56 protein-coding genes and 1 riboswitch (2 of these 57 cut by a window edge) are annotated in these 55963 nt (G+C 64.9%); of the genes, 38 read left to right on the forward strand and 18 right to left on the reverse strand.

The window, feature by feature from the left end:
* Both VB672_RS06705 and cobO read right to left on the reverse strand, forming a co-directional pair.
* Window positions 1–470, reverse strand: the 5' end (the start) of a protein-coding gene (locus tag VB672_RS06705; RefSeq protein WP_329783725.1) for a cobyric acid synthase. It extends 976 nt beyond the left edge of the window; 470 of the gene's 1446 nt are visible here — the first part of the coding sequence; it begins with the start codon at window positions 468–470; the stop codon falls past the left edge of the window.
* A gap of 12 nt (window positions 471–482) precedes the next feature.
* Window positions 483–1088: a cob(I)yrinic acid a,c-diamide adenosyltransferase gene (gene cobO / locus VB672_RS06710; protein ID WP_329783403.1), complete on the reverse strand. Its 606-nt coding sequence runs from the start codon at window positions 1086–1088 to the stop codon at window positions 483–485.
* An 87-nt stretch (window positions 1089–1175) separates the two neighbouring features.
* Window positions 1176–1363: riboswitch (cobalamin riboswitch) on the forward strand.
* A gap of 118 nt (window positions 1364–1481) precedes the next feature.
* Between cobO and VB672_RS06715 the strand changes: the two genes are divergently transcribed.
* Genes VB672_RS06715 through cobJ form a run of 8 tightly spaced genes read left to right on the forward strand, consistent with a single transcriptional unit; the run spans window position 1482 to window position 10347 of the window.
* Window positions 1482–2123 carry a HupE/UreJ family protein gene (locus VB672_RS06715; RefSeq protein ID WP_329783404.1) on the forward strand — a complete coding sequence of 214 codons (642 nt, stop codon included), beginning with the start codon at window positions 1482–1484 and terminating at the stop codon, window positions 2121–2123.
* A gap of 18 nt (window positions 2124–2141) precedes the next feature.
* A complete protein-coding gene (locus tag VB672_RS06720) occupies window positions 2142–2537 on the forward strand; it encodes a DUF1636 domain-containing protein (protein WP_329783405.1) in 396 nt (131 codons plus the stop codon).
* Window positions 2538–2563: 26 nt separating this feature from the next.
* Window positions 2564–3601 (forward strand): cobalamin biosynthesis protein CobW, encoded by a 1038-nt coding sequence (gene cobW, locus VB672_RS06725; RefSeq protein WP_329783406.1) that lies wholly within the window; start codon window positions 2564–2566, stop codon window positions 3599–3601.
* Window position 3602: 1 nt separating this feature from the next.
* Window positions 3603–6917 (forward strand): cobaltochelatase subunit CobN, encoded by a 3315-nt coding sequence (gene cobN, locus VB672_RS06730; RefSeq protein ID WP_329783407.1) that lies wholly within the window; start codon window positions 3603–3605, stop codon window positions 6915–6917.
* Window positions 6914–8212 (forward strand): precorrin-3B synthase, encoded by a 1299-nt coding sequence (gene cobG / locus VB672_RS06735; protein WP_329783408.1) that lies wholly within the window; start codon window positions 6914–6916, stop codon window positions 8210–8212. The genes cobN and cobG overlap by 4 nt, the downstream gene beginning before the upstream one ends.
* Window positions 8209–8838: a precorrin-8X methylmutase gene (locus tag VB672_RS06740; protein ID WP_329783409.1), complete on the forward strand. Its 630-nt coding sequence runs from the start codon at window positions 8209–8211 to the stop codon at window positions 8836–8838. The genes cobG and VB672_RS06740 overlap by 4 nt, the downstream gene beginning before the upstream one ends.
* A 4-nt stretch (window positions 8839–8842) precedes the next feature.
* Complete coding sequence (locus VB672_RS06745; protein WP_329783410.1) at window positions 8843–9586, forward strand: precorrin-2 C(20)-methyltransferase; 744 nt, start codon at window positions 8843–8845, stop codon at window positions 9584–9586.
* Complete coding sequence (gene cobJ, locus VB672_RS06750; protein WP_329783411.1) at window positions 9583–10347, forward strand: precorrin-3B C(17)-methyltransferase; 765 nt, start codon at window positions 9583–9585, stop codon at window positions 10345–10347. The genes VB672_RS06745 and cobJ overlap by 4 nt, the downstream gene beginning before the upstream one ends.
* On the opposite strand, the gene VB672_RS06755 is transcribed toward cobJ, so the two are convergent.
* Window positions 10329–11081 carry a cobalt-precorrin-6A reductase gene (locus VB672_RS06755; RefSeq protein ID WP_329783412.1) on the reverse strand — a complete coding sequence of 251 codons (753 nt, stop codon included), beginning with the start codon at window positions 11079–11081 and terminating at the stop codon, window positions 10329–10331. The two genes, cobJ and VB672_RS06755, sit on opposite strands and share 19 nt — an antisense overlap.
* A 37-nt stretch (window positions 11082–11118) precedes the next feature.
* On the opposite strand from VB672_RS06755, the gene cbiE reads away from it, so the two are divergent.
* From cbiE to cobM, 3 genes are read left to right on the forward strand one after another with little or no spacing between them, the layout of a single operon-like run.
* Window positions 11119–12333: a precorrin-6y C5,15-methyltransferase (decarboxylating) subunit CbiE gene (gene cbiE / locus VB672_RS06760; protein WP_329783413.1), complete on the forward strand. Its 1215-nt coding sequence runs from the start codon at window positions 11119–11121 to the stop codon at window positions 12331–12333.
* On the forward strand, window positions 12330–12716 hold the full coding sequence (locus tag VB672_RS06765; RefSeq protein WP_329783414.1) for a cobalamin biosynthesis protein: 387 nt from the start codon (window positions 12330–12332) through the stop codon (window positions 12714–12716). Before cbiE ends, VB672_RS06765 begins: the two co-directional genes overlap by 4 nt.
* A complete protein-coding gene (gene cobM / locus VB672_RS06770; protein ID WP_329783415.1) occupies window positions 12713–13486 on the forward strand; it encodes a precorrin-4 C(11)-methyltransferase in 774 nt (257 codons plus the stop codon). The genes VB672_RS06765 and cobM overlap by 4 nt, the downstream gene beginning before the upstream one ends.
* Window positions 13487–13497: 11 nt before the next feature.
* Here the strand turns inward: cobM and VB672_RS06775 are convergent, their stop codons facing one another.
* Window positions 13498–14601, reverse strand: coding sequence for a cobalt-precorrin-5B (C(1))-methyltransferase (locus tag VB672_RS06775; protein ID WP_329783416.1), 1104 nt, complete (start codon window positions 14599–14601; stop codon window positions 13498–13500).
* 71 nt (window positions 14602–14672) lie between these two features.
* Here VB672_RS06775 and cobA point away from each other — a divergent pair, with 71 nt between their 5' ends.
* The 11 genes from cobA to VB672_RS06830 all read left to right on the forward strand — a co-directional run bounded on the left by cobA (window position 14673) and on the right by VB672_RS06830 (window position 26169).
* On the forward strand, window positions 14673–15467 hold the full coding sequence (cobA, locus tag VB672_RS06780; protein ID WP_329783417.1) for a uroporphyrinogen-III C-methyltransferase: 795 nt from the start codon (window positions 14673–14675) through the stop codon (window positions 15465–15467).
* A complete protein-coding gene (locus tag VB672_RS06785) occupies window positions 15464–16786 on the forward strand; it encodes a cobyrinate a,c-diamide synthase (protein ID WP_329783418.1) in 1323 nt (440 codons plus the stop codon). The genes cobA and VB672_RS06785 overlap by 4 nt, the downstream gene beginning before the upstream one ends.
* A 328-nt stretch (window positions 16787–17114) precedes the next feature.
* Window positions 17115–17318, forward strand: coding sequence for a hypothetical protein (locus tag VB672_RS06790; protein ID WP_329783419.1), 204 nt, complete (start codon window positions 17115–17117; stop codon window positions 17316–17318).
* Window positions 17319–17506: 188 nt separating this feature from the next.
* Entirely contained in the window at window positions 17507–19558 is a 2052-nt protein-coding gene (locus VB672_RS06795) for an AMP-dependent synthetase/ligase (protein WP_329783420.1), read from the forward strand.
* Window positions 19555–20355: an ABC transporter ATP-binding protein gene (locus tag VB672_RS06800; RefSeq protein ID WP_329783421.1), complete on the forward strand. Its 801-nt coding sequence runs from the start codon at window positions 19555–19557 to the stop codon at window positions 20353–20355. Before VB672_RS06795 ends, VB672_RS06800 begins: the two co-directional genes overlap by 4 nt.
* A gap of 11 nt (window positions 20356–20366) precedes the next feature.
* Entirely contained in the window at window positions 20367–21323 is a 957-nt protein-coding gene (locus tag VB672_RS06805; RefSeq protein WP_329783422.1) for a branched-chain amino acid ABC transporter permease, read from the forward strand.
* Window positions 21324–21336: 13 nt separating this feature from the next.
* A complete protein-coding gene (locus VB672_RS06810) occupies window positions 21337–22422 on the forward strand; it encodes a branched-chain amino acid ABC transporter permease (RefSeq protein ID WP_329783423.1) in 1086 nt (361 codons plus the stop codon).
* Window positions 22423–22495: 73 nt separating this feature from the next.
* Window positions 22496–23818 carry an ABC transporter substrate-binding protein gene (locus tag VB672_RS06815; protein WP_329783424.1) on the forward strand — a complete coding sequence of 441 codons (1323 nt, stop codon included), beginning with the start codon at window positions 22496–22498 and terminating at the stop codon, window positions 23816–23818.
* 95 nt (window positions 23819–23913) lie between these two features.
* Window positions 23914–24756: an ABC transporter ATP-binding protein gene (locus VB672_RS06820; protein WP_329783425.1), complete on the forward strand. Its 843-nt coding sequence runs from the start codon at window positions 23914–23916 to the stop codon at window positions 24754–24756.
* A gap of 26 nt (window positions 24757–24782) precedes the next feature.
* Window positions 24783–26015 (forward strand): phenylacetate--CoA ligase family protein, encoded by a 1233-nt coding sequence (locus VB672_RS06825; protein ID WP_329783426.1) that lies wholly within the window; start codon window positions 24783–24785, stop codon window positions 26013–26015.
* Window positions 26008–26169 (forward strand): hypothetical protein, encoded by a 162-nt coding sequence (locus tag VB672_RS06830; protein ID WP_329783427.1) that lies wholly within the window; start codon window positions 26008–26010, stop codon window positions 26167–26169. The genes VB672_RS06825 and VB672_RS06830 overlap by 8 nt, the downstream gene beginning before the upstream one ends.
* Before the next feature lie 317 nt (window positions 26170–26486).
* Here VB672_RS06830 and VB672_RS06835 read toward each other — a convergent pair whose 3' ends face one another.
* The 3 genes from VB672_RS06835 to VB672_RS06845 form a co-directional block, all read right to left on the reverse strand.
* Window positions 26487–27260 carry an outer membrane protein gene (locus VB672_RS06835; RefSeq protein WP_329783428.1) on the reverse strand — a complete coding sequence of 258 codons (774 nt, stop codon included), beginning with the start codon at window positions 27258–27260 and terminating at the stop codon, window positions 26487–26489.
* A gap of 369 nt (window positions 27261–27629) precedes the next feature.
* Window positions 27630–28079, reverse strand: coding sequence for a sigma factor-like helix-turn-helix DNA-binding protein (locus VB672_RS06840; protein ID WP_329783429.1), 450 nt, complete (start codon window positions 28077–28079; stop codon window positions 27630–27632).
* Window positions 28080–28189: 110 nt separating this feature from the next.
* Window positions 28190–28945, reverse strand: coding sequence for a pentapeptide repeat-containing protein (locus tag VB672_RS06845; RefSeq protein WP_329783726.1), 756 nt, complete (start codon window positions 28943–28945; stop codon window positions 28190–28192).
* A 612-nt stretch (window positions 28946–29557) separates the two neighbouring features.
* Between VB672_RS06845 and VB672_RS06850 the strand changes: the two genes are divergently transcribed.
* From VB672_RS06850 to VB672_RS06865, 4 genes are all read left to right on the forward strand, one after another.
* Entirely contained in the window at window positions 29558–30220 is a 663-nt protein-coding gene (locus VB672_RS06850) for a Crp/Fnr family transcriptional regulator (RefSeq protein ID WP_329783430.1), read from the forward strand.
* 148 nt (window positions 30221–30368) lie between these two features.
* Window positions 30369–31409, forward strand: coding sequence for a Fe(3+) ABC transporter substrate-binding protein (locus VB672_RS06855; protein WP_329783431.1), 1041 nt, complete (start codon window positions 30369–30371; stop codon window positions 31407–31409).
* Between the two features lie 81 nt (window positions 31410–31490).
* Entirely contained in the window at window positions 31491–33275 is a 1785-nt protein-coding gene (locus VB672_RS06860) for an ABC transporter permease (protein WP_329783432.1), read from the forward strand.
* A gap of 90 nt (window positions 33276–33365) precedes the next feature.
* A complete protein-coding gene (locus tag VB672_RS06865; RefSeq protein ID WP_329783433.1) occupies window positions 33366–34502 on the forward strand; it encodes a DJ-1/PfpI family protein in 1137 nt (378 codons plus the stop codon).
* Window positions 34503–34580: 78 nt separating this feature from the next.
* Here VB672_RS06865 and VB672_RS06870 read toward each other — a convergent pair whose 3' ends face one another.
* Window positions 34581–35261, reverse strand: coding sequence for a 3-oxoacid CoA-transferase subunit B (locus VB672_RS06870; protein WP_329783434.1), 681 nt, complete (start codon window positions 35259–35261; stop codon window positions 34581–34583).
* Window positions 35261–35995 carry a CoA transferase subunit A gene (locus VB672_RS06875; protein ID WP_329783435.1) on the reverse strand — a complete coding sequence of 245 codons (735 nt, stop codon included), beginning with the start codon at window positions 35993–35995 and terminating at the stop codon, window positions 35261–35263. The genes VB672_RS06870 and VB672_RS06875 overlap by 1 nt, the downstream gene beginning before the upstream one ends.
* Window positions 35996–36232: 237 nt before the next feature.
* Here VB672_RS06875 and VB672_RS06880 point away from each other — a divergent pair, with 237 nt between their 5' ends.
* Window positions 36233–38044, forward strand: coding sequence for an AsmA family protein (locus VB672_RS06880; RefSeq protein ID WP_329783436.1), 1812 nt, complete (start codon window positions 36233–36235; stop codon window positions 38042–38044).
* Here the strand turns inward: VB672_RS06880 and VB672_RS06885 are convergent.
* From VB672_RS06885 to VB672_RS06895, 3 genes are read right to left on the reverse strand one after another with little or no spacing between them, the layout of a single operon-like run.
* Window positions 38038–38841 carry an ABC transporter permease gene (locus VB672_RS06885; RefSeq protein ID WP_329783437.1) on the reverse strand — a complete coding sequence of 268 codons (804 nt, stop codon included), beginning with the start codon at window positions 38839–38841 and terminating at the stop codon, window positions 38038–38040. The genes VB672_RS06880 and VB672_RS06885 overlap by 7 nt on opposite strands.
* Window positions 38838–39743 carry an ABC transporter permease gene (locus VB672_RS06890; protein ID WP_329783438.1) on the reverse strand — a complete coding sequence of 302 codons (906 nt, stop codon included), beginning with the start codon at window positions 39741–39743 and terminating at the stop codon, window positions 38838–38840. Before VB672_RS06890 ends, VB672_RS06885 begins: the two co-directional genes overlap by 4 nt.
* 2 nt (window positions 39744–39745) lie before the next feature.
* Complete coding sequence (locus VB672_RS06895) at window positions 39746–40915, reverse strand: ABC transporter ATP-binding protein (protein ID WP_329783439.1); 1170 nt, start codon at window positions 40913–40915, stop codon at window positions 39746–39748.
* 282 nt (window positions 40916–41197) lie between these two features.
* On the opposite strand from VB672_RS06895, the gene VB672_RS06900 reads away from it, so the two are divergent.
* The 4 genes from VB672_RS06900 (at window position 41198) to VB672_RS06915 (ending at window position 44700) form a co-directional block, all read left to right on the forward strand.
* Window positions 41198–41575: a MarR family winged helix-turn-helix transcriptional regulator gene (locus VB672_RS06900; protein ID WP_329783440.1), complete on the forward strand. Its 378-nt coding sequence runs from the start codon at window positions 41198–41200 to the stop codon at window positions 41573–41575.
* A 136-nt stretch (window positions 41576–41711) separates the two neighbouring features.
* Window positions 41712–43280, forward strand: coding sequence for an MFS transporter (locus tag VB672_RS06905; protein ID WP_329783727.1), 1569 nt, complete (start codon window positions 41712–41714; stop codon window positions 43278–43280).
* 7 nt (window positions 43281–43287) lie between these two features.
* Window positions 43288–44403 (forward strand): HlyD family secretion protein, encoded by a 1116-nt coding sequence (locus VB672_RS06910; RefSeq protein ID WP_329783441.1) that lies wholly within the window; start codon window positions 43288–43290, stop codon window positions 44401–44403.
* A gap of 9 nt (window positions 44404–44412) precedes the next feature.
* Window positions 44413–44700 carry a hypothetical protein gene (locus tag VB672_RS06915; protein ID WP_329783442.1) on the forward strand — a complete coding sequence of 96 codons (288 nt, stop codon included), beginning with the start codon at window positions 44413–44415 and terminating at the stop codon, window positions 44698–44700.
* Between the two features lie 44 nt (window positions 44701–44744).
* Here VB672_RS06915 and VB672_RS06920 read toward each other — a convergent pair whose 3' ends face one another.
* A complete protein-coding gene (locus tag VB672_RS06920; protein WP_329783443.1) occupies window positions 44745–46337 on the reverse strand; it encodes a DHA2 family efflux MFS transporter permease subunit in 1593 nt (530 codons plus the stop codon).
* Window positions 46338–46343: 6 nt separating this feature from the next.
* The gene (locus tag VB672_RS06925) at window positions 46344–47540 is read right to left on the reverse strand and encodes an HlyD family secretion protein (protein WP_329783444.1); all 1197 of its coding nucleotides are present in this window, start codon (window positions 47538–47540) and stop codon (window positions 46344–46346) included.
* 149 nt (window positions 47541–47689) lie between these two features.
* Here VB672_RS06925 and VB672_RS06930 point away from each other — a divergent pair, with 149 nt between their 5' ends.
* Window positions 47690–48391 carry a TetR/AcrR family transcriptional regulator gene (locus VB672_RS06930; RefSeq protein WP_329783445.1) on the forward strand — a complete coding sequence of 234 codons (702 nt, stop codon included), beginning with the start codon at window positions 47690–47692 and terminating at the stop codon, window positions 48389–48391.
* Here VB672_RS06930 and VB672_RS06935 read toward each other — a convergent pair.
* Window positions 48351–49037 (reverse strand): Crp/Fnr family transcriptional regulator, encoded by a 687-nt coding sequence (locus tag VB672_RS06935; protein ID WP_329783446.1) that lies wholly within the window; start codon window positions 49035–49037, stop codon window positions 48351–48353. The two genes, VB672_RS06930 and VB672_RS06935, sit on opposite strands and share 41 nt — an antisense overlap.
* Before the next feature lie 252 nt (window positions 49038–49289).
* Here VB672_RS06935 and VB672_RS06940 point away from each other — a divergent pair, with 252 nt between their 5' ends.
* The 6 genes from VB672_RS06940 to VB672_RS06965 all read left to right on the forward strand — a co-directional run bounded on the left by VB672_RS06940 (window position 49290) and on the right by VB672_RS06965 (window position 53460).
* Window positions 49290–51167, forward strand: coding sequence for an ABC-F family ATP-binding cassette domain-containing protein (locus tag VB672_RS06940; RefSeq protein WP_329783447.1), 1878 nt, complete (start codon window positions 49290–49292; stop codon window positions 51165–51167).
* A 335-nt stretch (window positions 51168–51502) separates the two neighbouring features.
* Window positions 51503–51907: a hypothetical protein gene (locus VB672_RS06945; protein ID WP_329783448.1), complete on the forward strand. Its 405-nt coding sequence runs from the start codon at window positions 51503–51505 to the stop codon at window positions 51905–51907.
* Window positions 51908–52081: 174 nt separating this feature from the next.
* Complete coding sequence (locus tag VB672_RS06950) at window positions 52082–52264, forward strand: hypothetical protein (protein ID WP_329783449.1); 183 nt, start codon at window positions 52082–52084, stop codon at window positions 52262–52264.
* Window positions 52265–52338: 74 nt separating this feature from the next.
* The gene (locus tag VB672_RS06955; protein WP_329783450.1) at window positions 52339–52476 is read left to right on the forward strand and encodes a hypothetical protein; all 138 of its coding nucleotides are present in this window, start codon (window positions 52339–52341) and stop codon (window positions 52474–52476) included.
* 140 nt (window positions 52477–52616) lie between these two features.
* Window positions 52617–52892 (forward strand): hypothetical protein, encoded by a 276-nt coding sequence (locus VB672_RS06960; protein WP_329783451.1) that lies wholly within the window; start codon window positions 52617–52619, stop codon window positions 52890–52892.
* Window positions 52893–52977: 85 nt separating this feature from the next.
* Window positions 52978–53460, forward strand: coding sequence for an AAC(3)-I family aminoglycoside N-acetyltransferase (locus tag VB672_RS06965; protein ID WP_329783452.1), 483 nt, complete (start codon window positions 52978–52980; stop codon window positions 53458–53460).
* Window positions 53461–53499: 39 nt separating this feature from the next.
* On the opposite strand, the gene VB672_RS06970 is transcribed toward VB672_RS06965, so the two are convergent.
* The 3 genes from VB672_RS06970 to VB672_RS06980 all read right to left on the reverse strand — a co-directional run.
* Window positions 53500–53877, reverse strand: a complete 378-nt coding sequence (locus tag VB672_RS06970) for a hypothetical protein (RefSeq protein ID WP_329783453.1) — start codon at window positions 53875–53877, stop codon at window positions 53500–53502.
* Window positions 53878–53896: 19 nt separating this feature from the next.
* Window positions 53897–55459 (reverse strand): S10 family peptidase, encoded by a 1563-nt coding sequence (locus VB672_RS06975; RefSeq protein WP_329783454.1) that lies wholly within the window; start codon window positions 55457–55459, stop codon window positions 53897–53899.
* A 293-nt stretch (window positions 55460–55752) separates the two neighbouring features.
* A protein-coding gene (locus tag VB672_RS06980; protein ID WP_329783455.1) for a DNA polymerase III subunit chi crosses the window boundary here: on the reverse strand, window positions 55753–55963 show its end. 242 nt of this gene lie beyond the right edge of the window; the window shows 211 of its 453 coding nt (coding positions 243–453); the start codon falls outside the window, past its right edge; it ends in the stop codon at window positions 55753–55755.

The following is a 55963-nucleotide window of genomic DNA, read 5'->3' on the forward strand; positions in this document are numbered from 1 at the left end:
AGCACCACGGGCACGTTCGCCGCCCGGGCGAAGCCCATATTGGCGATGTCGCCCGCCCGCAGGTTCACCTCGGACGCTGAGCCTGCGCCCTCGACGAGGACGAGATCAGCCTCTTCCGAGAGCCGTCCGAAGCTGTCGAGGACGGCTTCCATGAGGCGCGGCTTCCAGGTTTGGTATTCGCGCGCCTTGGCGGTCCCGACCACGCGGCCCTGCACGACGACTTGAGAGCCGATCTCGCTCTGGGGCTTCAGCAGCACCGGGTTCATGTGGACGGTGGGCTGAACGCCCGCGGCCCGCGCCTGCAGAGCCTGGGCGCGGCCGATCTCGCCGCCGTCGGCCGTGACGGCCGCGTTGTTGGACATGTTCTGCGGCTTGAAGGGCCGGACCCTCAAGCCCCTGCGGGCAAAGACCCGGCACAGGCCCGCCACCAGGAGCGACTTGCCCACGTTGGAGCCGGTGCCCTGCACCATGAGCGCGCGCATCTAAAACTCGACGCCTTCCTGCGCCTTCACGCCGGCCGCGAAGTGATGCTTCACCAGGCTCATCTCGGTGACGAGATCCGCCGCCTCGATGAGTTCCGGCTTGGCGTTGCGGCCGGTGACGACCACGTGGAGATCGGGCCGGCGCTGCTTCAGTGTTTCCACGACCTGCGCCAGATCCAGGTACTCGTAGCGAAGGGCGATGTTGAGTTCGTCGAGCACCAGGAGACGGATGTCCTCGCGGGCCATCAGATCCTTCGCCTTATCCCAAGCGCGCTCGGCCGCCGCCACGTCGCGGGAGCGGTCCTGGGTCTCCCAGGTAAAGCCCTCGCCCATGGTATGCCACTCCACCTGATCGGAGAATCGGTCCAGCGCCAAGCGCTCGCCGGTCTCCCAGGCGCCCTTGATGAACTGCACCATGCCCACGTGAAACCCGCGTCCGAGCGCCCGCAGCATGAGCCCGAAGGCCGCCGTCGACTTGCCCTTGCCAGGCCCGGTGTGGACGATGAGGAGCCCTTTCTCGATCGTTTTCGAGGCGACCTCCCGGTCCTGGACCTCCTTGCGCTTGATCATCTTGGCGCGATGGCGCGCCTCGTCATCCTGGGTCATCCGAACCTGCTTTCGCCTGAATTGGCGCACCATGAACAGCCCTGCCGCCGATTTCAATACTCAGGCTTGAAAGATGCCTCTCGCCCCGGTAAGCGTGTAACGGACGGTGCCCTGGAAACAGGGTGAAAAGGGAATGCGGTGAGACACCGCGGCTGCCCCCGCAACTGTAAGCGGCGAGCCTTCGCTTAACATGCCACTGGGACTCATCGTCCCGGGAAGGCGGCGAAAAGCATCGACCCGCGAGCCAGGAGACCTGCCGTCAGCCTTGCTTCTATCGGGTCTGTCGGACGGGGTGTGCCGACGGTGACCGTAGTCGAACGACCTTCCCTCGTTCGGTTCCGTCCGTGGAAGCGCAACAGACTCGACCTGAAGAGTCTCCCGACGGAGAGAACGATGACTGCACGCCTTCTGCTCAAGACCCGTTTCGCTGCCCTGACCCTCGCCGGCCTCGCCGCCGCGACGCCCGCCCTAGCGCATCACGCCATGGACGGCCAGACGCCCTCCACCTTCGTTCAGGGCCTGCTCTCGGGCCTCGGCCACCCGGTCATCGGTCTCGACCACCTCGCCGCCCTCGTGGGCGTGGGCCTCGTCTCCTCGCGTTTCGCCCGCGGCCTCACCCTCCCGGCTTTCTGGGTCGTGGCCATGGCAGCCGGCGTCGGTCTGCATCTTGCCAGCCTTGACGTCCCCTATGCCGAGGCGCTCGTGGCCCTGAGCGTGGTGGTCATCGGTGTCGCGGCCACAATCCGCACCACCCTGCCCTATGCGACGATTGCCGCCCTCTTCGCCATCGGCGGAGCAATGCACGGCTATGCCCTGGGCGAGTCCATCGTCGGCGCGGAAGCCACTCCGCTCGCAGCCTATCTCGTTGGCCTCGTCGTGGTTCAGACGGCCTTCACGACCGGAATCGCCTTCGTGGCCCAGCGCTTCACGAAGGCACCGCTCCAGGTGCCTTCGCTGCAGCTTCGCCTGGCCGGCCTGGCCGTCGCCCTCGTCGGCGCCGCCATCTTCGCCCTGGCTCTTCCGGCCGCAGCCTGATCGCATCGGCCTGACGCCATGACCTCACCCCCTGAGGAGATCTGCCTGCATGTCTGCGTCACCTGCCGTCAGGCGGGTGGCCCGGACGATAAGGCGCTCCGGCCCGGTGCCATCCTTCACCGGGCCCTTAACGAGGCGCTCGAGCATCCCGACGCACCGAAGGTGCGCGTGGAGGCAGTCGAGTGCCTGTCCGTGTGCAAGCGCCCCTGCACGATCGCAGTCTCCGGTCCCGGCCGCTGGACCTACATCTACGGCGACCTGAACGCCGAGACCTCTGTCGAGACGATCCTGGACGGGTTGCGCCGCTATGCGGCAACGTCCGACGGACTCGTGCCCTGGCGCGAGCGACCCGAGGCGTTCCGCAAGGGCGTCGTCGCCCGCATTCCCCCGATCAAGACCAACAACGCGGCTTGAAACGAAGCCGCCGAAAGGCTCAACCGATGAGCGATCTCAAAAAGATCCCCTGCACCATCGTCACTGGATTCCTCGGTGCCGGCAAGACCACCCTGGTGCGTCATCTCCTCGAGAATGCCGGCGGACGCCGCCTCGCGGTTCTTGTCAACGAATTCGGCGATCTCGGCTTCGACGGCTCCTTCATCGAAGGCTGCGGCATCGAAGGCTGCACACAGGAAGACATTGTCGAACTCCCCAACGGCTGCCTCTGCTGCACGGTGGCGGAGGACTTCGTGCCGGCGCTCAACACACTGCTCAACCGCCCGAACCCGCCCGAGCATATCCTGATCGAGACCTCGGGGCTCGCCCTTCCGAAGCCGCTGGTGCGCGCCTTCAACTGGCCGGACATCCGCTCCCGCGTGACGGTCGACGGCGTGATCGCCGTGGTCGACGGCCCGGCCGTCGCATCGGGTGCGTTCGCGGAGGATCCGGAGGCGCTCGAAGCCCAGCGCAGCGCCGACACGTCCGTCGAGCACGAAAATCCGCTCGAGGAAGTGTTCGAGGACCAGCTTCTCTGCGCCGACCTGATCATCCTCAACAAGACCGACCAGATGCAGCCCGGCGACAAGGGCAAGGTCCTGGTCGAGATCGAAGAGCACCTGCCCCGCGCCGTGAAGGTGATCGAGACCGCGCACGGCAAGGTGGACCCGACGGTGCTGCTCGGTCTTGGTGCAGCTGCGGAAGCGGATCTCGAATCCCGCCCCTCGCATCACGAGACTGCCGAGGACCACGACCACGACGATTTCGACAGCGTCGCAATCCCGGTCGATCCCGTTGCGACGCCGGAAGCGCTCGTCGCCCGCGTCGAGCGCGCGGCGGAAGCGGCCGGCGTGCTGCGCATCAAGGGCTTCGCGCCCGTCGACGGCAAGCCCATGCGCCTCGTGGTCCAGGGGGTCGGCCAGCGCGTCGCGCATCACTTCGACCGGCCTTGGAAGGCCGGCGAAGCGCGGGACGGACGCATGGTGGTGATCGGCCTCAAAGGCTTCGACGTGAAGGCCGTCGAGGCCGCTCTGCGCAACGGATGACATGCATCTTCTTCCGGTCACAGCGATTTCTCTCGACGAGGGCGGGGAGGCCACAGACCTCCAGCAACCGCCGGGGGATATCGTCGTCCTCTCCTTCGCGGACAGTGACCTCGGTGCGCTGGCGGCGGCCCATCGCCTGAAGGCCGGCGGAGCATCGCTCCGCCTCGCCTCTCTGCGCCGCCTGCGCCATCCTCTCTCCGTCGATCTCTACATCGAGAAGACCGCCGCCAAAGCGCGCTTCGTCCTCGTGCGCTGCCTCGGCGGCCTCGATTACTGGCGCTACGGCATCGAGCACCTCGCACAGGCCTGCCGAAACCATGGCGTGAAGCTCGCCGTGCTGCCGGGCGACGACCGGCCCGATCCGCGGCTTGCGGCCTATGCCACCGTTCCGCAGGCGCTCCGCGACGAACTGGAGGCCTATTTCCAGGCTGGCGGCATCGACAACATGCGCCGCCTGCTCGCGCGCATCGGCGCCGAGATCGGTGAAGCGGAACAGGCCATCGAGCCGCCGCACGTTGTGCCGCGTGCGTTTGCGTGGACGCGGGCAGACGGAATCGTCGAGCCTGAGACGCTGCTCGCTGGCCTCTCCGGCGAACACCCCCTCGCCTGTCTGCTCGTCTACCGCTCCGCCGTTCTTTCCGGCGACACGCGGGCCGTTGACGCGCTGGCATCGGCTCTCGCCGGCCGCGGCATCGACTCGCTCGTGCTCGCCGTGTCCAGCCTGAAGGATCCGGACGTGGTCGCCGTCATTCGGCGCACCATCCAGACGCGCCGCCCCGACATTATCGTCACGACCACGGCCTTCTCGTCCCGCGACGATGCGAGCTTCGTGCTGGACGAAGCCGATTGCCCGATTCTGCAAGCAATCCCGGTCGGCAGCGCGAAGGACGCCTGGGCGGCCTCGCCGCGTGGGTTGTCCGCCGCGGATCTCGCCATGCAGATCGCGCTGCCTGAGTTCGACGGCCGCATTGCCGCCGGACCGGTCTCGTTCAAGGACGAAGAGCCAGCCGATCCCACCCTCGCCTTCTCCCGTCGCGTGCAGGCACCGGACGCGGCCAGCATCGCTGCCGTTGCCGACTTGGCCGCCGCATGGGTGCGCCTCGCCCGCACGCCTCGCCCCGAGCGGCGGCTCGCGCTCGTTCTCTCCGACTATCCCGCGCGCGGCGGACGCGCCGGCTTCGCGGTCGGGCTCGATACGCCGGCCAGCACCTGCGCGATCCTCGACGCTCTCGACGAGGCCGGCTACGCGGCCGGACGAGACTTCACGGCCGACGACCTGATGCCGCGCCTTACCGAAGGCGAGCCGTCGTATGCGGTTCCGCTGGCCGTTTATCGCACCTGGCTCGATACGCTGCCGGCAAAACAGCGTGCCGCCATCGACGAGCGCTGGGGTAGTCCTGAGAATGATCCTTCCTTTGCCCGAGATGCCTTCCGTTTCCGCGCGATCCGTTCGGAAAACATCCTCGTGGCGCTGCAGCCCGATCGCGGCCACGGCCTCGACCGCAAGGGCGGCTATCACGATCCCGAATGCCCGCCGAGCCATGGCTATCTCGCGTTCTATCGCGGGCTGCGGGCCTTGGAGAACATCCACGCCGTCGTTCATCTCGGCACCCACGGCACCACCGAGTGGCTCCCCGGGAAAGCGGTGGCTTTGTCCGCCACCTGCTGGCCGCGCCTCGCCACCGGCGCCCTTCCGGTGATCTATCCCTTCATCGTCGACGATCCCGGCGAAGCCGCACCCGCCAAGCGCCGCATCGGCGCCTTGACCGTCGGCCACCTCACGCCGGAGACCACGGAGGCGGGTCTGCACGGCGAGGCGGCCGCCCTGCGCGAGCTGGTGGAGGAGTTCTCCTCCGCCCAGATCCTCCATCCCGGCCGGGCGGAACTCGTGGCGCGCGAGATTCTGGAGCGCGCCAGGGCGAACGGTCTCGCATCGGCCTGCGGGGTGGAAGACGGCATGCCCATGGACGAAGCCCTGACGCGTCTCGATGCCCACCTGTGCGATCTCGGCGAGGTGACGATCCGCGACGGGCTCCACGTCTTCGGCAGCGCTCCTGCCGGGTTTGAAGCCTGTGCCACCGGCGAGCGGGAGGGATTGCTGAAGGCCCTCGACGGGCGCTTCGTCCTGCCGGGCCCGTCCGGTTCGCCCTCTCGCGGCCAGACCAATGTGCTGCCCACCGGCCGCAACCTCGCGACCCTCGACCCGCGGGCCATTCCCACCCGTGCCGCCACGGAACTCGGCTGGCGCGCCGCGGCCGAAGTGGTGCGACGGCACCTGCAGGAGGAAGGCGACTGGCCGCGGCGGATCGTCATGGACCTGTGGGCCTCCCCGACGCTCCGTTCCGGCGGCGAGGACATCGCCCATGCGCTGGCGCTCATGGGCGTGCGCCCGACCTGGGATCATGCCTCGACCCGCGTGACCGGCTTCGAGATCGTGCCGCAGCCGCTCCTCGACCGGCCCCGCGCCGACGTGACCCTGCGGATCTCCGGCGCCTTCCGCGATACCTTTCCGGATCAGATCGCGCTCCTCGATCAAGCAACCCGCGCAGTCGCGGCGCTCAACGAGGATGACGAATGGAATGAGCTCGCCGCCGCGCGCCGGCGCGGCGAGGAGCTGGCGCGCGTCTTCGGCTCAGCCCCCGGCACCTATGGCGCCGGCGTGGCGGCGCAAGCGCTCGACGGCGAATGGTCGGCGAGCCGCGATCTCGGCCGCACCTATCTCGACGGCACCTCCCATGCCTTCGGATCCGGCGGTGAGGCCCAGGCGGACGGGAGTTTCCCGCAGCGCGTCGAACAAGCCGAGGCCTTCGTCCATGTGAGCGACGTGGCCGAGCGCGACATCCTCGACGGCGACTCCGCCGCCGACGGCATCGGGGGCTTTGCGGCGGCCGCCCAGGCGCTCGGCGCCGCTCCGGCCGTCTACAGCCTGGACACCAGTCGCCCGCAGCAGCCGAGAGCCCGTACCCTTACGGAAGATATCGACCGCCTCGTGCGCGGCCGCCTGACCAATCCGCGCTGGATCGCCGGCCAGCTGCGCCACGGCTGGCGCGGCGCCGCCGAGGTCGCACAAGGCGTCGACGCGCTCTTCGCTTTTGCCGCGACGACGGATGCGGTTCCGTCGGCAACGCTCGACCTCGTCTTCTCGGCCCTGATCGCCGACGAGCCGACCTGGACGCGGATCGAGGCCGCCAATCCAACCGCCGCGCAGGCGATCCGCGAGCGTCTCGCCGTCGCGCGCCGTCGCGGGCTGTGGGCAAGCCGCCTCAATTCCGTTGCAGCCTTCTTCGAGGATGGGCGAAAGGAGGCGGCCGAATGAGCGCGCAGCCTGTCAGCGACCGTCGGCGCGGATGGTGTCCGGGCGTGCGTCGCCCCATGGCGACCGGCGACGGCCTGCTCCTGCGCCTGCAGCTGTTCGGCGGCCGGCTCACGGCCGACCAGGTTCGCCTCGTCGCCGAGGCCGCCCGCGAACATGGCAACGGCCATCTCGACATCACCGCCCGCGGCAATCTGCAGATCCGCGGCGTGAGCGAGGAAACGTATCCCGACCTGCTCGCCCTCCTTGAGCGCGAAGGCCTGGCCGAGCCTGACGGCGACGGCCCTAACCGGCTCACCGTTCTCTCGCCACTCGCCGGCCTCGACCCCGGTGAGCGCTTCGACGTCCACGCTCTGGCTCAGGCGATCGAGGACGGCGCCGGTCACCTGGAAGGACTGCCGGCTAAATTCTTCGTCGCCATTGACGGCGGTGGGGCCATGCCCCTCGACGCCATAGGGGCCGATCTCTATCTGGCGGCAGGCGAGGACGGCGGCGTGGCTTTCCGCCTGCCCTCCTCCGGCGGCTTGCATGGAAGCGGCACCGCATCCCTCTCCCACGCTCCTGGTGCAGCCTGCACGATCCTTTCCGGCTTCGCGGCCATGCGGCGCACGGGTCGAACGGATGCGCGGCGCCTTCGCGACCTGGCGCCACACCTCGTTCAGGAACTGGCCGCGTCGGCCGGTCTCGAACCGGGGGCCGCCATGCCTCCGCGCCCGGCGAGCCCACGGGCCGGCGTTATTCCGGTCAAGGGCGGACAGGCCGTTCTCCTCGCGCTGCCGTTCGGACGCAGCAGGACCGAGCAGCTGGTGCAGGCGGCGGCATGGAGCGAGCGGTTCGGCACGGGCGAGATCCGCCTGTCCTTCACCCGCGGCATCCTCCTGCCCGGACTGTCGGACAGGGATGTACCGGTGCTTCTCGACGAAGCGCGGGGGGCGGGCTTCATCACCGACCCGAACGATCCTCGCCTGTCGCTGATCGCCTGCCCGGGCAAGCCGGACTGCGCCACGGCTGCGACTCCGGCCCCTGCGGACGCCTTGCGGATTGCCGCCGTCTCCGATGAGCTCCTGGCGCAAGGCACGACCGTTCATGTCTCGGGCTGCCCGAAAGGCTGCGCCCATCCGGGTAAAGCCGATCTGACCCTGGTGGGCCGCCCTGACGGTCGCTATGACGTCGTGCCCCACGGGTCCGCCCGCGACGTTTCCTCTCTTCACCTCTCTCTCGATGAGATCATGACCCGTTTGCTGCCTGCAAAGACCTCTGCCGAACTGCCTTGCGCCTTTCCGGAACGTTCCCAATGAGCGGGCGCGATTACATCCGTGAGGGCGCGGAGATCTATCGCCGCTCCTTCGCGATCATCCGCGCCGAGGCCGACCTGTCGCGCTTTTCCGGCACGGCGGAACGCGTCGCCGTGCGCATGATCCATGCCTGCGGCATGACGGACCTGCCGAAGGATATCGATCTCTCGCCCGATTTCGCCGAGGCGGCGGAAGCGGCCCTGAAGCGCGGCGCGCCGATCCTCTGCGACGCCAAGATGGTGGCGAACGGGATCACCCGCGCGCGGCTGCCGGCGAACAACGAGGTGATCTGCACCCTCGACGACCCGCGCGTCCCGGCCCTCGCAGCGGAACTCGGCAACACCCGCTCGGCCGCCGCCATGGAGCTGTGGCGCGAGCGGCTGGAGGGAGCGCTGGTGGTGGTCGGCAACGCGCCGACCGCCCTCTTCCACCTGCTCGAAATGCTCGATGCCGGGGCGCCCAGGCCCGCAGCCGTGATCGGCATCCCGGTCGGCTTCATCGGCGCGGCGGAATCGAAGGAGGCGCTGGCCCGGGACGGGCGCGTGCCGTACCTCGTCGTCCACGGCCGGCGCGGCGGCAGCGCCATGGCGGCCGCGGCGGTCAATGCCGTGGCGAACCCGGTCGAGTGAGCCGATGACGATGCAAGATCCCATCCGCCTCTTCGGCCTCGGCCTCGGTCCCGGCGACCCGGACTACATGACCGTGCGCGCCCGCAGGGTGCTGGAGACTGCCGACCGGCTTGTCCACTTCTGCAAGCGGGGACGGCGCGGCAACGCGCGCACCATCGCGGATGCCGTCGTCGGTCCCAACCCGGGGCGCGAGATCGCCCTCGCCTATCCGGTCACGACCGAGATCCCGGCCGATCACCCGGATTATGCGGCGGCGCTCAACCCATTCTACGAGGCGGCGGCGGCAGCGCTTCTCGCCGAGGTCGAAGCGGGACGCACCGTCGCGGTTCTCTGCGAGGGCGATCCCTTCTTCTACGGCTCCTTCATGCATCTCTGGTGGCGCCTGAAAGACCGCGTTCCCATTGAAGTGGTACCGGCTGTCACCGCCATGTCGGGCGCCTGGACCCGTGCCGGCGCCCCCATCACCTGGGGCGACGACGTGCTCACGATCGTGCCCGGCACGCTGCCCGAGAACGAGCTGACACGCCGCCTCTCCGGCACCGACGCCGCCGTGGTGATGAAGCTCGGAAGCCATCTGCCGAAGGTCCGCGCGGTTCTCCAGTCCACCGGTCTCTTCCAGCGCGCCGTCTATGTGGAGCGCGCGACCATGGCTCAGGAGAAGATCGTTCCGCTGCCCGAGCTCCCGGAGGATTTCGACGCGCCGTACTTCTCCCTGATCCTCGTGCCGGGACAAGGGAGGCGCGTATGACGGGCCTTGTCACGGTCGTGGGTCTCGGCCCAGGCGACCCGCGCTATCTGACGCCCTCCGCCTCGGACGCCCTCGCCTCCGCGACCGACGTCGTCGGCTATGGTCCCTATGTGGACCGCGTGCCGGAAAGGCCGGGCCTGCGACGGCACGCTTCGGACAACCGCGTCGAGATCGACCGCGCACGCTTCGCGCTCGATCTCGCAACGAAGGGCGGCCGCGTCGCCGTGGTGTCAGGCGGCGATCCCGGCGTGTTCGCCATGGCGGCGGCGGTGTTCGAGGCTGTGGAAAATGGCGATCCCGCTTGGCGCAGCCTCGACATCCGCGTGGAGCCCGGGATCACCGCCATGCTCGCGGCGGCGGCTCGTGTCGGCGCACCGCTCGGCGGCGATTTCTGCACCATGTCGCTGTCGGACAACCTGAAACCCTGGGACGTCGTCGAGGCACGATTGCGAGCCGCTCTTGCGGCCGATTTCGCCGTGGCGCTCTACAATCCGATCTCCTCAGCCCGGCCCTGGCAGCTCGGCGCGGCGTTCAAGATCGTCGCCGAGATGCGCGGTCCCGACACCCCGATCGTTCTGGCCCGGGCCGTAGCCCGGCCCGACGAGCGCATCAGGATTCTGCCGCTCGCCAATGTGGAAGCCACTATGGCCGACATGTCGACGATCGTCATCATCGGTGCGTCCACCACACGGCTGATCGACCGGCCCGAGGGCAAGGAGGCTTACGTCTATACGCCGAGGTTCTATGGGGTGCGTCCGTGAAGACGCTTCAGCCAATCGAGCGCCGCCTCGGCACTGGCGACCTCTTCGACGCCGGAAGGCTTCTCCGGCCGCGCCACGATGATGACCGGAAGTCCCAACGCGCGCGCCGCCGCAACTTTCGGATAGGTTGCCGCACCGCCGGAGTTCTTCGTCACCACCACGTCGACGCGCTCGCGCTCCATGAGCAGACGCTCGGCCATCTCATCGAAGGGCGCGCGATCCCGGATCGCGACCACATTCGGCACCGGCAGAGCGTTTCCGATGGGCTCGATGGTGCGCACGAGATAAGTGTGCTGGGGCGCCGCCGCGAAGGATGCGAGCTCGAGCCGTCCCACGGTGAGGAAGACGCGGCGCGGCGCCTCTCCGAGAGCCTGAACGGCCTCACCCATCGATGCCACCTCGATCCAGCGATCACCATCCTGCGGCACCCACGCTTCGCGGCGCAGGGCAACCAAGGGCACGTGAGCCTGTCGGCACGCCTCGGCGGCGTTGCGGGACATCACGGCGGCGAAGGGGTGGGTCGCGTCGACCACGGCCTCGATTCTCTCCTCGCCCAGGAAGCCCGCGAGGCCCGCCGCGCCGCCGAACCCGCCGATGCGGGTTGGGATCGGCAGGGGGCGCGGATCGCTGGTGCGGCCGGCCATGGACAAAAGCGGGCTGAAATCGGACCGACCGGCAAGCCGCGCTGCGAGTGCGGAGGCCTCGGTGGTGCCGCCCAGAATGAGGATGCGCATGAGCTCCTTTTCGTTGAATTCTGAGCAGGAGTCGAGCATGGCGCCGAACACTGTCTGGCTCACCATCATCGGCATCGGCGAAGATGGACGCGACGGCCTCTCCCCTGGGGCTCTCGCCGCACTCGACCGGGCCGAGTTCGTGATCGGCGGCGCGCGGCACCTCGCCTTGGTGGCGCCTATCTCGGCGAAAACTCTCCCCTGGCCGAGCCCCTTTGCGGATGGCTATGCCATGATCCTCGCCCGCCGTGGCCAGCCGACCTGCGTTCTGGCCACAGGCGACCCGTTCCATTATGGCGTCGGCGCCGAACTGGCACGCCTCGTTCCAGCCGAGGAGATGAACTGCTTCCCGCAAGCGTCCGCCTTCAGCCTCGCCGCGGCCCGCATGGGTTGGTCTCTGCCGGATTGCGACTGTGTCAGCCTGCACGGCCGCGCATTGGAGCGGATCATTCCCCATCTACAACCGGGCGCCCGGATCCTTGCTTTGTCCTGGGACGGCTCGACACCGGGCAAACTCGCGGAACTCCTGAAGGCGCGCGGTCTCGGCGCCTCGACGATCACCGTGTGCGAAGCCATGGGCGGCCCGCGCGAGCGCATCCGCCGCGCGATCGCGGCCGACTTCGCCATCACCGGGATCGATCCTCTCAATACGGTCGCTATCGAGGTTATGGCGAAAAGTGACGCGCGCATCGTCACGCTCGCGCCCGGCCTGCCCGATGCCTTTTTCGAGAACGACGGTCAGCTCACGAAGGCTGAGATCCGTGCGCTCACCCTCGCGGCGCTCGCGCCCAGAGCCGGTGAGTTGTTGTGGGACATCGGCCTGGGTGCGGGCTCCGTCGGGATCGAATGGTGCCTGCGCCATCCGCGCAACCGCTGCATCGGTATCGAGGAACGGCCGGAGCGCGCCGAAGGGGCGCGCCGCAATGCGCGTGAACTCGGCGCAACAACCCTCGATATCCGCATGGGTCGCGCGCCGGAAGCATTGGCCGATCTGCCCGCGCCGGATGCCGTCTTCATCGGCGGCGGAGCCTCGGAACCGGGCGTGTTCGACGCCGCCTGGGCGGCGCTGAAGCCTGGCGGGCGTCTCGTCGTCAACGGTGTCACGCTGGAAACCGAGACGCTGCTCGGCTCACTCTATGCAAAGCACGGGGGCACGATGCGGCGCCTGGCGGTCTCGCGTCTCGAACCCGTCGGCGGCATGCACGGCTGGCGGGCGGCGATGCCTGTCACGCAATGGGTAGTGACGAAGCCATGATCGTCGCCGGTATCGGATTCAGGCGCAGCGTTGCCGCCGAGGACATCGTGGCTCTCGTCGAGCAGGCGCTCGAGCGCGCCGCGCTCGCGGGGGACGCATTGGTCAAACTCGCGACCATAGAAGCCCTCGCCGACCTTCCCGTTTTCACAGAGGCGGCCCGTCGCCTTGCGGTCCCGGCCATGTCGGTGGACCAACAGGCCTTGTCTGCAGCAGCCCCTCGCGTCCGCACGCAGTCGGCCCGCTCCATCGCGGCACATGGGGTTGGCTCCGTTGCTGAAGCGGCGGCGCTGGCAGTCGCCGGGCCTCGCGCCGAACTCGTTCTCGACCGCATCGCGTCGAGCTCCGCCACCTGCGCCCTCGCGCGCCTGGAGACCGGTTCATGACCGTCCATTTCATCGGAGCAGGCCCGGGCGCCGCCGATCTCATCACGGTGCGCGGACGTTCGCTCATCGAGCGGTGTCCCGTCTGCCTCTATGCCGGATCGATCGTGCCGCCCGAAATCCTGTCCTGGTGCCCGCCCGGTGCACGGCTTGTCGACACCGCTCCTCTCGATCTCGACGCCATCACGGCCGAATACGTGCGGGCCCATGAGAAGGGTGAGGATGTGGCGCGGCTCCATTCCGGCGATCTCTCGCTCTGGAGCGCCATGGGCGAGCAGCTGCGGCGCCTCGATGCGCTTGGGCTCCCCTACACGATCACACCGGGCGTTCCCGCCTTCGCGGCCGCGGCCGCAGCATTGGGGCGCGAATTGACAGTGCCGGAAGTCGGCCAATCACTGGTACTCACGCGAACCTCCGGTCGGGCATCCGCCATGCCGGAGACGGAGCGGCTTGCCACCTTCGCGCAGACCCGGGCAACGCTCGCGATCCATCTGTCGATTCATGTGATCGAGCAGGTGATCGAAGACCTGCTGCCATCCTACGGCGCCGATTGTCCCGCAGCCGTGGTCTGGCGCGCCTCCTGGCCGGACGAGCGGGTGATCAAGGGCACGCTGGAGACGATCGCCGCCATGGTCCGCGCCGAAAAGCTGGAACGCACGGCCCTGATCCTGGTGGGGCGGACGCTTGCGGCAAAGGATTTTCGCGACAGCGCCCTCTATTCGACCGACTACGACCGCCGCTTCCGTCCCGGCGCCCGCGAGGGCGACCGATGAAACTCGCTGCGTCAGGTGACGGGGTGGAACGGCATGCGGCCGACGAGCTGTCCGTCACGGTCGAACACCACGATTTCGAGAGCCACGTCGGCACCGCGCAGGGCCTTCGCGGCGGTGCGCCAGGCATGCTGCGCCACCACATCGCCGAGCGGGAGGCCAAGGCTTTTCGCGGTTTCCAAAACTTCGAGCGCCGTGTTGGCGCCGCGGGCCTGCTCCGCGACGGACGGTTCGGCACCGGCCTCGCCGAGACGCTCGGCCAGCCAAGCGAGATCGACCGCCCCGGAACGGGAATGCAGGTCGAGCAGCCCCTGACCGAGCTTCGTCATCTTGGCGATGCCGCCTGCGATCGTGACCCGCGGGACCGGATTGCGACGCAGGTATTTCAGCATGCCGCCGGCAAAGTCGCCCATGTCGATCAGGGCGTGGTCCGGCAGGTCATAGAGGATCTGCACGGCTTTCTCGGACGTGGAACCGGTCGCTCCCGCCACATGGTCGAGCCCCCCGGCACGGGCGACGTCAATGCCCCGGTAGATGCTGTGGATCCAGGCCGAGCAGGAATAGGGCACGACCACCCCGGTTGTGCCGAGGATCGACAGCCCACCCAGGATGCCGAGGCGTGGGTTGAGAGTCTTCTGCGCAAGCGCCTCGCCGCCCGGAATGGAAATCTCGACGTCGATGTCCATGGGCCCGCCAACGCTGCGCGCCGCCTCTTCCAGGTTGTCGCGGATCATCTGGCGCGGGACCGGATTGATAGCGGGCTCGCCCGGCGGCAGGGGCAGGCCGGCGCGGGTCACCGTGCCGACGCCCTCGCCTGCGCTGAACGTGACGCCCGATCCTGGTGCACCGGCGCGGATGGTCGCAATGACCAGGGCTCCATGCGTCACGTCCGGATCATCGCCCGCGTCCTTGATGACGCCAACCCGTGCGCCGCCGTCACAAGGCTCGTTCATGGCGAGCGCGAACGCGGGCCGAGCGCCGCCCGGGAGCGTGATTTCGACGGGATCGGGAAAATCGCCCGTCTGCCAGCCAAGATAGGCCGCCTTGGCCGCCGCCGTGGCGCAGGCGCCCGTGGTCCAGCCACGGCGCAGCGATCCGGCGGGTTTACTCTCGTCCATATGCCCTCTTACATCGTCCCTATGAATTCCAACAGTCATCCCGTGAATGCCGCTCGGAACCGGAGGCCCGCATGACCTCCCTGTCCCGCCTCTCCCCGCCCTTCGCGCCCGGCACGGTCTGGCTCGTCGGCGCCGGTCCGGGTGATCCGGGTCTGCTCACGATCCATGCGATCAACGCCCTCGCGGCGGCCGATGCCATCGTCTATGACGCCCTTGTCGACCCAGCTGTGCTGTCGTTTGCCCGCGAGGGGGCCACGCTCGAATTCGCCGGCAAGCGCGGAGGCAAGCCCTCGGCCGTGCAACGGGACATCTGCGAGCGGCTGATCCAGCTCGCCCGCGAGGGCAAGCGGGTGCTGCGGCTCAAAGGCGGCGATCCCTTCATCTTCGGTCGCGGCGGCGAGGAAGCACTGGCTCTCTCGGATGCCGGCGTTCCGTTCCGTATCATCCCCGGTGTCTCGAGCGGCCTCGCGTCGCTTGCCATCCACGGCATCCCGGCGACCGTGCGCCGGACGAACCATGCGGTCATCCTCGCCACCGGCCATGCTGCCCCCGACGCGGAGATCGAATGGACGGCGCTCGCCCGTACCGGCGCCCCCATCGTGCTCTACATGGCGGTATCGAACCTCCCATCAATCGTGGCAGGGCTTCTGGAGGGCGGGCTTGCGGGCGATACGCCTGCTCTGGCCGTGCATGGTGCGACCACCGCCAAGGAATGCGTGGTGGAAGGAACCCTCGAAACCCTGCCAAAGCTCGCGAAAGAAGGGATCATCCGCTCGCCGGCCATCGTCGCCATCGGGGCCATTGCTACCTTCCGCTCGGCCATCGCCAATCATCTGCTCGAATTCGGCAGCGAGGCGGCCCAGTGAAGATCGCTCCCGGTCTTCTCATCGCGGCGCCGCGCTCGGGCTCGGGCAAGACGACCGTCGTGCTCGGCCTTCAGCGTGCGCTCGCCCGCCGGGGCCTGCGCGTGCGGGGCATGAAATGCGGGCCGGATTACATCGATCCCGCCTTCCATGCCGCCGCCACCGGTGCGCCGAGCTTCAACCTCGACAGCTTCGCCATGAGCCCGCCGCTGCTGGAAGCCCTTGCATCCGAAGCCGCCCGAGAGGCTGAGCTTGTGATCGCGGAAGGCTCGATGGGTCTCTTCGATGGCATCCGCCAGGAAGCCGGCCGCACCGGTGCCAGCGCCGATATCGCGGCCCTGTTCGGCTGGCCGGTCATCCTCGTCCTCGACGTGTCGGGCCATGCGCAATCGGCCGCCGCCGTCGCGCTCGGTTGCGCCCGCTTCGATCCGCGGATCGAGGTGGCCGGCGTGGTGCTGAACAAGGTCGCCAGCGAACGCCACCTGCGGCTCGTCGAGGACGGCATGGCGCGCATTGGACTGCCGGTCCTCGGAGCCATGATGCGCAACGCGGAACTGACGCTGCCGGAACGCCATCTCGGCCTTGTCCAGGCCAGGGAGACGGACGAACTCGACATGCGTCTCGACCGTCTAGCCGATGCGGCGGAAGCTGCACTCGACATCGACCGGCTCGTCGCCCTGTCCCGCCCGACTCGGATTGAAGGGACTGGCCGCGCCAAGCCCCTGCCGCCACCGGGGCAGCGCATCGCCCTGGCGTCCGATCAGGCTTTCTCCTTCGTCTACCCGCATGTGCTGTCAGGCTGGCGTGGGGCCGGAGCGGAAATCGTGACGTTCTCTCCCCTTGCCGATGAGCCGCCGCCATCCGGATGCGACGTGTGCTGGCTGCCAGGGGGATATCCCGAGCTTCACGCCGGCCGCATCGCCGGGGCCGCGCGCTTTCTCGGCGGCCTGCGCCGTTTTGCCGAGAGCAGGCCCATCCACGGCGAGTGCGGCGGCTACATGGTGCTGGGCCAGTCCCTGGAAGACGGCGACGGCCGGAAGCACCCCATGGCCGGCCTCCTGCCGGTCGAGACGAGCTATGCGAAGCGCAAGATGCATCTCGGCTATCGGGTCGCCCGTCTCGTCGAAGACGGGGTCATGGGGGAAGCCGGGCAACACCTGGTTGGCCACGAGTTCCACTATGCGTCCGTGGTGCAGAGCGACCTGTCGCGAGAGGCTGCCTTCGCGGCGATCACGGACGCGGAAGGCACCGATCTCGGAACTTCCGGTCACCGCCGCGGCCGGGTCACCGGCAGCTTCTTCCACGCGATCGCCGCCGGATGAGGATCGGCCACGGCTTGTCCGTTTGCCGCGAAGGAAGTTCGGCCCCTGAGGTTGAGCGTTCGTCGCACCCTATCCCATGTTAATGCGCCCGTACCCTGGTCGCGATTTCCTCGATGCGCTCGCGGATTGGGAGACGGCATCATGCTGCGGCTCCAGACGAAACGAGAAAACGCCATCGTTTCGCCTCAGCCATCCGTCTTGATCCGCGTCAAAGCCCGGAAGGGGTCGGGGAGAGCATGCAAGCTTGACGGATCGGCACGCGAGATTCCTCGGCGCCTGTGATAGTCCAAGCTCCTGTTCATCGCATCCCGGGATGTTGGAGGCGCTGATGAAAGAAGCATTCCATATCGGACAGCTCGTGCGGATCACCAGGCCCTCGTCGGGCTATCCGGATCGCCGCATCTATTGCATCGTCTGTCTTGTATCGGACAAGAACGACACCCTGGTCTATCGCGTCAAGAATACGGTTGGCATCGAGCACCTCGTGAGAGAGGAGGAGATCGAGCCGGCTGCCCTCACGGCCGTACCATAACCGTTGTGGGCCCAAAGGCGGGCCGGACTGAGCTCTTGCCGTCGCAGGACGTGGGCCGACGCCGTATTAGCCCATGGTAGCGGTGACAGGTACCTTGCCGTCCCCGGACGGGCACGACAGAATACCCTCTAACAAGGCCCGAACGGGCGAGCCGGCACAGATCGGCGGAGGCATGGGGAGCTATCTCCATGCGTCAGAGGAAGCGAAGCCATGCCGCGCATCTTTCCGAGGCGGGGCGGCCAGGGAGGTTGACGTCGTTGACGACGGCTGCAGATGCGCGCGCGGATACATTTCCGAAACTCTTGGCGCGCAACGCGCGCCTCCGTCCGAAGCGCACCGCGTTTCGGCACAAGGATCTCGGAATCTGGCAATCCTGGACCTGGGGTGAGGTTCATCAGATCGTCCGCGCCTATGCCCGCGGCCTGCAAACCCTTGGCCTGAAGCGTGGCGGCAAGATTGCCATCATCGGCTACAACCGCCCCTATCTTTACTGGACCATCTGCGCCGCCCAGTGGCTCGGCGCGATCCCCATCCCGGTCTATGCAGACTCGGTCGCCGATGAGATGGCCTATGTGCTCGCCCATGCCGAGGTGACCCACGCGGCCGTACAGGACCAGGAACAGGTCGACAAGATCCTCTCTGTCTCGGACCAGTTGCCGCAGCTCCAGCACGTGCTCTACGACGAGCAGAAGGGCCTGCGGGACTACGACCACAGCCGGCTCCATTCCATCGAGTCGATCGTCGAGGAGGGGCGCGCAAGGTTGGCGGACGCACAGGAAGCCGCCGCGATCGACCTGGCCCTGCAGGAGGGGCGAGGCTCCGATCTTGCCATCATCCTCTACACCTCCGGCACGACCGGTCGACCCAAGGGGGTGATGCTCACCTCCGATGCGGTGATCGCCGCTGCCGAGATCGGCTGCGACTTCGACAAACTCGACGAAACGGACGAGATCATCGCCTATTTGCCCATCGCCTGGGTCGGCGACCACATCTTCTCCTATGCTCAGGCCATTCTCTCGGGACTGTGCGTCAACTGCCCGGAGAGCCCGGAGACAATCGCGGAAGACCGCCGCGAGATCGGCGCCACTTACGTGTTCGCTCCGCCGCGGGTCTTCGAGAGCATGCTGACCTTGACCATGGTGCGCATCGAGGATGCGGGAGCCCTCAAGCGGCGCATGTTCCACTTCTTCATCAATCACGCCAACAAGGTGGGCGAGAAGATCCTGAACAAGGAGCCGGGCGTCGGCGCCTGGGATCGGCTGCTGTGGAGCATCGGCAACGTGCTCGTCTATGCACCGCTCCGCAACCGGTTCGGCATGACCCGGGTGAAAGTCGGCTACACGGCGGGTGAAGCCATCGGGCCGGAGATCTTCCGCTTCTACCGCTCCATCGGCGTGAACCTGAAGCAGCTCTACGGGCAGACGGAGGCGTCGGTCTATATCACCATGCAGCCCAATGGCGAGATCCGCGCCGACACGGTGGGCCGTCCCGCTCCGCAAGTGGAGATCCGCATCGCCGACAATGGCGAAGTTCTCTACCGTTCACCCGGCGTGTTCGTAGGCTATTACAAGGACGACGAGAAGACCGCTGAAACGAAGACTCCAGACGGTTTCGTGCATTCGGGCGATGCCGGCTTCTTCGACCAGAACGGCCATCTGAAGATCATCGACCGGGCCAAGGACGTGGGCAAGATGCGCGACGGCGCCCTCTTCCCGCCGAAATACGTCGAGAACAAGCTGAAGTTCTATCCGAACATCAAGGAGGCGGTCTGCTTCGGCGATGGGCGCGACCATGTTGCCGCCTTCATCAACATCGACCTCGTGGCCGTGAGCAACTGGGCCGAGCGGAACGGCGTGACCTACGCCTCCTATCAGGAACTCGCCGGTCATCCGCTGGTCTACGACATGATCGAGAAGCATGTGGACGAGGTGAACCGCTCTCTGTCCTCCGAACCACGAATGGGCGGCGCGCAGATCAGGCGCTTCCTGATCCTGCACAAGGAACTGGATGCCGACGACGGCGAGCTGACCCGCACCCAGAAGGTACGCCGCGGCTTCATCGCAGAGCGCTACGCTCCGCTCATCAATGCGCTTTACGACGGCTCCTCCGAGGCCGACATCTCGACCGAGGTCACGTTCGAGGACGGTCGCAAAGGCGTGATTTCCGCACGGGTCAAGATCCGGGACATGAAGCCCTACCCCACAACAGAGCCGGGATCGGTCTTGGAGGCTGCAGAATGAGAGCGCCAGACCATCCCGTCATGAGCAAAGGCGACGTGTTGCTTGCGGTCGAGAACGTGTCGCTGGGTTTCGGCGGCGTGAGGGCGCTCACGGATGTGTCCTTCGACATCCGCAAAAGCGAGATCCGCGCCATCATCGGGCCAAACGGCGCAGGCAAGACCTCGATGCTCAACTGCATCAACGGCTTCTATTACCCGACCGAAGGCCGCATCACCTTCAAGGGCGTCAAGCGCCCGAAGATGCGGCCCTATGTGGCGGCGCGCGGCGGCATCGCCCGGACGTTCCAGAACGTCGCTCTCTTCAAGAGCATGTCGACCCTCGACAACATCATGGCAGGCCGCTCGATCAAGATGCACTCGAACTTCTTCTGGCAGCTCTTCCGCCACGGCCCGGCCATGAAGGAGGAGGTCGAGCATCGACGCTTCGTCGAGGAGATCATCGACTTCCTCGAGATCCAGCACATCCGCAAGACACCCGTGGGGCGGCTTCCCTATGGCCTTCAGAAACGCGTCGAACTCGGGCGGGCCCTTGCCATGGAGCCGGAGCTGCTGCTGCTCGACGAACCCATGGCGGGCATGAACCTCGAAGAGAAGGAGGACATGTCTCGTTTCATTTTGGAGGTGAACCAGCAATACGGGACGACGATCGCCCTGATCGAGCACGACATGGGCGTGGTGATGGACCTCTCCGATCGGGTCGTGGTGCTTGAATACGGGCGCAAGATCGCCGACGGCACGCCGGCCGAGGTCAAGAACGACCAGCGCGTGATCGACGCCTATCTCGGCGTGGCACATTGAAGGGCTGAACGATGGACATGCTCTACAAAGTCGTCGTCGAACCTTTCGTCTTCATGGGCGAGGCCCCGGACCTGCTGATCCAGACCCTCTGGGAGGGCCTCGTCTCAGGCGTGCTCTACGCGCTGATCGCGCTCGGCTTCGTGCTGATCTTCAAGGCCTCGGGCGTGTTCAACTTCGCTCAAGGGATCATGGTCGTGTTCTCGGCCCTGATCCTGGTCGGCCTATACGAGAAGGGCGTGCCGGCCTTCCTGGCGCTGATTCTGGCAGGTGTCGCCATGTTGGTGCTTGCCATGGTGGTGGAGCGCGTGGTGCTGCGCCCGCTCGTCAACCAGCCCGACATCATCCTCTTCATGGCCACATTCGGGCTCACCTATTTCCTGATCGGCTTCGGCGAGCTCATCTTCGGCGGCAATCCGCGGGAGATGATCACGGAACAGCTCTTCCTGCCGCAGGGCACGACCGAGGTGGACATGCTGGGGGGCATGGTGCGCTTCCAGCACCTCGACATCGCGGCTGCCGTCATCGCGTCGATCATGATCGGCCTGCTCGCAGTGTTCTTCTCCAAGACCCGCATTGGCCGGGCCCTGCGGGCGGTGGCCGACAGCCACAAGGCGGCGCTCTCGGTGGGCATCTCGCTCAACCAGATCTGGGTCATTGTCTGGTTCGCCGCTGGCATTGTGGCCCTTGTCGCCGGCATCATGTGGGGCGCCCGCTCGGGCGTCTCGTTCTCGCTCCAGATCATCGCGCTCAAAGCGCTTCCCGTCCTCATCCTCGGTGGCTTCACGTCGATTCCAGGCGCCATCATTGGCGGGCTCATCATCGGGATCGGCGAGAAGCTCGGCGAGTTCTACTGGGGGCCGCTCGTCGGCGGCGGAGTCGAAACCTGGCTTGCCTACGTCATCGCCCTGCTCTTCCTGCTCTACAGGCCGCAGGGTCTGTTCGGCGAAAAGATCATCGAGCGGATTTAGGAGGATTTCTTCAGTGCTCTACCGCGAGGCCGGCCAGTTCAAGACCAATTACGTCGCGGACAGCGCGATCTTCCCTCTGCGCGAGGATCGCATTGGGCTCACCCTCATCATCCTGGCCGCCTATGCGCTGGCCTTCCTCGGCAACAGCTTCCTGCTCCAGGCGGTGATGATTCCGTTCCTGGTGTTTTCGCTTGCCGCCATCGGCCTCAACATTCTCACGGGCTATACGGGCCTCCTGTCGCTGGGCACCGGCGCCTTCATGGGCGTGGGGGCCTATGCCTGCTACAAGCTGATGACCGCCTTTCCGGACGTGAACGTGATCGTCTGGATCTTCGTGTCGGGGTTTTTCTCCGCGGCCATCGGGGCCCTCTTCGGACTGCCCTCCCTGCGGATCAAGGGCTTCTACCTCGCGGTCGCAACGCTTGCCGCGCAGTTCTTCCTGCAATGGTGCTTCATCCGTATTCCCTGGCTCGTGAACTACAACGTCTCGGGGGCCCTCGATGCGCCCCTGCGCACCCTCTTCGGCATTCCGATCATGGGACCGAACGCCACGCCACAGACGCGCTATCTCGTGGTGCTCACCATCGTAATCCTGCTCACCTGGCTCGCCTCCAACCTCGTCCATGGGCGGATCGGGCGCATGTGGATCGCCATCCGCGACATGGATCTTGCGGCCGAGCTCATGGGCATCCGGCCGCTCCAGACCAAGCTCCTGGCCTTCGCGGTCTCGTCCTATTACTGCGGCGTCGCCGGCGCGCTCCTCGTCTTCCTGTGGTATGGCGGCGCGGAATACGACGTCTTCAACATCAACCAATCCTTCTTCATCCTGTTCATGGTGATCATCGGGGGCTTAGGCAGCCTGATCGGCTCGTTCTTCGGTGCGGCGCTCATCTTCATCCTGCCCATCGTGCTCGGCATCGTGCTGCCGGCAATCCTTGAGCCCTTCGGCATGTCGGTCGGCGCCGATGTCATCGAGCATCTGCGCTTCATGATCGTCGGTGCGCTCATCATCTTTTTCCTGATCGTCGAACCGCACGGCCTCGCGCGGCTCTGGCAGATCGGCAAACAGAAGCTCCTGGTCTGGCCGTTTCCCTACTGACGGCGGACCGACAAGGAGACGAGACGGAACAAGAATTCGGCCTTCAGCCGATACAACGGGAGGAAACGCAACCATGTCGTTTCGCAGATTTGGTCTTGGATTAGCCGCCGCGACGATGCTCGCCGGCATGGCCCTGCCTGCCTTCGCGCAGGACTCGGTCTATGTTCCCCTCTTCACCTACCGCACCGGCCCGTTCGCCGGATCCGGCACGCCCATCGCGGACGGCATGCACGACTACCTGCGCATGCTCAACGAGCGCGACGGCGGCATCGGCGGCGTCAAGCTCGTGCTCGAGGAGTGCGAGACCGGCTACGACACCAAGAAGGGCGTCGAGTGCTACGAGGCGGTGAAGGGTAAGAACCCGGTCATCGTCAACCCGTGGTCGACCGGCATCACCCTGCCGCTGATCCCGCGCGCCTCCGTGGACAAGATCCCGATCCTGTCCATGGCCTACGGCCTCTCCGCCTCGGCCCGCGGCGACATCTTCCCCTGGGTGTTCAACCCGCCGGCCACCTACTGGGACGGCCTGTCGATGATCGTCAAGTACATCGGCGAGAAGGAGGGCGGCCTCGACAAGCTGAAGGGCAAGAAGATCGGCTTCCTGCATCTCGATGCCAGCTTCGGCAAGGAGCCGATCCCGCTGCTTCAGGAACTGTCGAAGGAATTGGGCTTCGAGGTGGCGCTTTATCCCGTCGCCGCACAGGACATGCAGAACCAGTCGTCGCAATGGCTTAGCGCCCGCCGCGACCGTCCCGACTACATGATCATGTGGGGCTGGGGCTCCATGAACGGCGCCGCCGTGAAGGAAGCCGTGCGCTCCGGTTACCCGATGGACAAGTTCTACTCGGTCTGGTGGCCGGGCGAGGACGACGCCCGCTCCGGCGGCGCCGGCGCCAAGGGCTTCAAGATGCTCAACTGGCACGCGGTGGGAACGAACTTCCCGGCCATCCAGGACATCCAGAAGCACGTGGTCGACAAGGGCCTCTCCAAGGCTCCGAAGGACAAGGTGGGCGAGCTGCTCTATAACCGCGGCATCTACAACTCGCTGCTGATCGCCGAGGGCATCGCCCAGGCTCAGAAGCTTACCGGCAAGAAGGCGGTGACCGGCGAGGACGTGCGCCGCGGCATGGAGAACATCAAGCTCGATCCTGCCCGGCTGAAGGAACTCGGGCTCGAGGGCTTTACCGATCAGCTCGTTCTTTCCTGCTCGGACCACAACGGTCACCGCGCGGCCTTCATGCAGGAATGGGACGGCACGAAATGGGTCAAGATCTCCAATCCCATCGAGCCGATGACCGACCGCGTGAAGGGTCAGCTCGATGCCGCCGCGAAGGACTATGCCGAGAAGAACGCCGGCTGGCCAAAGCGCACGGAAGCCTGCGACAAGGCAAGCTGACGAACTGACAGGCGTGGGGGGGGGCGCCCCCCCCCCCCCCCCCCCCCCCAGCCCCGCCCCCCCCCCCACGCCTCCATCATCGAGAGGGAGCGCCAATGAGCAGCGCCGTCCGCATGCAAGATCAGCCGGAAGCCGTGGAGATCGTCCTCAATGTCAACAACATCGAGGTCGTCTACGACCACGTGATTCTCGTTCTGAAAGGCGTCTCCCTCAACGTTCCCAAGGGCGGGATCGTGGCGTTGCTCGGTGCGAACGGAGCCGGCAAGACGACGACGCTGAAAGCCATCTCCAACCTGCTCCGCGCCGAACGCGGCGAGGTGACGAAAGGCTCGATCGAGTTCAACGGCGAGCGCATCGACCGTCTTTCCCCCAACGAGCTGGTGCGACGGGGCTGCATCCAGGTGCTCGAAGGCCGCCACTGCTTCGGCCATCTGACCATCGAGGAGAACCTGCTCACCGGCGCCTTCACGCGCAAGGACGGCAACGCCGCCATCCGGCGCGATCTCGAAGCGATTTACGGTTACTTTCCGCGCCTCAAGCAAAGGCGCACGTCCATGGCCGGCTATACCTCAGGCGGCGAACAGCAGATGTGCGCCATCGGCCGGGCGATGATGTCCCGGCCCTCCATGATCCTGCTCGACGAGCCGTCCATGGGCCTCGCGCCGCAGATCGTGGAGGAGATCTTCGAGATCGTCCGCAAGCTCAATGCGACGGAGGGCGTGTCCTTCCTGCTCGCCGAGCAGAATACCAACATGGCGCTGAAATACGCCACCTACGGCTACATCCTCGAGACCGGCCGCGTCGTGATGGACGGCCCCGCGCAGATGCTGCGCGAGAACGAGGACGTGAAGGAGTTCTACCTCGGTGTCTCGGAGGGAGATCGCAAATCCTTCCGCGCCGTAAAAAGCTACAAGCGCCGCAAGCGCTGGCTGGCGTGATGGTTCAGGAAGTCAGGAAATCAGCCTTGCCCGATACGTTCGATAGCCTCGAAACGCGTTCTCCGGCAGAGAGAGAAGCCTCTCTTTTCGCGCGGCTGCCGGAAATCCTCAAACAGGCTGCCAAGGCCCCAGCCTATGCGAAGCGCCTCGAAGGGGTCGATCTCGACGGCATCAGGAGCCGCGAGGCGCTCGCCTCCCTTCCGATCCTGCGCAAGTCGGAATTGCCGGATCTGCAGAAAACCGCCCTGCCCTTCGGAGGCTTCGTGGCCGATGCACTAGGCTTGTTCGGGCGTCTCTTCACCTCGCCTGGTCCGATCTTCGAGCCTGAAGCCGCCATCTCCGACCCGTGGCGTTCGGCGCGCGGGCTCTTCGCCGCCGGCTTCCGGCGCGGCGATGTGGTTCTCAACACCTTCAGCTATCACCTGACTCCCGGCGGCTTCATCATGGATTCCGGCGCGCGGGCTCTCGGCTGCGCCGTCATCCCGGCAGGGCCCGGCAACACGGAGCAGCAATTCGAGTTGATCGAGGCTTATCGCCCGGTGGCCTATTGCGGCACCCCTGACTTTCTGAAAATCCTCCTCGACGGCGCGGCAGCCTCAGACCGGGACGTCTCCTCGATCCGACGCGCACTCGTCTCCGGCGCGGCCTTTCCGAAATCGCTGCAGGACGAGTTCTCGGCGAAGGGCATCGAAGCCTACCAGGCCTATGCCACGGCGGATCTCGGTTTCATTGCTTACGAGACCTCTGCGCGAGAGGGGCTCGTGGTCAATGAAGACATCATCGTCGAGATCGTGCGGCCAGGGACGGGGGATCCGGTGCCGGAGGGCGATGTGGGCGAGATCGTCGTCACGACGCTTGATCCTCATCGTCCCTTCATCCGACTTGCTCTCGGAGACCTGACGGCAGCCATGAGCGGGTCAAGTGCCTGCGGGCGCACCAACATGCGCATCAAAGGCTGGATGGGTCGCGCCGATCAGGCAACCAAGGTCAAAGGCATGTTCATCCGCCCCGAGCAGGTTGCGGAGATCAGCCGACGCCATCCCGAACTGGGCCGTCTGCGCCTCGTCGTCACTCGCGAGGGAGAAGCGGATGTCATGACGCTCATGGCTGAAACAAACGAACCCAGCGACGCCCTCTCGGCCGCCATCAGCACGACCCTTCACTCTGTTGCGAAGCTGAAAGGGCTGGTGGCGTTCGCTCCACCCGCGAGCCTTCCGAACGACGGCAAGATCATTGCGGATGAGCGGCGATATGATTGAAGCGCTTCTTTCAGAATGGCAATTGCGTTTTGCGGGAATGCAAAACAACTGGAGCCAAGATGCCTTGAACCTGAGACTCATGCTTCATAAGCTCAAGCTTGCAAGTGATTCGGATCAAAAAGCCAGGAATTACAAAAAGAAAGAGCACCCGTAAGGGTGCTCTCAAGGTGTCCGGCCGTAGGGGCAAAAATGACCGGAGATGCCAATAAACGCCCATCCTCGAAGTTGGTTCCAAATTTTTTCTGAAAATTTTACACGTGAGCCCACACCTCATTGAGGTCACGTTTTCTAAGTCTAGGGCTGAGCTTCCCGTGGGGGCAAACACGGGCCGTGGCCGCGACCACAGATCCTTCAAAGGACAGGGTCGCGGCCATTTTCTTTCCTAAAGCTTGGCTGTTCAACTTCAATATCCGGACAAATGAAAAGGCCCGGAGGATCTCCGGGCCTTTCCGGTATTCTCAAGACCGATACTCAGTACGTGCCGAACTTGAAGTTCAATTTGGCGCGAGCAACGAAGAAGTCGTTGTCGTCGTTGCCGACATCGGGTGCGAAGATTTCGATCGGCGCTCCGCCTGTCGGTGTAAACGTACCGACAAAACCATTGCCGAAGTCGTCATCGTCCTCATCGAAGCTGAGCCACAGACCCTCAATACCGAAGGTGACTGCCGAAGAGCCGAACCAGTTGACTGGCAGAGCCCATTCGACACCGCCACCCGCAACCCAACCGGTGGTGTCATCCGAATAGGCCAGACCGCCTGTGGCGTAGATCAATACGCGATCGATCGCCACACCGGCGCGGGCACGGACTGTGCCGAACCAATCCGACAGATTGCTTCGGAATTCACCAGGCACGAAAGTGCCAGGCGCTCCGGCAGGAATGAACGCAACATTCTCATCCTGATCGGTATCGGCCCATTGGATGTCGGTCTCAAGACCAATCACGAAGGAGCCGATCTGGTAGTTGTAACCGATCTGAGCACCGCCGGTGAATCCGCCGTCACCGTTGTCTGGGAAGAACAGAGTACCCGGAACCGCACCACCCAGAATGACAGTTTCCTGGTCGCTGTCACGCCAGCCCCAACCGGCGTTCACACCAGCATAGAAGCCGGTCCAGGTGAAGATCGGCGCCGCAACAATTGGAGCCGGAGGCGGTGCCTGACTGGGCAGATCGGCAGCTGAGGCAGCGGCTGCAGCAAGCGTAACGCCTGCAACCCCTGCAAGGAGGCTTAATACGCACTTTCTCATAACCGTAACCCCTTGGTGTGAGGACTCACGGGAAAAACTTACGCCTGTTCCGCTTGGGAAAGCTATTGCAAAGGGGCAACACCTACACATTCGATTAGTATTCAAGGCACTCAAAAGTAGTACTACTTTTGATATAGAGAATTTTGTCCAATAATGCAGAAAATAAGTCTCTTAACAAGATCTTTAAAGCCATTTGACATTACTTTGCAGCCATGTCCTAATGATCATGTTTTCGGCTTGACAACCGAAGGCGAGGAGATCACTCAACCCTGCCCTCTGGGCGGGGTTTTTTCTGGAAAATTGTTGCCCTCGCCCATCGTGCTCATCGGAAGCCGGATCGGCAAAAAGACCCGCTTACGGGTCCGCTCTTCAGAGATCGCCCAGAAGCAACTGCGCCTGATTGCCCGGCTTGAGTTTCGGGCTCTTTTTCTGAGATGAAGTGACCGGCTTGATCGCGCGATGCTCAGGCCGCTTTCGAGCGTCGCCGGCGGTCATTCGCGCCTTGGCCTTGTCCCTCGCGACTGCCTCTGGCGAACTCGGATCATCGTGGAGCCACTTACCGCGCTTGATGACTTCGTTCACCCGCCCCTGATTGACGCCGAGCTGAAAGGCGATTTCCTGCTGCGTCATCTCCGTCGTTCCGTGGAGTTCAAGAATCCGCCGGGCGAGTTCAGGCGTCATCTTCCGCCCTGCGATACGGCGGGCCGGAGCCACCGACCGTTTGGTGCGATCCCGCTCCCGAAGCTTCTCCAGAATGGCAAGCGCCATGTGCATTCCCTGCTCGCGCAGGGCATCCTCGAATTCCTTGAGCGTGGTCAAATCGAACGCACTCCTTCGAAGAGATGAAACTTTAACGGCCTCTCGCAATCCGATTGTCTGTTGGTTCAACGGCTACGCTGCACCTTGGTTGCACCGCAGGCCGTCGGGCCTCACTCCTCCTCGTCCTTGCAGGGCCAAGTTTTCGGCAGCGTAAGACCGGCAGGAAGCTTCGTCTGCGCAGTCCCGCAGGCGATGTCGACCTGAGCCTGGGTGAGACCGCTGGCCCCGCTCAGATTCGCACCGCCGAGTTGGGTCAGATACAGATACGCGCCCGTGAGGTTCACGCCCTGCAAGTCCAGGCCATCGAGCCGGGCTCTAGAGAGATTGGAATAACTGAAGTCGACACCGGTGATCCTCGCGCTTTGAAAAAGGACCCGCGCGAGTTCCGCCTTTGACATGTTGGCGTCCGAGAGATCCGCCCCGCTGAAATCCGACCGGTTCAATTCGGCCTTGCTGAAATTTGCCCCTTTGGCTTTGACCTGGGCGAAATTCGAGCGGTTCATGTCTGCCGCGCTGAAGACGGCTCCCGTGAGGTTGGCCTGCCCGAAATTGGCCCGCCAGCCCAGCGCCTTGGTGAAATCCGCCTTCGACAGATCGGCCCCCTCGAAGCGAGTACGGCTGACCTCCGTTTCACTTAGATTGGCCCCAGCCATCTTCGAGGATGCAAAGTCGCTCAAGGTCAGGAGGGAGCGCTGGAAGACAATCCCGGTCAGATCCTCGTTGGTCAGCATGAGACGTGCCTTGGAGCATCCCGACCAGTCGACACCGGGACCGGGTCCATCCTGGCATTTGGCCCAGGCCGGCCCGGCGCAGGCGACAGCGGCGATCAAGGCTCCTGCAATCTTCACGCGGACGCGCCCCTCCATGACTTCCACTCACGTTCCTCATTCAATAACTAGGCATCGCACCCGTCAGGAGGAGCCCCATCGGTGGATCTTTCGCAATGTAAGATGCAGAAATATAGCTGCATTTTGCGCGGTGAACGATGTGTCCCTCAAAAATCCGGAACTTTGATAGAAGACTCGACTCCTACACCTTATGGTCTAGCTTCTGGAACGATCTTTGTGGAGTAACAACATGCGCCCTACCGTAAAGTTTTCTGCTGCTGTGCTGGCCGGGCTCGCCTTGAGCGGCTGCGTCGCCTCTACGGCACCTGTCGGCGTCCTGCCGCGCGATCCCGTCCCTCCCCCTCCTTCCATTTCGAGTGAGACGCCAAGGCGCTCCGCCACGGCACAGGCGGGCGGCCCCTCCCAGCGGCGGGGCCTGAGCGTCCCTGGGCAAGCCTCCGCTCCCCGGCCCTGACCTTCCCAGTCATCTTGTCGACGGGCATCGGGTGCCAGCAAGCATGCCGATGCTTTCGTTTCGGCCTCGGTACCCTCCCAAAGAACCGTTCAGACTGCGCCAATGCGTAGCTGGCGCGGTTTCCTATCCTGGTGCTATATGCCGTAACGATAGATCAGAATACGGGGATCAGGACGATGACTTGGTTTGAGGCAATCGGCTGGCTGGGGGCCGTGCTTGCGGTCACAGGCAGCGCGATGAAGACGATCATCCCGCTGCGCTGCATCGGGATTGGGGCGAACATTTGCTCCCTGATCTTCTCCTCCTTCACGGGCAACTACCCGAGCCTCGTCGTCAACCTGATCCTGCTGCCTTTGAACGGCGTGCGTCTCTACCAGATGCTGGGCCTCATCAAGCGCGTGAAGCATGCTTCGAAAAGCGACCTGTCCATGGAGTGGCTCAAGCCCTTCATGACCCGCCGCAAGACGAAGACAGGGGAAGTGCTGTTCGCCAAGGGGGAGATTGCCAATTGCATGTTCTTCACGATCTCCGGACGCTATCGGCTGAAGGAGATCAACATCGAGCTTCTTCAGGGGCAGGTCGTCGGCGAGATGGGCTTCATGTCCCCGAGCAACACGCGCACCCAGACCCTCGAATGTCTGGAAGCCGGCGAGGTGTTGAGCATCTCCTACGATGAGGTGCGCCAGCTCTATTTCCAGAACCCTGAATTCGGCTTCTACTTCCTGCGCCTGACCAGCGAACGTCTCTTCTCGAACATGGAAAAGATGGAAGACGAAATCGCCCGTCTTCGTGCGGCATTGCCGGAGGTCCAGACGGTTCAGAAAGCCGCTTCAGCTTAGAATGGCTATAAGAAAGATCCAGTTTAGAAATCTTACAAGGTATTGAAATCGCTCTATTTTCAATTGACGCGATGTCGTGATCATGGTTCCTCCAGCATCAACGGGGAAGCGCGTAATCGCGTGCCCGAGACGGTTGCTGGAGGAATGCATGATGGTGAACTTTTCGTTTGGACGCGGGCTGCTCTTCGGTGCAGCGGTTCTCGGCACCCTGGCAGGATCGAGCCTCTCGGCCTCCGCAGAGGAAGTCCTGAACATCTACACCACCCGCGAGCCCGGCCTGATCAAGCCTGTCCTCGACGAGTTCACCAAGGAGACCGGCATCAAGGTCAACACGATCTTCATCGCCAACGGTCTTGAGGAGCGCATCCGTACCGAGGGCCAGAACAGCCCTGCCGACCTGATCATCACCGTCGATATCGGACGCTTGGCAGCCGCGAAGGATTACGGCGTGACGCAGCCGGTGAAGTCCGAGGCGCTCGAAAAGGTCATTCCGGCGGCCTACCGCGACCCGGAAGGCCATTGGTTCGGCATAGCCCTGCGCGGTCGCGTCGTCTACGCCTCCAAGGAACGCGTGAAGCAGGACAAGATCACCTATGAGGAACTCGCCGACCCCAAGTGGAAGGGCAAGGTCTGCATCCGTTCGGGCCAGCACCTCTACAACATCAGCCTGATTGCCGCCATGATCGCCCACAAGGGCGAGGCGAAGGCCGAAGAATGGCTGAAGGGCGTGAAGGCCAACCTCGCGAAGAAGCCTTCCGGCGGTGACCGCGAGCAGGCCAAGGACATCCTGGCCGGCGTCTGCGACGTCGCCGTCGGCAACACCTATTACGTCTCGCTCATGCGGAACGGCAACGATGCCGAGCAGAAGAAATGGGGCGAAGCCATCAACGTGATCCTGCCGACCTTCGAGGGCGGCGGCACGCACGTGAACGTTTCGGGTCTCGCTCTGGCGAAGAACGCCCCCAACAAGGCCAATGCCGTGAAGTTCATGGAGTACATGGTCTCGGATGCATCCCAGCAGATCCATGCGGAAGCCAATTCCGAATATCCGATCAAGGCCGGCATCAAGATCCACCCGACCATCGCGTCCTTCGGCGAGCTCAAGGCGGACAACATCCCGATCGCCGAGATCGCGAAGCTGCGCAAGAAGGCCAGCGAACTGGTCGACAAGGCCGGCTTCGACCAATAAGACGAAGGGTGGCTTGAAGAGCCGCCCTCTCCTCATTCCAAGAGGCGCCGCCGGTGACGGCGGCGCCGTTTCCATTTGACCGTGATCGCGAAAACCCAGACCGCATTCGGCCGCTCGTTTCGGCGAAAGGCGCAGCGCCTTCCCTGGTGGCTCTCGGCCGCCGTAGCCCTAATCGGTCTGCTGGTTCTCCTGCCGCTTGCCGCTCTGATCGGCATTGCCGCGGAAGGCGACGCGGAAATCTGGCCGCATCTCATCGCCAACGTTCTGCCGGCAAGCACTATCGATACTCTGGCCTTGCTGGCCGGGATCGGCATCGTGGCTGGCTCCATGGGCGTCACGACAGCTTGGCTCGTCACCGCGCACCGCTTCCCGGGCCGGAGCCTCCTGGTATGGCTGTTGCCGCTGCCCCTCGCGGTGCCGACCTACATCACGGCCTATATCTACGTCGAGGTCTTCGACTCCGCCGGCCTCGTGCAAATGGCCCTGCGCGAGTTCATGGGCTGGAAGTCGCGAACCGATTACTGGTTTCCGGAAATTCGCTCGCTCCCGGGCTGCATCCTCGTGATGTCCGCGGTGCTGTATCCTTATATCTACATCGCCGCGCGGGCGATGTTCCTGACGCAGAGCGCAAGCCTGCTGGAAGTGGCTCGAACTCTCGGCGCCAGCCGCATCAAGCTCTTTCGCATCATCGCACTTCCCCTCGCCCGCCCTGCCCTTGCCGTCGGAGTGTCGCTGGCGCTTCTCGAAGCCCTGAACGATATCGGCGCCAGCGAGTATCTCGGCGTGCGTACGCTCACCGTGTCGGTCTACAATACGTGGCTCAATCGCGGCAGCCTGCCGGGTGCGGCGCAGATCGCCTGCGTCATGCTTGCTTTCGTGATCGGGCTGATCCTGATCGAGCGCTACGGCCGGCGTGACCGGCGCTATGCCGCATCTGCGAAACGACACCGCACTGTCCATCCCGTTCCGCTGCTCGGCGTGCGCGGCTGGGTCGCAACGTTGCTCTGCACCATGCCGGTCGTCCTCGGCTTCTTTCTGCCGACGGCGTTCCTGCTGCGCGAAACCGTTCGCGGCAGCCTCTTCGATCAGTTCAATACGGATTTCCTCGCTCATTTCCTGACGACGATCGGACTTTCTGTCCTTGCCACCTGCGCGATCCTGGTCCTTGCCGTCGTCCTGGTCTCGGCCGCTCGCCTTGCGAAAACTTCCCTGACCAGGGGAGCGCTCTTCGTGGCTGGCCTGGGCTATGCGGTTCCCGGAACGGTTCTGGCCTTGGGACTGATGACGCCGCTGGTCGGGATCGACAATCTCATCGGAACCGTATGGCGCAGCCTCACCGGAGAACGCCTCGGCCTCCTGCTCATGGGAGCTGCCGGCGGCATCATCATCGCCTACGTGATCCGCTTCCTGTCGATCGCGACCGGCTCGCTCTCGGCCGGGCTGGATCGGGTCTCGCCGAGCCTCGAAGATGCGGCGCGCACTCTCGGTGCGTCGCGCAGAGAAATGATATGGGCGATCCAGATCCCGCTCATGCGCCCCGCCCTGGCCAGCGCCGCCCTGCTGATCTTCGTCGATTGCATCAAGGAACTGCCAGCAACCCTGCTGCTGCGGCCTCTCAACACGGAAACGCTCTCGACCCTTGTCTACACCTATGCATCGCGGGGCCGCTTCGAGGACGGATCGCTCGCGGCCCTCGTCATTGTCCTCGTCGGCCTCCTGCCGGTCATCCAGCTCGTGCGAAGCGCCGAGGCCCGACCGAAAGTGGCGGAGAGCCCAAGCGGTTCGGCATCCGGGTCCACGAAACCAGGGATCGGGGCTGACGGTGCAGATCCACTTCGACGCCGTCCCGTCACGATAGAGCTGTGAAGAGACGACGGTGCACAGTGGGATGAAGTGGACCGCATCCGGAACACGACTTAGGATGATCCACGGCAGGCTCATCGGAGTATGAGTGGCATGAAGAAGCGGCTTCTCTTGTGGAGCGGTTTGGGCGTCGCCGCACTCCTCGCGACGATCGGTGCGATTTGGATCTTGTCCCTGCCTGCAGCGCCGGATGTTGGCGCCGCGCCGCCGGTTGCGAAGGAAGAGGCCGATGCCATGCTCGCGGCCTTGAAGCCTCCCAAGCGCCAGCGCCCCCTCATCGCGGTCATCGGCATCAACGATGCGACCGAGACCACCGATTATCTCATGCCTTACGGCATCCTCCGGCGTGCCGATGTGGCCGATGTGGTGGCGCTCGCAACGAAGCCAGGCCCTATGACGCTTTATCCCGCGTTCAAGGTCGTGCCGGACATGACGGTCGCGGACTTCGACGCGCGGCACAAGGATGGCGCCGATTACGTCATCGTTCCCGCCATGAGCCGGGACGATGACCCGGTCGTGCTGCAGTGGATCAGGAACCAGGCCGCCAAGGGTGCGATCGTCGTTGGCGTTTGCGCCGGCGGCAAGATCCTCGGTGCTGCCGGAATGCTCGATGGCAGGCGGGCAACGACCCATTGGTACTACCTCGACGAGTTGCGCGAAAAGCATCCGGCGATGCTCTATGTCGCGGACCGTCGTTTGGTCGTCGATCGGGGCGTTGCGACGACGACGGGGATCACGGCCTCCATGCCGATGGCGCTCACCTTGATCGAGGCCATCGCGGGTCGGAGCAAGGCGGAGGCGGTCGCCCGCGACCTTGGCCTTCCCCGGTGGGATACACGCCACACGAGCGACGCCTTCGCATTCACGCGGCCCTTCGCGCTGACGGTCATCGGCAACACGCTCGCCTTCTGGAGCCGCGAGCAGCTCGGCATCGACCTTCGCCCCGGCGCCGACGAAGTCTCCCTTGCCCTGGCGGCCGATGCCTGGTCGAGAACCTATCGGTCACGCGCGGTGACATTCGCCCGGACGGATGCCGCGCTGGAGACCCGCAGCCGAATCCGCATCATCCCTGACAAGGTCGCAACGAGCTGGTCGGCGGAGCACCTTCTGCCGGCGATCGGGAGCCAGCGGCCGGCCGAAGCCCTGGATCACGCCCTCCAGGCCATTGCTGCCCGTTACGGATCGGCCACGGCCGATCTCGTGGCCATGCAGCTCGAATATCCGAGATAGTGCCTCTCCCCCTGCGGGATGAGAAAAGGCCCCGGACATAGCCCGAGGCCTCAACGGAGATGCTTCCTCAGCCTCCGATCAGGCCGCGTCGGACTGGCCGCCGTTCAGGGCTACCTTGAAATCAGCCTGGGTCTTAGCCTTGATCTCGTCCACCGTAACGCCGTCCGCCAGCTCGATCAGGGTCATGCCCGAGCCGCCCTTCTTGTCGATGGAGAACACGCCGAGATCGGTGATCACGAGATCCACGACGCCGGTTCCGGTGAGCGGCAGGTTGCATTCCTTCAGGAGCTTCGGATCCTCCGAGCCGTCCTTGGCCTTGGCCACGTGCTCCATGACCACGACGACGCGCTTGACGCCCGCCACGAGGTCCATGGCGCCGCCCATGCCCTTCACCATCTTGCCGGGGATCATCCAGTTGGCCAGATCACCGTTCTGGGCCACCTGCATGGCGCCCAGGATCGACAGGTCGATATGGCCGCCCCGGATCATGCCGAAGGAATCGGCAGAGGAGAAATAGCTCGTGGTCGGCAGCTCGGTGATCGTCTGCTTGCCGGCATTGATGAGATCCGCATCCTCCTCGCCCTCGAAGGGGAACGGTCCCATGCCGAGCATGCCGTTCTCCGACTGGAGCTGCACGCGCATGCCTTTGGGGATGAAGTTGGACACGAGCGTCGGGATGCCGATGCCGAGGTTCACATAGTAGCCGTCGCGCAGTTCCTTGGCAGCGCGCTCAGCCATCTGGTCACGGGTCCAGGCCATCAGACTTCCTCCCCTGCTCCGGCAGGCGCAGCCTCGGCGCGCTTGCGGGTCGTGCGTTGCTCGATGTGTTTGACCGGGTTCGGCACATGCACCATGCGCTTCACGAAGATGCCCGGAGTGTGGATGCAGTCCGGATCGATCTCGCCGGCCGGCACCAGATGCTCGACCTCGGCGATGGTCAGCCGGGAAGCCGTCGCCATCATCGGATTGAAGTTTCGAGCGGTCTTGCGGTAGACGAGGTTGCCTTCCGTGTCGCCCTTGAAGGCATGGACGATGGAGATGTCGGCAAACAGTCCCGTCTCCATGACGTATTTCTCGCCGTTGAACTCGCGCACCTCCTTGCCCTCGGCAATGAGGGTGCCCACGCCGGTCTTGGTGTAGAAGGCCGGGATGCCCGCCCCGCCGGCGCGGATGCGCTCGGCGAGCGTGCCCTGCGGGTTGAATTCCAGCTCAAGCTCGCCGGAGAGGAATTGCTGGGCGAACAGCTTGTTCTCGCCCACGTAAGAGGAAATCATCTTGCGGATCTGCCGGGTCTCCAGCAGGCGGCCGAGACCGATCCCGTCCACGCCCGCATTGTTGGAGATGAAGGTCAGGTCCTTCGCCCCCGAATCACGGATCGCCTCGATCAGCGCCTCCGGGATGCCGCACAGGCCGAAGCCGCCGGCCATGATGGTCATGCCGTCCTTGACCACTCCGGCCAGCGCTGCCCGCGCATCGCTGTAAACCTTATCCATCAAAACCTCTCCCCATGGGCATATTCATGCTCGTTTGAAGAATCCTTCGGCAACGGCTTGCGACGTTTTGGCCGCGGGCCGCTCAGGTACGAATGGCGGCCACCCTGCAACTTGGCCTCAATTTAGACAATCCCTTCATATGGATATATGGATATGATTCATGATTTCGGCCTTGCCTGAGGACATCCCCTCACGCCTGCTTGCGAGGCAGGACTTAAGGTTTACAACATTCATCCCATGTCCCGCCGCGCTGTTCTTCTCATTGCGTTGATTTCGCTCGCCGTTCTCGGAACGGCCGCCTCGCCCTGGACGCTGCCGGGGGGCGGCCTTTCCGCGGAGCTCACACGGCATGTGAAGGACAAGTACGGGCTCGACCTGACGGTCAGAGGCCGCAGCACCTTCGCCGTTTTGCCCATTCCCCGGGTCAAGTTCGAGAATGTGACGCTTCAGTTCCCTGATCAGGCTCTCAAAGCCGAAGGCGGAACCCTGAGAGGCGAGCTGCGCCTCCTGCCCTTGGTCGTCGGCCGGATCGAACTCTCCGATTTCGACCTGACCGAAACGCGCATCACGGCCTCTGCCAAGGCCTTGCAGTCCGTCCAATGGAAGGAGGCTCTCAAGGACCGGTCGAAGGAGACCTATGCCCGGCGCCTCATCGTGAGCAAGTCCACCCTGCGCTGGACCGATCTGAAGGAAGCCAACCTGGACCAGCTCACGCTCGTGATCCGGTGGGCCGATGCCGCCGAGCCCATGACCATGGCAGGCTCCGCGCTCTGGCGGGATGAGGAGGTTTCCCTCGAACAAGCCTCCCTTTTCCCCGACCTGCTGGCATCCGACCGGATCAGCCCCTTCACATTGACGCTCTCCACCCCGTCTGCCCGCATCGCGGCCGAAGGCGAAGCGCAGCTTGGGGAAACCCCTCGGATCACCGGGGAAAGTACGGTTCAGGCCAAATCCGTGCGTGATTTCACCCGCTGGAGCGGTGTGGAGCTGCCCTTCGGGTCGCTCCTACGAGCCGTGTCCGTCTCGGGCGACTTCTCCATGGACAGGCGCCGCCTGTCCTGGCCGGCCGTTTCGGTTACCTTGGGAGAGGACAAGCTGGAAGGGACGCTGGGCGTCCGCTTCGATACCGATCGGCCCGTGATCACCGGCACGCTCGCCGCCGACACGCTCAACCTGTCGGACCTGTTCGCGCCGTTTTCCCAGGCCCGGACATCCTCCGGCTCCTGGAGCGAGGAAAGCATCGACCTGACGCGGGCCACCGGCACAGATCTCGACCTGCGCCTCTCGGCCGCAAGCGCCAGCCTCGGCCGCCTCAGCCTCGACGATATGGCGGCCAGCGTCCTCGTGCAGCCCGGCCGGATCGAGGCCTCCATCGGACGGGCCGGATTCAACGAGGGCAGCCTCAAGGGCCGCCTGTCGCTTGTGAAACAGAACGGCCAGGTCGAATTCAAGAGCCAGGGCACGTTCGCGGGGGTGAAGGTCGCCCCGTTCCTGGCCGCCATGGGTGAACCGCGCTGGATCACCGGCAGCGCCGAAGGGCAGTTCAGCTTCGAAGGGCTCGGCAAGAACCCCGCGGACGTGATCCGTCAGGCGCAGGGCCGCTCCTCCATCGAGGTCACGGATGGGGAAATCGTCGGCATCGCCCTCGACGACGCCCTCCGCCGGGTGGAAAAGCGCCCGCTTCTCGCATCCCTCAACTGGAAGGGCGGCCGCACGCCATTCGACAAGGCGCAGGCCCAGGTCGTGGTGAAGAACGGCATCGGCGAGATCGTGGAAGCCCAGTTGAGGGGCCCCGATGTCCAGGCCAACCTCAAGGGTCAGTTGCTCCTGGTCGACCGTACGCTCAGCATGACGGCGAACGTATCCCCGGCCGGCGCCCCGGCAGGCCAATCCCCCGCCCTGGTCTTCAACGTCCTAGGCGATTGGGACAACGTCGCGGTATCGCCGCAAGTCCGCTCGCTCATCGAGCGCTCGGGCGCCGCCAAACCGCTCTTTCCTTCCGAGCGCGTTCCCGCCGGCGAGCAGCGGCCCCAGGCCACCGCTCAGTGAGCATTCCGGCGCGAGCTTAGAGCCGAGCGCTTGCTGAGCAGGGTCGCGGAGATCACGCCGAGCGTCACGATGCCGATCAGGATCGTGGAGGCCGCATTCACCTCCGGTGAGAGCCCGAGCCGCACCTGGCTGTAGATCTTGATGGGCAGGGTCGTGGCTCCCGGCCCCGCGTTGAAGCTTGCGATCACCAGATCGTCCATGGACAGGGTGAACGCGAGCAGGAACCCCGCCACGATGGACGGCGCGATCAGCGGCAGCGTCACGGAGAAGAACGTGCGCAGCGGCGGCGCGCCGAGATCCATGGCCGCCTCTTCCAGCGAGCGGTCGAAGGTCATGAGGCGCGACTGCACCACCACCGTGACGAAGCACATGGTGAGCGTGGTGTGCGCGAGGGTGATGGTCCAGAAGCCGCGGTCGAGATCCACGGCCACGAAGAACAAGAGCAGCGACAGGCCGGTGATCACCTCCGGCATGACCATCGGCGCATAGACCATGCCGGTGAAGAGCGTCCGCCCTGGGAAACGCCCGTAGCGGGTCAGTGCGAGCGCCGCCAGCGTCCCGAGAACCGTCGCAAGCGTCGCGGAGAGAAGCGCGATGCGCAACGTCACCCAGGCCGCTTCCATGAGGGCCTCGTTGCGGAAGAGCGCGCCGTACCACTGGGTCGAGAAGCCACCCCAAACCGTGACGAGGCGGGACGCATTGAAGGAATAGATCACCAGCAGCAGGATCGGCAGATACAGGAACGCGAAGCCGATCACGAGCGAGGTGACGTTGAAGAGGCTCAGGCGCCGGTTCATGGCCGCGTCTCCACCCGCCGCGCTTCGACATCGCGATAGATCACGATCGGCACCACGAGGATAATGAGCAGCAGGATGGCCACCGCGGAGGCCAGCGGCCAATCGCGGTTGGAGAAGAACTCGCTCCAGAGCTGCCGGCCGATCATCAGGGTTTCCGAGCCCCCGAGCAGGTCCGGGATGACGAACTCGCCCACCGCCGGGATGAAGCACAGGAGCGAGCCTGCCACGATGCCCGGCATGGCGAGCGGCACGGTGATCGTCCAGAACGAGCGCCAGGGCGGCGAGCCGAGATCGAGGGCCGCTTCCAGGAGCGTGTCGTCCATCTTCTCCAGGGTGGCGTAGAGCGGCAGCACCATGAAGGGCAGATAGGCATAGACGATGCCGATATAGACGGCCGTTTCGGTATTGAGGATGTCCAAGGGTTCCGAGATCAGACCGATCCCCATCAGCGCCTGGGTGAGCAGGCCTTCGGGCTTCAGGATCGCCACCCAGGCATAGATGCGGATGAGGAAGCTCGTCCAGAATGGCAGGATGACGAGAGCGACCAAGAGCGAACGATAACGCTCCGGGGCGCGGGCCATGCCGTAGGCAATGGGAAAGCCCACGAGGAGCAGCAGCAGGGTCGAGATCGCCGCGATGCGCACGGAGGACAGCGTCGCGCGGAAGTAGAGATCGTCCTGCGTCAGGAGCTCGAAATTCTCGAGATCAAGCTCAGTGAAGAAGCCCGCGATATCGCCCCAGTCGAAGACCGGCTTGTAGGGCGGCTGGGCCACGGCCGGGTCCGAGAGGCTGATCTTGAGCACGATCAGGAACGGCACCAGGAAGAGGACGCCGAGCCAGAGATAGGGAACGGCCGGGACGAGGCCGGCGGTCAGGCGTCGCGTGAAGGAGCGTTCCATCATGGCTATTCCGCCAGGATCACCGCCGCGTCCGGCGCGAAGGTGACATAAACCTGCTCGTCCCAATCGATCGGGTTCTCGACGAAGCGCGAGGCGTTGGCACGGGTCACACGCAGGATCTCGCCCGTGGCGAGCTTCACGCGGTAGACCGTCCAGTCGCCGAGATAGCCGATATCCCACACCTCGCCGGTGAGCACGTTGACCGCGCCGGGCCCAGGCGGATCGCGCTGGATCACCATCTTTTCGGGCCGCACGGCAATCGCCACCGCCTGCCCGGAATGCAGCACCTCGTCCGGATCGTCGATGGTGAGCGGAACTTCGGCCGACTGTGACTTGACGCGCCAGAGGCCGTTCTCCTGGCCCTGCACATGGCCTTCCAGGATGTTCACGTCGCCGACGAACTCGGCGATGAAGCGTGTTTTGGGCCGCTCGTAGATCTCGCCCGGTGTCGCCACCTGGACGATGCGACCGTGATCCATCACGGCGATCCTGTCGGCCATGGTCATGGCCTCTTCCTGGTCGTGCGTGACCACCACGAAGGTCATGTGCAGGTCGTGCTGGATATCCATCAGCTCGAACTGGGTCTCCTCGCGCAGTTTCTTGTCGAGGGCGCCGAGGGGCTCGTCGAGGAGCAGCACCTTGGGCTTCTTGGCGAGCGCGCGGGCCAGCGCCACGCGCTGGCGCTGGCCGCCGGAGAGCTGGCTCGGATAGCGCCGGGCGAGCTTTTCGAGCTGCACGAGGCGCAGCATCTCGCCGACGCGCTCCGCGATCTGGTCCTTCGGCATGCCGTCCTGCTTCAGGCCGAAGGCAATGTTCTTCTCCACGCTCATATGCGGGAAGAGCGCGTAGGACTGGAACATCATGTTCACCGGCCGGCGATAGGGCGGCACGCCGGCGAGGTTCTGGTCACCCAGGGTAATGCTGCCCTCGCTGGGCGTCTCGAAGCCTGCGAGCATACGCATAAGGGTCGTCTTGCCGCAGCCGGAGGGACCGAGCAGGCAGAAGAACTCGCCTTCGAAGATGTCCAGGGAGAGATGGTCCACGGCCACCGCTTCCCCGAACAGCTTCGTCACGTTGTCGAAGCGGATGAGCGGCTTGGAATCGGGATTGGACCAGGGCGCGAAAGCGCGGCGCACGGCGCCGACGGAGGCGGATTGGCGAGACGGAGGAGGCAAGATGCTTTGACTTCATCCTTGAACGAGGAAACCAGCGGGCAAGCTATGATGTTCAGCCTCCAAGAACAACAGTTTAAAAGCCGTCGCTCACCGGCTTGAGGGTGGCCATTCATGCAACCCTGCCTTGCCCCGCGAGCCCAGTCAGCAGTCTTGAAGCTCCGGTGACATCTCGATAGAAAGAGCCCACATCATTAGTGCGCTAATAATTTGACCTTTAGGATCTTAATGACGACTCCCGCCAAGGCAGCTTTTTCCGAGGAAATCTGGAGGGTCAGCCGGAAGATGCGCACCCTCTTCGATGCCCGCGTCCGGGCCGAAGGCCTGACCTTGGCCCGGGCGCGGACCCTGATGTTCCTCGGCAGGAATGGCTGCATGACCCAGACGGGGCTTGCGGAGTTGCTCGAGATCGAAGGCCCAAGCCTGGTGCCGCTTCTCGACAACCTGGAGAAACAGGGCCTGATCGAGCGGCAGCCCGTGGATGGCGACAGGCGCGCGAAGCAGATTGCCCTCACCGTCGCGGGCAAGGAACAGGCAGCCTACGTGGATACCCTCGTCAGGGATTTCCGCAGCGATGTCCTGAAAGACATCAGCGAGGACGACCTAAAGGCCGCTATCCGCGTTTTCCACGCCATGGCCCGTAACATCGAGGCCGCAAGCTGACGACGGTGTACCCCCGGTGACATCCACCTCCGACAACAACTCCATCGGCAGCACGAGTGCCCTTGGCTCCGAAGCCAAGACCCCTGCGAAGCCGCCGGAGCCGCAGGCGCCGCCCACACCTCCGGCGGCAGCTCCCATGTCCCGGCGGCGGGCAGCCCTCTACATGCTGACCTCCCTTCTCCTGTCCCTCACCCAGGGCCTGGGGATGAACCTGGCCGCAGCGAACCTGCCGCAGCTTCAGGGGCCGCTCGGCGCCACCACCAACGAGATCACCTGGCTCATTGCCGCCTATATGGCGCCGAATGTCAGCCTCTCGCTGATCCTCGTGAAGGTCCGGGCGCAGTTCGGCCTGCGCAACTTCGCGGAGCTGAGCATTCTCGGGTTCGTGCTCGTGATGCTGCTGCACATCTTCGTGCGCGACCTGCAATCGGCTCTCGTCGTGCGCTTCTTCAGCGGCATCGCGGCGTCGCCCATTTCGACGCTCGCCTTCCTCTACATGCTGGAGCCGCTCCCGCCGGCCAAGAAGCTGAGCATCGGCCAGCCCCTCGTCCTCACCAACATCGCGATCGGCGCTCCCCTGGCCCGCCTGATCTCGCCGGATCTCCTGATGCTCGGCGACTGGCATGGGTTGTACTTCTTCGAGATCGCCCTTGCCATGATGGCCTTCGCGGCCGTGTACCTTCTGCCCCTAACTCCACCGCCGCGGGCCAAGGTCATCCATTGGCTCGACATCGTCAGCTATCTCTTCATCGCCGTCGGCTTCGGCCTCATCGCCATGGTGTTCGCCATGGGGCGGGTCTACTGGTGGTTCGAGGCGCCCTGGCTCGGCATCATGCTCGCCGTCGGTATCGCATCGCTCACCTGCGCGATCGTGATCGAGCTCAACCGCGAAAATCCCTTTCTCGATATCCGCTGGATAACCAGCAAGGAAATTCTGCATCTCGCCGGCACCCTCATGATCTTCCGCCTTCTCATGTCGGAACAGACCGCCGGCGCCTTCGCGTTTTTCCAGTCCCTGGGTCTGCAGAACGAGCAGATGACGTTCCTGTCCATGGTCGTCATCGGCGCCTCCATGGCTGCAGGCCTTGCCTATATCGCGGTCGTCAGGCCCGGCCGGGAGAATGCGGCCCAGATGGTTGCCCTGGGCCTGCTCCTCGTCGGCGCCCTCATGGACAGCAATGCGACCAGCCTGACAAGGCCGGAGCAGATGTATGTGAGCCAGGCGCTGATCGCCGCGGCCGGCGTCCTGTTCCTGCCGCCCGCCATGGCGACCGGACTGGCGCTGGCGCTGCAACGGGGACCGACCTTCATCCTGAACTTCATCGTGGTCTTCCTGACCACGCAGAGCCTTGGCGGCGTGATCGGATCCGCCCTCGTCGGCACCTTCATCACGTGGCGCACGAGGTTCCATCTCCAGGCCTTGGCCGATCACCTCGCTTCGACGGACCCGCTCGTTGCCCAGCGCATCGCGCAGCTTGCCGCAGCACACGGCCGGGTCATCACGGACAAATCCCTGCTCAACGCGGAGGGCCTGGCGCTTCTCGGCCAGCAGGTCACCCGCGAGGCCACCGTGCTCGCCTACAACGATGCCTTCCTGGCCATCGCCCTCTTCGCCGCCGGAACGCTCGCCGCGATGATCCTCCATCTCGCGCTCCGTGCGATCCGCAGAAGCCTTTCGTCTGAACCGCAACCGGCCGTCAGCTAACATCATCATGACCAAGTTCTTCCGCTCCACCGCCTCCATCGTCGCCGCGATCATCGGCATCGCCGGTGTCGCTCTAGTGCTCTATGCGTGGCGGCTGCCACCCTTCACCAGCTCGGTCCAAACCACCGACAATGCCTATGTGCGGGGACAGATCACCGTCGTCGCCCCGCAGCTTGCCGGCTATGTGGCCGAGGTGGCCGTGCAGGACTTCCAGCACGTGAAGGCCGGGCAACTGCTGGTGAAGATCGACGACCGGATCTTCGCGCAGAAGCTCGAACAGGCGAAGGCCACGCTGGCGAGCCAGCAGGCGGCCCTGTCCAATTCCGAGCAGAAGGAGCGCTCGGACCGGGCGCGGATCGAGTCGAGCCAGGCCCAGGTCGACAGCGCCAGGGCGGTTCTGAGCGCAGCGGAATCGAACTGGAGCAGGATCGCGCCGCTTTTGGAGCGCGGCGTCGCGACGCAGAGCCAGGCGGACCAAGCCCGCGCTTCCTTGGATCAGGCGACCGCCTCCCTGCATCAGGCGGAGGCGGCACTGACCGTGTCGCGCCAGGATCTCGCCTCCACGCTGGTCAACCGCCAGTCCCTCGAAGCGGCCGTGCAGGGCGCGCAGGCCGCCGTGCGGCTGGCCGAGATCGACCTGCAGAACACGCGCATCGTGGCGCCCGAGGACGGACGCCTCGGCGAGGTGGGCGCGCGTATGGGCCAATACGTGTCGGCCGGCACGCAGCTGCTCGCCCTCGTGCCGGAGCGGATCTGGGTCGTCGCCAACTTCAAGGAGACGCAGCTGTCGGGCATGAAGACCGGCCAGCCCGTCACCTTTACCGTCGACGCCCTGAACAATGCTCAACTCGCCGGCCACATCGAGCGCTTCTCGCCCGCGGCCGGCTCCGAGTTCAGCGTGATCAGGACTGACAACGCCACCGGCAATTTCACCAAGGTGGCGCAGCGGATGCCCGTGCGCATCGCCATCGATCCCGGACAGGCGCTCGCAGACCGCCTGGTGCCCGGCATGTCGGTGGTGGTGAGCGTGGATACGGCAGCCCCTGGATCGGATGTCCAGGCGACGGGAACAACCTCGCAGACCAAAGGTTCGACCGTGACCTCGGAGACGGATCGTCGGTAGAACCAGGATATGAACCCCGAACAGCATGCCGTTGAGGAAAGCTTCTATCGGGAATGCGCGCGGCTGCTCGATGTCGTCCATACCTATAGGCCCTGGGTCGGTCGGCCTCCGAACCGCTGGAACAACCGGCATCCTGGCAACGGGCGCTTCCCCGGCTTCGGCACCATTCGCATGCATGGGCCGAACCACATCCACGTGGCTTTGCGCCAGCCGGTGATCCTGAACCGGGTCTGCCGGTCGGTGAAGGAGGTTTACGATCTTCTGCGAAAGCTCAAGCTGAAGGCCCTCAGCCAATAAAAAAAGCCCGGCTCGAAAGCCGGGCTGAAGTTTGGAGGTTTAGGCTAGTGCCCCCCGCCCCCGGCCGGAGCCGCGCGTGGTTTCTCGATGAAGGGCAAGGCGCAGACGAGACCTAGGAACAGCACGGTCAGGAGCAGGAACACGTCGGCGAAGGACATCACCAGGGCTTCCCGCCTGACCATGTTCGCCATGGTCTTCAGCGCTGCCGCATTGGCATCCGTGCCGAGTTCCTGAAACCGCATGGTCAGGGCATTGAGGGTCTCCATCGCCGTGGAGCTGTCCCAGGTGACGCTCTCGCGCAGGCGCTGGAGATGCAGGTCGAGGCGGTTGTTCAGGAGCGTGTTGATCACCGCAAGCCCCACCGCGCCGCCGAGATTGCGGGTAAGGTTGTAGAGGCCCGACGCATTCTTGATCCGGTCCGGCGGCAGGGTGCCGAGGGCGATGTTGTTGATCGGCACCATGCAGATCATCAGACCCACGCCGCGGAAGATCTGCGGCACGAACAGCTCCCAGAAATCCCAGTCCTTGGTCAGGCCCGTGATCTGCCAGGTGCCGAAGGCGAAGGCGCCGAACCCGATCGCCATCATGAGCCTGGGATCCATCTTGCGCGACAGCATTCCCGCCACCGGCGCCATGAGGAACATGGTGGCGCCGGTCACGAACATGGTCTCGCCGATCTGCAAGGACGAATAGCCCCTCACCCGCGCCAGATAGACAGGATAGAGATAGGTCAGCCCGTAGAGGCCGATGCCCATGACGAAGCTGAAGGCGGAGCCCGCCAAGAAGTTGCGGTCGGCGAAGGCGCGCAGGTCCACGATCGGCTGCTTGGCCGTAAAGGCGCGATAGAAGAAGCCGATGGCGCCGACGGCACAGACGATGGCGAGGATCAGCACCGCCTCGTCCTGGAACCACTCGTTGTTCGGGCCCTCTTCCAGCACGTATTCCAGGCTGCCGAGGAAGGCCGCCATGAAGCTCAAGCCCGCCCAGTCGAAGGACTTGAAGAGACTGAAGTCAGGTTCGTCGAAATCCACGAGCAGATAGGTCGAGACCGTCACGAAGATGCCCGGCACGATGTTGACGAGGAACAGCCAGTGCCAGGAAAACAGATCCGTCAGATAGCCGCCGAGCGTCGGGCCGATGGTCGGCGCGAGCGTCGCCACGAGGCCGATGATCGGCGAGATCACCGGCCGCTTCTCCGGCGGGAAGATCGTGAAGGCGGAAGCGAAGACCGTCGGGATCATGCCGCCACCGATGAAGCCCTGCAGGGCGCGGTAGACGATCATCTGCTCGATATTCGTCGCCGTCGCGCACATGAAGCTCATGAACGTGAAGCCCCCGGAGGCGATCACGAACATCCAGCGGGTCGAGAGCACCCGCGAGAGCGTGCCCGAGAGCGGGATCATGATCACTTCCGCGATCAGGTAGCTCGTCTGCACCCAGGAGATTTCCTCGGACGAGGCGGAAAGGCCCGCCTGAATCTCGGCGAGAGAGGCCGAGACGATCTGGATGTCCAGGATTGCCATGAACATGCCGAAGACCATGCAGAAGAACGCGAAGGTCCGGCGCCGGTCGATCGGCGCCGGCTTTGCGGCAGGCATGCCTTGGGGCTTGGGCTGGATGGCGGCCGATGCGGCCATGATGCGTTACTCTTTGATGCTGGCCGTCTTGGCAGGCTCGGCCGAAGTGCGCGTGTCGACGTCGACCACCACCGACAGGCCGGGGCGCAGCAGGCCCCGCTGGGCCACCTCGGGGCTGACGGTGACGCGGACAGGCACGCGCTGGACGATCTTGGTGAAGTTGCCGGTGGCGTTCTCCGGCGGCAGCAGGCTGAACACCGCGCCGGAGGCCGGCGAGACGCTCTCCACCGTGCCGACGATGTCGGAGTCCGGGAAGGCATCGACCTTCACATGCACCTTCTGCCCGGGCCTGAGGGAGGCGAGTTGCGTTTCCTTAAAATTGGCGTCCACACGGACGCTGGTCAGCGGGACGAGCGCCGCCAGGCGGGCGCCAGGCTGCACATAGGTGCCGACCTCCATGGCCTTGTTGCCGACGACGCCATCGACCGGAGCCCGGATTTCCGTGAAGGAGAGATCGCGCTCCGCCTTGTCGACGGCGGTCTGCAACTCGGCCGCCAGGCGCTCGCCCTCGTTCCGCTGAGCCGCGAGGACTTCGACATTCGCCCGGGCGGCGGCGAGCGCCGCCTGGGCGCTCTTGACCTCGGCATTGGCCCGGTCGCGGGCGGCCTTGGCGTTTTCGAGCGCGGCCCGGCTGGTGTAGTCGGATCGGGCGAGCTGCTGCTGGCGTGCATAGTCGCTCTCGGCCCGCTCGGCCTCGGCCTGCGCACTGACCACCTGGGCCTCGGCCTGCGCCACGGAGGCGCGGCCCGCCTCGATCTGGCGGCCGACGCGCGCGATGGCGCTCTGCTGGGTGGCGAACTTGTCCTTGGCGGATTGAAGGGCGAGACGATAATCGCCGTCGTCGATCTTGGCGATCAGGTCGCCCGTCCTGACGCTCTGGTTGTTCGTCACCGCAACCGAGGACACATAGCCGGAGATCTTGGCCGACAGGATCGTGATGTCCGCCTGCACATAGGCGTCGTCCGTCGAGACCATGAACCGGCCTTCGGTCCACCAATGGTAACCTTCGTAGCCGCCGAAGGCCAGGGCAGCCGCCAGAACGGCCAGGATGACCGCCTTCTTACCGAATCCCCCCTTCCGGGCCTTGGGCTCAGCCGCCTCTGGAGCTGCCTGCGCCGGCTGGGGCGCCTGGACGGGCTGCCCGTCCTTGGGCGTCTCCGGACGCTCCTTGGCGCCCTGCTCAAACTCGTCCCGGTAAGCCATGTGAACCTCTGCAAGCCAGCTCGAAGCCCTTGAGTCGAAAAGATAAGGGCTTATCGTTGCAGCCTTGATCTCTGTCAGTCGCCTGCCATATATGAGTTGACCGAACCGTTCGGTCAATAGCCGAAGCACAAAAGGAAATAATAGAAGCTATGAGCGCCGTGCATGACAGCACCCGGGATCATGACCTTCCTTCGGTTGCTGAAGACAGCCCAGAGAACGCCAAGCGCCGTCAAATCCTGGAGGGAGCCCGCAAGGTTTTCCTGGCGCAGGGCTTCGATGGCGCGAGCATGGGCGAGATCGCCAAGGTCGCCGGTGTGTCGAAGGGTACGCTCTACGTCTATTTCGACAGCAAGGAGAGCCTCTTCGCCGCCTTGACCACGGAAGAGAAGCGGGGCTTGGCCGAGGTGCTGTTCAAGCTCGATCCGAACGACCCCGACGTGCGCGGCGTCCTGATGACCCTTGGGATCAGCTATCTGCGTCGCATGGGCAAGCCCGAGCACATCTCATCGATCCGTATGGTCATGGGCGCGGCGGAGAAGTTCCCCCACCTGGGACAGGCCTTCTACGAGGCCGGACCCTGCCAGGGCCTCGCTCGCCTCAGCGCCTATTTCGACCGCCAGGTCGAAGCCGGACGGCTGTCGATCGAGGATACCCATGTGGCCGCTCAGCACTTCCTCGATCTCTGCGTGTCCGGCATGCTGCGCCGCCTTCTTTTCTCCGTCGGAGAGCCACCGACGGAGGCCGAAGTCCAGCGGAACGTGGAGAACGCGCTTCGGGTGTTCTTCGCCGCCTATGGCCCGAAGGATCCGCCTAGTGATCGGTCTGCAGGGCCTCGGCTACGCGCGCTTTGAGCACGTCCGGCTGCCGCAGGATCAGGGCGCCGCGGGTGCGCTCGATCAGCCCTTCCTGGGTCAGCATGGTGAATTCCCGCGTGATCTGCTCCCGGCGGCAGCCGATGCGGGCCGCCACGATGTGGTGGAAGGGCGGCGGCGTGATGACCCGTTCCCCCGCCCGATCCTGCCGGGGCGACGACAGGCGCAGGAGCTCCGAATAGAGCCGGTGCCGGAGATCGAGCACCGTCTGCTCCATGAAGCGGGCGTTCAGCTCGCGGATACGCGAGGCCATGAGGCAGAACAGCCGCTCGGCGACGGATTGATGCGAGAAGAGAAGCTCCTTGAAGACGGAAGCCGGCATCACGCAGGCCTCGCCGCGGGTGAGCGCGGTGACGTTGGCGGAGCGCGGCACCCCATCGAGGGCGGCGAGTTCCCCGAACAGGTCGCCGGGCCTCATCTCGTAGAGGATGACCTCTTTGCCGGAAGCCGTCCGCATGAGGACCCGAACCTCGCCCGAGAGGAGGAAATAGACGTCCGTTGAGGGCTCGTCGAAGTCGACCAGGACCTCCTCGGGATCGAAGCGGCGCCAGTTGGCCCGCGCCTCGAAGCGCTCAAGCTCAATGTCCAGTCCCTTGAAGAGCTTAATCCCGGCGAGCCGCGCCATCGGTCCTCTCCCCCTGAATGCTATCCTTGGCTATAGCACAAATTTTCCATAGCCAGTATGGCCATGCCCCGCATCCCTTTCTCAATCCTCGACGATTTTGTCACTGGCGATTCAGGCTAGCGCATCGTGCGGAAAAGTGGATCCGGATTTCCGCGAAGAACGATGCGCCGCTGATCCGATGCTCTCGGTGGCCTCCCGTCGCGGCGACACTGGAGCCCTTGCCAGCGCGGCGATCCCACGCCAAAAGGCGGCATGCTTCACGTCAACGACCTGACCTACCGCATCGGCGACCGGCTGATCCTCGACCACGCCTCCTTCAACCTGCCTACCGGCGCGAAGGTGGGGCTCGTCGGGCGCAATGGCGCGGGCAAGACCACCCTGTTCAAGATCATCCAGGGCGAGCTCGCCACCGAGAGCGGCAACGTCACCCTGCCCCGGGGCATGAAGATCGGCGCCGTGGCCCAGGAGGCGCCGGGCGGGCCGGAATCCCTGATCGACGTGGTGCTCGCCGCCGACAGGGAGCGGAGCGCCCTCATGGCCGAAGCCGAGACCGCCGATGGTCTCCGCAGGGCCGAGATCGAGACCAGGCTCACGGATATCGGGGCGCATTCCGCGCCCGCCCGCGCGGCCGCGATCCTGCACGGCCTCGGCTTCGATGCCGAGGCGCAGAACCGGCCCTGCTCGGATTTCTCGGGCGGCTGGCGCATGCGCGTCGCGCTCGCCGCCGTATTGTTCACCGAGCCGGATCTGCTGCTCCTCGACGAGCCGACCAACTATCTCGACCTCGAAGGCACCCTTTGGCTCTACGATTATCTCGGGCGCTATCCGCATACGGTGCTGGTGATCAGCCACGACCGGGAGCTTCTCGACGCCTGCGTCAACCACATCCTCCACCTCGACCGGGGCAAGCTCACGATCTATCGCGGCGGCTACACCTCGTTTGCCAGGCAATATGCGGAGAAGCGCGAACTGACCGCCAAGATGGCGGCCAAGCAGGAGGCCGAGCGCAAGCACCTCCAGGCCTTCGTCGACCGCTTCAAGGCCAAGGCCTCGAAGGCCAGGCAGGCGCAGTCTCGCGTCAAGCGGCTCGCCAAGCTTGAGCCGATTGCCACCATCGTCGAGGACGACGTGCTGCCCTTCAACCTGCCTGGGCCGGAGCGCCCCGCCGCGCCGCCGCTGATCACGGTGGAAGGCGGCGCTGTCGGCTATGGCGAGCGGATCGTGCTCGACCGCCTCAACCTGACGATCGCGCCGGACGACCGGATTGCGCTTCTCGGATCGAACGGCAACGGCAAGTCCACCTTCTGCAAGCTCATCGGCGGCCGGCTCGCGCCCATGAAGGGCGAGATGCGCACCCCCACCCGCATGGACGTGGCCTATTTCGCCCAGCACCAGCTCGACGAATTGAACTCCAAGGCGACCGCCTACGACCATGTGGCCGAACGGATGCCCGAGATGCCGGTCGCCAAGATCCGCGCCCGCACGGCGCAGATCGGCTTTCCCGGCGCGAAGGCGGACACTCCGGTCTCAGCCCTGTCGGGCGGCGAAAAGGCACGCCTGCTCATGGGACTGGCGGCCTTCGACGGCCCTCACCTGCTCATCCTCGACGAGCCGACGAACCACCTCGACATCGACAGCCGCACGGCTCTGATGGAGGCGATCAACGACTACACGGGCGCCGTGATCCTGGTGAGCCACGACCGCTTCCTGATCGAGGCCTGCGCCGACCGGCTCTGGATCGTCGGCAACGGCAGCGTGAAGCCCTTCGACGGCGACATGGACGATTACCGCCAGCTCGTGCTCTCCGGCGATCTCGATCCGCAGAAGCGCTCCGACAGGCCGCAGGCGCCTGGCGCCTCCAAGATCGACGAACGGCGCGCGGCCGCCGAACGCCGGGTGGCCCTGGCGCCCCTGCGCAAGAAGCTGGACGCGCTCGAGACCAGGATGGCGAAGCTCACGGACGTGATCGGCAAGGTCGATGCGGCGCTTGCCGACGGTACGGCCTTCCAGAAGGACCCGGCCAAGGCCACGGAGCTGTCCAGGATGCGCGCCGAGGCGGCTGCGACCCTGGCCTCGGTGGAAGAGGAATGGTTGACGCTCAGCGGCGAGATCGAAGAAGCGAACGCTTGAGCGGGAATCACCTCGCTTCTCCCCGTGCATCAATCCGCGCAGGTGTATTCACGGTTCTTTTACGAAAAGAAATATAGTTTCAGTCGTCGCTGAAGCTGGTGGGGAGAGTACGCTGTCTCGGTTGCCGACTTAGAAACAAGCTTCGAGATGATCTGGCCGCTCAGCCTGCGCCAGAAAAGCGTGCGAAACCTGTAAGCCGAGAGCGCTGGCACCCGCCGAAGGACTGAACTGCCACTGCGAAACCTCAAACGCCCTGACGTCACAAACTCTCGCCGTTGCGGTGGCGTTCATCCGTCGGATCGTACGTTGGCTTATCGATGATGGAGAACAAAAACATGCTTCGTTCGATATTGGCGACAGCGGTGCTGGCCACCGGCGCACTCTTCGGAGCGTTGCCGGAGGCGCAGGCTCAGAGCCTGGTGCCCTGTGCGCGGGAACACGATTTCTGCCGAGTCCCCTATCCCACCCGGGTCATCTATGGCGTGCCCGGACGGAGCACGGAGGTGTTCGTTCGGGAGCGCGGCATTCCCTGCTCGAACCGGATCTTCGGCGATCCGGCTCCGGGCATACCCAAGCGCTGCGCCTATGTCGCCCGCCGGTTCGACAGGGGCGACCGGTGGCGCGACGACGGCTATCGCGGGCCTCCGCCGCGGCGCGACTATGATCGCGGCTACGACCGTGGCTTCAGGGATTACGATGACGGCTACGACCGGCCCGTCCGGCGCTACGAGGTGTACTGATACAGGTCACGGATCGGCGGGCGCTCAGCCCGCAGTCGAGGACGCGAGCGCCGCTGCCGAGCCCGTACTCCCTCCTATCTACCCCGGCAGGGGTCCCGGGTTACCTACTCGGGGCCCACGCAGAATCGAAGCAGGAACGTATTCTCTAAAGAGCCTTATGGGGGAGGCTGACAGATGAGAATCCAGATATCCGCCTGCACTGATAAAGTCTTCTCGGAGGGCCTCCTGCCGATGGCCTATCTGACGGAGAGTTCGGCGTTTGCCGTGAACGATAATGCGGCCCGCCCACAGACGAAATGGAAAGCCCGCCTGCATTGGAAACGGGTCGCCGACGTCGCCCTGCATGCCGCTAGGTAAATATCGCGTGCGGGACAGCACATCTGCCTGACCGACCGTAAGCTAGCCTCCTGCTGTCCTTGATGGAGGCTGCGATGAACCAGGTCCTGTCCTATTGCACGGCACGGCTCTTCTTCCGAGCGATCGTGCCGCTTGCCCCGTTCAGGGCCAGGGAGGTCGAACCGGGAAACGACAACGATCCGCTGGCTCCCTTTCCGTGTGTCTGGCGCTAAGGGGATCATCCGGCCGTGAAAGGCAGGAGCGCACTTGCCCATGATGGCTGTTGCTTACCTCCTTTGGTCATTTGAACGCTCTCGCCATGGACTGCGACATTCCTTTGCTATCGATCGCGCCGTCCCGGATGGAGAGGATATTGACCGCTGCTCATGATCTCGAAGAGATCGTCGATCTGTTCGCCATCGGCAGGCCTGCCAGGAGCGCAGGGCTCATGCCGGTGAAGATCGCAACCCTTCCTCTCAAGAAAGCGGTTGCCCTCGTGATCGAGGATTGGTCCGACGACAAGTTCAGGCAACTGAGCGCCGTCATTCAAAGACGGACCGGACCGGCCATCCGCAGCCTCGAAGACATCAAGCATCTCTACGATTGCGCTACGTTCGGCACGGAATGCCACGGCAAGAAGCCTGTCTGATTTCGATTTTGCTCAAGACCAACCACCGGTCAAAATCCATCTGTCGGCGATAGTGCCGGCAACGCATCCGCCCTATGTTCGGCCCATGTCCTCCACACCCTATGCACTCCGCCGTCTCGGCCCCGACGACATCCCGCTTCTGCGCAAGCTGAATGCGTTGTTCGCCGACGTCTTCGACGATCCCGGATCCTATGCATCGGAGCCGCCAAGCGACGCCTATCTGGAGGATCTGCTCGCAAAGGAGCACGTCGTCGTGGTCGTGGCGCTGGCGGACGATGAGGTGGTGGGCGGGCTCGTGGCCTATGAACTCGAGAAATTCGAGAAGGCGCGGCGCGAGTTCTACATCTATGACCTCGCGGTCAGCGCCGAGCATCGGCGCCGGCACGTCGCCACCGCCCTCATCGAGCACTTGCGCGAGATTGCCATGCGCCGTGGCGGCTGGGTCGTCTATGTGCAGGCGGATTACGGCGACGATCCCGCCATCGCTCTCTACGAGAAGCTCGGCACCCGCGAGGAGGTGCTGCATTTCGACATCGCCGTCGAGCCACCCTCTCGCGGTCGCCGGTGAGCGCAACCGCGTAGGCGAATGCAGCGCATCGCAGACAGTTTAGGGCTTCACGATCCGGTCGAGCCTGTTGTTCACGAAGAAGTACAGCTCGCGGCCGCCGGGCTCGGAATAGAGCACCTGGACTTCGCGCTGCCCCTTGCCGCTTTCGCCGACGAGCACATCCGTCGCCGGCTTGCCTTTCAGGCGCACGAGATCGCATTCCGTGATGCCGGGCTCGATGGCGGTCGCCGTCCCGAATCCCGTGACGGTGCAGCGGCCGTCCGGTCCGAGCGTGGGTCCGTCGATTCTCGGACCCAAGGACGCCGCGGGCGCGGGAGATGCTGCAACAACAGGAGCAGGCGGCGCGCTGCTCGTGCTGGTGCAGGCGGCCAGAACCAATGCCGCGAGAGCGACGCTCGAGAGAACCTTCACACGCATTCCCGTCAATCCTTGCCCATCAATCCCTGTTGTCGGCAGCCCTCGCCTGCAGGGCGTCTTCGAAGAGCCGCTGCACATCGGCCTTGAAGGCCTGCCGTGACGCCTGCCGCGAATAGAACATGTGGCCGCCTTCGTAAACACTCAACGCCACACGCTTCTGGGGACCGAGATCGGGAAGCTGGTTCAGGAGGAGCTGGGACGCGTAATAGGGCGTCACCAGGTCGGTGAAGCCATGGGTGACGAGCACGCGTAGTTTGCCGTCGAGGGAGAGAGCCTGCCGCAGTTCTTCGAGATTCTCCGGGCCGCTGCGCCCGTTGCCCCAACGCCATGCGCCGTTGACCGAGCCGTTCAGCAGGTTGTACCGCCCTTCCGCTTTGTAGTTCAGGGTGTGTGTCAGGTGCTGGATGATCGCACTCGACAGGGGCGCCGTCATCCCATCGAGCACGGGATCCTCGAAGCGCGAGGACTGAGAATTGGGATTCGGATCGGCGATCGCCACATTGGTGTCGTAGGCGCTGACGATCTCGGCAGACCCGCGCCGCAACTCCCGCTGGATCGTGCGCATGTCGATGCGCCCGGCCAGGCGGCGCGTCAGTTCGGGATCGAGCCCGCTCAATTCCGCCACGCGGCGGCCGACCCGGTCCACGGCCTCCTTGTCCTGGAGACCCCGCATGAGATCGACGAGATACTCGCCCGACGCATAGGACTCCGCCTCTTTGAGCGCATCCCGCGATACTGGTCCAGTGCGGGACAGCTTCGAGGCCGCAAGGGACGGCAGGAGCGCTGCGTTGGTCCAGGGAGCCCCGGCGGTTCCCTGCTCGAGCCAGTCGAAGTCCAGGACCGGCGAGACGAGAACGAGGCCGCTGAAGCCGATTCCTTGGTCGCTCTGCAGCTTTTGCGCCAGCAGCGGCCCGCGAAAGCCGCCGTAGCTCTCGCCGACGAAGAATTTCGGCGAGGTGAGCCGGTTCTTCTCCTTCAGCCAGCGCATGACGAAGGCGGCGAGCCCGTCGATGTCACCCTGCACGGAGTAGAAGCGCTCCCGTACCTGGTCACCTCCGACCACGCGGCTGTAGCCCGTGCCCGGTGGGTCGACGAACACGAGATCCGTGAAATCGAGCCAGGTCTCGGCGTTCGGAACGAGGGCCGGCGGCGCCGAAGGGCTGATCGTCGGCCCGTCCGTCGGCAGGAGCCAGGGACCGACCGCGAGAAGATGCAGATAGGCCGAGGATGCACCCGGACCGCCGTTCACGGCGAATGTCACCGGTCGCGTGGCGGGATTCACATCGTCCCGCGTATAGGCGACGAAGCCGATCTCGGCCTGCGGCGCCCCCTGCTGATCCGTCAGCGCCAGATGCCCGGCGGTCGCGGTGAAGGACAGGGTCCGGCCCGGAAGCTGCAGGCTGTGGCGCGTCACGGATTCCGGCGGAAGAGCCTGCGTGTCCCTCGCCTCCGGCCGAGCTCGGCGTGCCTCCTGCTGCTGGCTCTGAGGCTGCTGCTCCCGATTGCCCGCCTGCTCCTGCGCACCGGCGCCAAGAGGCACCATCAGGGACAGGGCAAGGGCAGCATACAGGGGAAGACGCATCGCTCGGATCATCGGGACATCCTTTCGGCCTCCCTGAAACTGGAGAGCATCCCTCCCGTTGCAAGCTCCGGGCCGTTGAAGTCTTCGTGTGCGATCAGCCTGAGCTACTTCCCCTCGTCGCCGAAATGCCGCCACACGTTTCTTCGCTCGTCATCAACGGCCGGGTGCCGGTGATCCCGATCAGACAAGCGCCGCGCTTCAAACAAGCGGGATGGCCGGCACAAGGCCGGCCGTGACGAGGGAAGGCGATCTCTCAAGATGACCTCGATGATCTCGACGGAGCATGGAGATCGTCACGCCTTCCGCTGCCAGCGACCGCGCTCGTCCTGCTGCCAGTAGGTCGCGTCGTGGCCGCCCTCCTTCACGGCGCGCCATTGGTCCCGGGCAAAGGCCAGGGCCTGGATGTCGTTGCCGTCGAAGAGGATCGCCAGCCGCTCGTAGGCGGCGATGTCAGGCGGCAGATCCGCGCCTTCCACGAGGAAGCGGATCGAGGCGCCGTTGGGA

The sequence above is a fragment of the Microvirga sp. CF3016 genome (assembly GCF_036314085.1).
Lineage (GTDB): Bacteria > Pseudomonadota > Alphaproteobacteria > Rhizobiales > Beijerinckiaceae > Microvirga.

Bases quoted from the DNA above. Each gene is read 5' to 3' on its own strand.
- cobO (WP_329783403.1), bottom strand. From the start codon at position 1,088: ATGACCCAGGATGACGAGGCGCGCCATCGCGCCAAGATGATCAAGCGC.
- VB672_RS06715 (WP_329783404.1), top strand. From the start codon at position 1,482: ATGACTGCACGCCTTCTGCTCAAGACCCGTTTCGCTGCCCTGACCCTC.
- VB672_RS06720 (WP_329783405.1), top strand. From the start codon at position 2,142: ATGACCTCACCCCCTGAGGAGATCTGCCTGCATGTCTGCGTCACCTGC.
- cobW (WP_329783406.1), top strand. From the start codon at position 2,564: ATGAGCGATCTCAAAAAGATCCCCTGCACCATCGTCACTGGATTCCTC.
- cobN (WP_329783407.1), top strand. From the start codon at position 3,603: ATGCATCTTCTTCCGGTCACAGCGATTTCTCTCGACGAGGGCGGGGAG.
- cobG (WP_329783408.1), top strand. From the start codon at position 6,914: ATGAGCGCGCAGCCTGTCAGCGACCGTCGGCGCGGATGGTGTCCGGGC.
- VB672_RS06740 (WP_329783409.1), top strand. From the start codon at position 8,209: ATGAGCGGGCGCGATTACATCCGTGAGGGCGCGGAGATCTATCGCCGC.
- VB672_RS06745 (WP_329783410.1), top strand. From the start codon at position 8,843: ATGACGATGCAAGATCCCATCCGCCTCTTCGGCCTCGGCCTCGGTCCC.
- cobJ (WP_329783411.1), top strand. From the start codon at position 9,583: ATGACGGGCCTTGTCACGGTCGTGGGTCTCGGCCCAGGCGACCCGCGC.
- VB672_RS06755 (WP_329783412.1), bottom strand. From the start codon at position 11,081: ATGCGCATCCTCATTCTGGGCGGCACCACCGAGGCCTCCGCACTCGCA.
- cbiE (WP_329783413.1), top strand. From the start codon at position 11,119: ATGGCGCCGAACACTGTCTGGCTCACCATCATCGGCATCGGCGAAGAT.
- VB672_RS06765 (WP_329783414.1), top strand. From the start codon at position 12,330: ATGATCGTCGCCGGTATCGGATTCAGGCGCAGCGTTGCCGCCGAGGAC.
- cobM (WP_329783415.1), top strand. From the start codon at position 12,713: ATGACCGTCCATTTCATCGGAGCAGGCCCGGGCGCCGCCGATCTCATC.
- VB672_RS06775 (WP_329783416.1), bottom strand. From the start codon at position 14,601: ATGGACGAGAGTAAACCCGCCGGATCGCTGCGCCGTGGCTGGACCACG.
- cobA (WP_329783417.1), top strand. From the start codon at position 14,673: ATGACCTCCCTGTCCCGCCTCTCCCCGCCCTTCGCGCCCGGCACGGTC.
- VB672_RS06790 (WP_329783419.1), top strand. From the start codon at position 17,115: ATGAAAGAAGCATTCCATATCGGACAGCTCGTGCGGATCACCAGGCCC.
- VB672_RS06795 (WP_329783420.1), top strand. From the start codon at position 17,507: ATGCGTCAGAGGAAGCGAAGCCATGCCGCGCATCTTTCCGAGGCGGGG.
- VB672_RS06800 (WP_329783421.1), top strand. From the start codon at position 19,555: ATGAGAGCGCCAGACCATCCCGTCATGAGCAAAGGCGACGTGTTGCTT.
- VB672_RS06805 (WP_329783422.1), top strand. From the start codon at position 20,367: ATGGACATGCTCTACAAAGTCGTCGTCGAACCTTTCGTCTTCATGGGC.
- VB672_RS06815 (WP_329783424.1), top strand. From the start codon at position 22,496: ATGTCGTTTCGCAGATTTGGTCTTGGATTAGCCGCCGCGACGATGCTC.
- VB672_RS06820 (WP_329783425.1), top strand. From the start codon at position 23,914: ATGAGCAGCGCCGTCCGCATGCAAGATCAGCCGGAAGCCGTGGAGATC.
- VB672_RS06830 (WP_329783427.1), top strand. From the start codon at position 26,008: ATGATTGAAGCGCTTCTTTCAGAATGGCAATTGCGTTTTGCGGGAATG.
- VB672_RS06835 (WP_329783428.1), bottom strand. From the start codon at position 27,260: ATGAGAAAGTGCGTATTAAGCCTCCTTGCAGGGGTTGCAGGCGTTACG.
- VB672_RS06845 (WP_329783726.1), bottom strand. From the start codon at position 28,945: ATGGAGGGGCGCGTCCGCGTGAAGATTGCAGGAGCCTTGATCGCCGCT.
- VB672_RS06850 (WP_329783430.1), top strand. From the start codon at position 29,558: ATGACTTGGTTTGAGGCAATCGGCTGGCTGGGGGCCGTGCTTGCGGTC.
- VB672_RS06855 (WP_329783431.1), top strand. From the start codon at position 30,369: ATGATGGTGAACTTTTCGTTTGGACGCGGGCTGCTCTTCGGTGCAGCG.
- VB672_RS06865 (WP_329783433.1), top strand. From the start codon at position 33,366: ATGAAGAAGCGGCTTCTCTTGTGGAGCGGTTTGGGCGTCGCCGCACTC.
- VB672_RS06870 (WP_329783434.1), bottom strand. From the start codon at position 35,261: ATGGCCTGGACCCGTGACCAGATGGCTGAGCGCGCTGCCAAGGAACTG.
- VB672_RS06875 (WP_329783435.1), bottom strand. From the start codon at position 35,995: ATGGATAAGGTTTACAGCGATGCGCGGGCAGCGCTGGCCGGAGTGGTC.
- VB672_RS06880 (WP_329783436.1), top strand. From the start codon at position 36,233: ATGTCCCGCCGCGCTGTTCTTCTCATTGCGTTGATTTCGCTCGCCGTT.
- VB672_RS06885 (WP_329783437.1), bottom strand. From the start codon at position 38,841: ATGAACCGGCGCCTGAGCCTCTTCAACGTCACCTCGCTCGTGATCGGC.
- VB672_RS06890 (WP_329783438.1), bottom strand. From the start codon at position 39,743: ATGATGGAACGCTCCTTCACGCGACGCCTGACCGCCGGCCTCGTCCCG.
- VB672_RS06900 (WP_329783440.1), top strand. From the start codon at position 41,198: ATGCGCACCCTCTTCGATGCCCGCGTCCGGGCCGAAGGCCTGACCTTG.
- VB672_RS06905 (WP_329783727.1), top strand. From the start codon at position 41,712: ATGTCCCGGCGGCGGGCAGCCCTCTACATGCTGACCTCCCTTCTCCTG.
- VB672_RS06910 (WP_329783441.1), top strand. From the start codon at position 43,288: ATGACCAAGTTCTTCCGCTCCACCGCCTCCATCGTCGCCGCGATCATC.
- VB672_RS06915 (WP_329783442.1), top strand. From the start codon at position 44,413: ATGAACCCCGAACAGCATGCCGTTGAGGAAAGCTTCTATCGGGAATGC.
- VB672_RS06920 (WP_329783443.1), bottom strand. From the start codon at position 46,337: ATGGCCGCATCGGCCGCCATCCAGCCCAAGCCCCAAGGCATGCCTGCC.
- VB672_RS06925 (WP_329783444.1), bottom strand. From the start codon at position 47,540: ATGGCTTACCGGGACGAGTTTGAGCAGGGCGCCAAGGAGCGTCCGGAG.
- VB672_RS06930 (WP_329783445.1), top strand. From the start codon at position 47,690: ATGAGCGCCGTGCATGACAGCACCCGGGATCATGACCTTCCTTCGGTT.
- VB672_RS06935 (WP_329783446.1), bottom strand. From the start codon at position 49,037: ATGGCGCGGCTCGCCGGGATTAAGCTCTTCAAGGGACTGGACATTGAG.
- VB672_RS06940 (WP_329783447.1), top strand. From the start codon at position 49,290: ATGCTTCACGTCAACGACCTGACCTACCGCATCGGCGACCGGCTGATC.
- VB672_RS06945 (WP_329783448.1), top strand. From the start codon at position 51,503: ATGCTTCGTTCGATATTGGCGACAGCGGTGCTGGCCACCGGCGCACTC.
- VB672_RS06950 (WP_329783449.1), top strand. From the start codon at position 52,082: ATGAGAATCCAGATATCCGCCTGCACTGATAAAGTCTTCTCGGAGGGC.
- VB672_RS06955 (WP_329783450.1), top strand. From the start codon at position 52,339: ATGAACCAGGTCCTGTCCTATTGCACGGCACGGCTCTTCTTCCGAGCG.
- VB672_RS06965 (WP_329783452.1), top strand. From the start codon at position 52,978: ATGTCCTCCACACCCTATGCACTCCGCCGTCTCGGCCCCGACGACATC.
- VB672_RS06970 (WP_329783453.1), bottom strand. From the start codon at position 53,877: ATGCGTGTGAAGGTTCTCTCGAGCGTCGCTCTCGCGGCATTGGTTCTG.
- VB672_RS06975 (WP_329783454.1), bottom strand. From the start codon at position 55,459: ATGCGTCTTCCCCTGTATGCTGCCCTTGCCCTGTCCCTGATGGTGCCT.